Annotated in this window: 49 protein-coding genes and 1 pseudogene (1 of these 50 only partly in view); 24 read left to right on the top strand and 26 right to left on the bottom strand. The window is 73.7% G+C overall.

Annotated elements, in window-relative coordinates; all coding sequences use genetic code 11:
• From ACH4J0_RS32235 to mscL, 3 genes are all read right to left on the bottom strand, one after another.
• Positions 1 to 791 carry the 5' portion of an MOSC domain-containing protein gene (locus ACH4J0_RS32235; protein WP_396244425.1) on the bottom strand. It extends 85 nt beyond the left edge of the window, so 791 of the gene's 876 nt are visible here — the first part of the coding sequence; its start codon is at positions 789 to 791; its stop codon lies off the left edge, out of view.
• A gap of 249 nt (positions 792 to 1,040) precedes the next feature.
• Entirely contained in the window at positions 1,041 to 1,838 is a 798-nt protein-coding gene (locus ACH4J0_RS32230) for a DUF6643 family protein (RefSeq protein ID WP_396244423.1), read from the bottom strand.
• Positions 1,839 to 2,224: 386 nt separating this feature from the next.
• Positions 2,225 to 2,674: a large conductance mechanosensitive channel protein MscL gene (mscL, locus tag ACH4J0_RS32225; protein WP_396244421.1), complete on the bottom strand. Its 450-nt coding sequence runs from the start codon at positions 2,672 to 2,674 to the stop codon at positions 2,225 to 2,227.
• 445 nt (positions 2,675 to 3,119) lie between these two features.
• On the opposite strand from mscL, the gene ACH4J0_RS32220 reads away from it, so the two are divergent.
• The 3 genes from ACH4J0_RS32220 to ACH4J0_RS32210 all read left to right on the top strand — a co-directional run bounded on the left by ACH4J0_RS32220 (position 3,120) and on the right by ACH4J0_RS32210 (position 6,188).
• Positions 3,120 to 4,322 (top strand): glycosyltransferase family 4 protein, encoded by a 1,203-nt coding sequence (locus tag ACH4J0_RS32220; protein ID WP_396244420.1) that lies wholly within the window; start codon positions 3,120 to 3,122, stop codon positions 4,320 to 4,322.
• 236 nt (positions 4,323 to 4,558) lie between these two features.
• Positions 4,559 to 5,233 carry a thiol:disulfide interchange protein DsbA/DsbL gene (locus ACH4J0_RS32215; RefSeq protein WP_396244419.1) on the top strand — a complete coding sequence of 225 codons (675 nt, stop codon included), beginning with the start codon at positions 4,559 to 4,561 and terminating at the stop codon, positions 5,231 to 5,233.
• A gap of 79 nt (positions 5,234 to 5,312) precedes the next feature.
• The gene (locus ACH4J0_RS32210) at positions 5,313 to 6,188 is read left to right on the top strand and encodes an alpha/beta fold hydrolase (protein ID WP_396244418.1); all 876 of its coding nucleotides are present in this window, start codon (positions 5,313 to 5,315) and stop codon (positions 6,186 to 6,188) included.
• Between the two features lie 18 nt (positions 6,189 to 6,206).
• Here ACH4J0_RS32210 and ACH4J0_RS32205 read toward each other — a convergent pair whose 3' ends face one another.
• Positions 6,207 to 6,953, bottom strand: a complete 747-nt coding sequence (locus ACH4J0_RS32205; protein WP_396244417.1) for an SAM-dependent methyltransferase — start codon at positions 6,951 to 6,953, stop codon at positions 6,207 to 6,209.
• A 128-nt stretch (positions 6,954 to 7,081) separates the two neighbouring features.
• Positions 7,082 to 8,230 (bottom strand): glycosyltransferase, encoded by a 1,149-nt coding sequence (locus tag ACH4J0_RS32200; protein ID WP_396244416.1) that lies wholly within the window; start codon positions 8,228 to 8,230, stop codon positions 7,082 to 7,084.
• A 57-nt stretch (positions 8,231 to 8,287) separates the two neighbouring features.
• On the opposite strand from ACH4J0_RS32200, the gene ACH4J0_RS32195 reads away from it, so the two are divergent.
• Positions 8,288 to 9,058, top strand: a complete 771-nt coding sequence (locus tag ACH4J0_RS32195; RefSeq protein WP_396244415.1) for a glutamate racemase — start codon at positions 8,288 to 8,290, stop codon at positions 9,056 to 9,058.
• A 278-nt stretch (positions 9,059 to 9,336) separates the two neighbouring features.
• Here the strand turns inward: ACH4J0_RS32195 and ACH4J0_RS32190 are convergent, their stop codons facing one another.
• Positions 9,337 to 10,572, bottom strand: a complete 1,236-nt coding sequence (locus tag ACH4J0_RS32190) for a polysaccharide deacetylase family protein (protein ID WP_396244414.1) — start codon at positions 10,570 to 10,572, stop codon at positions 9,337 to 9,339.
• 340 nt (positions 10,573 to 10,912) lie between these two features.
• Here ACH4J0_RS32190 and ACH4J0_RS32185 point away from each other — a divergent pair, with 340 nt between their 5' ends.
• Both ACH4J0_RS32185 and ACH4J0_RS32180 read left to right on the top strand, forming a co-directional pair.
• Entirely contained in the window at positions 10,913 to 11,182 is a 270-nt protein-coding gene (locus tag ACH4J0_RS32185) for a hypothetical protein (RefSeq protein ID WP_396244413.1), read from the top strand.
• Positions 11,183 to 11,394: 212 nt separating this feature from the next.
• Positions 11,395 to 11,883, top strand: a complete 489-nt coding sequence (locus ACH4J0_RS32180; protein ID WP_396244412.1) for an NUDIX hydrolase — start codon at positions 11,395 to 11,397, stop codon at positions 11,881 to 11,883.
• 12 nt (positions 11,884 to 11,895) lie between these two features.
• Here the strand turns inward: ACH4J0_RS32180 and ACH4J0_RS32175 are convergent, their stop codons facing one another.
• Entirely contained in the window at positions 11,896 to 12,441 is a 546-nt protein-coding gene (locus ACH4J0_RS32175; RefSeq protein ID WP_396244410.1) for a PTS-dependent dihydroxyacetone kinase phosphotransferase subunit DhaM, read from the bottom strand.
• Positions 12,442 to 12,813: 372 nt separating this feature from the next.
• Here ACH4J0_RS32175 and ACH4J0_RS32170 point away from each other — a divergent pair, with 372 nt between their 5' ends.
• From ACH4J0_RS32170 to ACH4J0_RS32155, 4 genes are all read left to right on the top strand, one after another.
• Positions 12,814 to 13,050 (top strand): DUF397 domain-containing protein, encoded by a 237-nt coding sequence (locus tag ACH4J0_RS32170; protein ID WP_396244462.1) that lies wholly within the window; start codon positions 12,814 to 12,816, stop codon positions 13,048 to 13,050.
• Positions 13,051 to 13,867: 817 nt separating this feature from the next.
• Complete coding sequence (locus ACH4J0_RS32165; protein ID WP_396244409.1) at positions 13,868 to 14,362, top strand: hypothetical protein; 495 nt, start codon at positions 13,868 to 13,870, stop codon at positions 14,360 to 14,362.
• Positions 14,363 to 14,427: 65 nt separating this feature from the next.
• A complete protein-coding gene (locus ACH4J0_RS32160) occupies positions 14,428 to 14,511 on the top strand; it encodes a putative leader peptide (RefSeq protein WP_355211871.1) in 84 nt (27 codons plus the stop codon).
• 170 nt (positions 14,512 to 14,681) lie between these two features.
• Positions 14,682 to 16,004, top strand: coding sequence for an acyl-CoA dehydrogenase family protein (locus ACH4J0_RS32155; protein ID WP_396244408.1), 1,323 nt, complete (start codon positions 14,682 to 14,684; stop codon positions 16,002 to 16,004).
• A 120-nt stretch (positions 16,005 to 16,124) separates the two neighbouring features.
• On the opposite strand, the gene ACH4J0_RS32150 is transcribed toward ACH4J0_RS32155, so the two are convergent.
• On the bottom strand, positions 16,125 to 17,336 hold the full coding sequence (locus ACH4J0_RS32150) for a phosphotransferase (RefSeq protein ID WP_396244406.1): 1,212 nt from the start codon (positions 17,334 to 17,336) through the stop codon (positions 16,125 to 16,127).
• Positions 17,337 to 17,808: 472 nt separating this feature from the next.
• On the opposite strand from ACH4J0_RS32150, the gene ACH4J0_RS32145 reads away from it, so the two are divergent.
• On the top strand, positions 17,809 to 19,290 hold the full coding sequence (locus ACH4J0_RS32145; RefSeq protein ID WP_396244404.1) for a hypothetical protein: 1,482 nt from the start codon (positions 17,809 to 17,811) through the stop codon (positions 19,288 to 19,290).
• Positions 19,291 to 19,360: 70 nt separating this feature from the next.
• Here the strand turns inward: ACH4J0_RS32145 and ACH4J0_RS32140 are convergent, their stop codons facing one another.
• Positions 19,361 to 19,885 carry a hypothetical protein gene (locus ACH4J0_RS32140; protein WP_396244403.1) on the bottom strand — a complete coding sequence of 175 codons (525 nt, stop codon included), beginning with the start codon at positions 19,883 to 19,885 and terminating at the stop codon, positions 19,361 to 19,363.
• A 285-nt stretch (positions 19,886 to 20,170) separates the two neighbouring features.
• Between ACH4J0_RS32140 and ACH4J0_RS32135 the strand changes: the two genes are divergently transcribed.
• Positions 20,171 to 21,670 (top strand): HEAT repeat domain-containing protein, encoded by a 1,500-nt coding sequence (locus ACH4J0_RS32135; protein ID WP_396244401.1) that lies wholly within the window; start codon positions 20,171 to 20,173, stop codon positions 21,668 to 21,670.
• A gap of 114 nt (positions 21,671 to 21,784) precedes the next feature.
• Here the strand turns inward: ACH4J0_RS32135 and ACH4J0_RS32130 are convergent, their stop codons facing one another.
• The 3 genes from ACH4J0_RS32130 to ACH4J0_RS32120 form a co-directional block, all read right to left on the bottom strand.
• Positions 21,785 to 22,627 carry an undecaprenyl-diphosphate phosphatase gene (locus tag ACH4J0_RS32130; protein ID WP_396244461.1) on the bottom strand — a complete coding sequence of 281 codons (843 nt, stop codon included), beginning with the start codon at positions 22,625 to 22,627 and terminating at the stop codon, positions 21,785 to 21,787.
• A 209-nt stretch (positions 22,628 to 22,836) separates the two neighbouring features.
• Positions 22,837 to 23,553, bottom strand: coding sequence for a class I SAM-dependent methyltransferase (locus ACH4J0_RS32125; RefSeq protein WP_396244400.1), 717 nt, complete (start codon positions 23,551 to 23,553; stop codon positions 22,837 to 22,839).
• Positions 23,554 to 23,711: 158 nt separating this feature from the next.
• Positions 23,712 to 24,236: a PadR family transcriptional regulator gene (locus tag ACH4J0_RS32120; protein ID WP_396244398.1), complete on the bottom strand. Its 525-nt coding sequence runs from the start codon at positions 24,234 to 24,236 to the stop codon at positions 23,712 to 23,714.
• A gap of 122 nt (positions 24,237 to 24,358) precedes the next feature.
• On the opposite strand from ACH4J0_RS32120, the gene ACH4J0_RS32115 reads away from it, so the two are divergent.
• Together ACH4J0_RS32115 and ACH4J0_RS32110 are read left to right on the top strand one after the other, a co-directional pair.
• Positions 24,359 to 25,126 carry an alpha/beta fold hydrolase gene (locus ACH4J0_RS32115; RefSeq protein ID WP_396244397.1) on the top strand — a complete coding sequence of 256 codons (768 nt, stop codon included), beginning with the start codon at positions 24,359 to 24,361 and terminating at the stop codon, positions 25,124 to 25,126.
• A 44-nt stretch (positions 25,127 to 25,170) separates the two neighbouring features.
• A pseudogene (locus ACH4J0_RS32110) lies at positions 25,171 to 25,795 on the top strand (aminoglycoside phosphotransferase family protein); the annotation flags it as partial.
• A gap of 62 nt (positions 25,796 to 25,857) precedes the next feature.
• Here the strand turns inward: ACH4J0_RS32110 and ACH4J0_RS32105 are convergent.
• The 3 genes from ACH4J0_RS32105 to ACH4J0_RS32095 all read right to left on the bottom strand — a co-directional run bounded on the left by ACH4J0_RS32105 (position 25,858) and on the right by ACH4J0_RS32095 (position 28,555).
• Entirely contained in the window at positions 25,858 to 26,634 is a 777-nt protein-coding gene (locus ACH4J0_RS32105) for a LamB/YcsF family protein (RefSeq protein WP_396244396.1), read from the bottom strand.
• Between the two features lie 142 nt (positions 26,635 to 26,776).
• A complete protein-coding gene (locus ACH4J0_RS32100; protein ID WP_396244394.1) occupies positions 26,777 to 27,301 on the bottom strand; it encodes a hypothetical protein in 525 nt (174 codons plus the stop codon).
• Positions 27,302 to 27,520: 219 nt separating this feature from the next.
• A complete protein-coding gene (locus ACH4J0_RS32095; RefSeq protein WP_396244393.1) occupies positions 27,521 to 28,555 on the bottom strand; it encodes an IPT/TIG domain-containing protein in 1,035 nt (344 codons plus the stop codon).
• A gap of 203 nt (positions 28,556 to 28,758) precedes the next feature.
• Here ACH4J0_RS32095 and ACH4J0_RS32090 point away from each other — a divergent pair, with 203 nt between their 5' ends.
• The 4 genes from ACH4J0_RS32090 (at position 28,759) to ACH4J0_RS32075 (ending at position 36,664) form a co-directional block, all read left to right on the top strand.
• Positions 28,759 to 30,285, top strand: a complete 1,527-nt coding sequence (locus ACH4J0_RS32090) for a hypothetical protein (RefSeq protein WP_396244460.1) — start codon at positions 28,759 to 28,761, stop codon at positions 30,283 to 30,285.
• Positions 30,286 to 30,361: 76 nt separating this feature from the next.
• Positions 30,362 to 31,237 (top strand): hypothetical protein, encoded by an 876-nt coding sequence (locus ACH4J0_RS32085; RefSeq protein ID WP_396244392.1) that lies wholly within the window; start codon positions 30,362 to 30,364, stop codon positions 31,235 to 31,237.
• Between the two features lie 42 nt (positions 31,238 to 31,279).
• Positions 31,280 to 35,845 (top strand): hypothetical protein, encoded by a 4,566-nt coding sequence (locus ACH4J0_RS32080; RefSeq protein WP_396244390.1) that lies wholly within the window; start codon positions 31,280 to 31,282, stop codon positions 35,843 to 35,845.
• Positions 35,846 to 35,908: 63 nt separating this feature from the next.
• On the top strand, positions 35,909 to 36,664 hold the full coding sequence (locus tag ACH4J0_RS32075) for a metallophosphoesterase (RefSeq protein WP_396244389.1): 756 nt from the start codon (positions 35,909 to 35,911) through the stop codon (positions 36,662 to 36,664).
• Here the strand turns inward: ACH4J0_RS32075 and ACH4J0_RS32070 are convergent.
• The 3 genes from ACH4J0_RS32070 to ACH4J0_RS32060 form a co-directional block, all read right to left on the bottom strand.
• Complete coding sequence (locus ACH4J0_RS32070; RefSeq protein WP_396244388.1) at positions 36,661 to 37,575, bottom strand: hypothetical protein; 915 nt, start codon at positions 37,573 to 37,575, stop codon at positions 36,661 to 36,663. The genes ACH4J0_RS32075 and ACH4J0_RS32070 overlap by 4 nt on opposite strands.
• 71 nt (positions 37,576 to 37,646) lie before the next feature.
• Positions 37,647 to 38,096 carry a hypothetical protein gene (locus ACH4J0_RS32065; RefSeq protein ID WP_396244386.1) on the bottom strand — a complete coding sequence of 150 codons (450 nt, stop codon included), beginning with the start codon at positions 38,094 to 38,096 and terminating at the stop codon, positions 37,647 to 37,649.
• A gap of 160 nt (positions 38,097 to 38,256) precedes the next feature.
• A complete protein-coding gene (locus tag ACH4J0_RS32060; protein ID WP_396244384.1) occupies positions 38,257 to 38,952 on the bottom strand; it encodes a FadR/GntR family transcriptional regulator in 696 nt (231 codons plus the stop codon).
• A gap of 176 nt (positions 38,953 to 39,128) precedes the next feature.
• Between ACH4J0_RS32060 and ACH4J0_RS32055 the strand changes: the two genes are divergently transcribed.
• Positions 39,129 to 39,683, top strand: a complete 555-nt coding sequence (locus tag ACH4J0_RS32055; protein WP_396244383.1) for a gluconokinase — start codon at positions 39,129 to 39,131, stop codon at positions 39,681 to 39,683.
• A gap of 2 nt (positions 39,684 to 39,685) precedes the next feature.
• Complete coding sequence (locus ACH4J0_RS32050; protein ID WP_396244459.1) at positions 39,686 to 41,074, top strand: GntP family permease; 1,389 nt, start codon at positions 39,686 to 39,688, stop codon at positions 41,072 to 41,074.
• A 70-nt stretch (positions 41,075 to 41,144) separates the two neighbouring features.
• On the opposite strand, the gene ACH4J0_RS32045 is transcribed toward ACH4J0_RS32050, so the two are convergent.
• The gene (locus tag ACH4J0_RS32045; protein ID WP_396244381.1) at positions 41,145 to 41,768 is read right to left on the bottom strand and encodes a TetR/AcrR family transcriptional regulator; all 624 of its coding nucleotides are present in this window, start codon (positions 41,766 to 41,768) and stop codon (positions 41,145 to 41,147) included.
• Positions 41,769 to 41,921: 153 nt separating this feature from the next.
• Here ACH4J0_RS32045 and ACH4J0_RS32040 point away from each other — a divergent pair, with 153 nt between their 5' ends.
• A complete protein-coding gene (locus ACH4J0_RS32040) occupies positions 41,922 to 43,142 on the top strand; it encodes an amidohydrolase family protein (protein ID WP_396244379.1) in 1,221 nt (406 codons plus the stop codon).
• Between the two features lie 100 nt (positions 43,143 to 43,242).
• Here ACH4J0_RS32040 and ACH4J0_RS32035 read toward each other — a convergent pair whose 3' ends face one another.
• The 5 genes from ACH4J0_RS32035 to mmuM all read right to left on the bottom strand — a co-directional run bounded on the left by ACH4J0_RS32035 (position 43,243) and on the right by mmuM (position 49,601).
• Positions 43,243 to 44,838, bottom strand: a complete 1,596-nt coding sequence (locus tag ACH4J0_RS32035; RefSeq protein ID WP_396244378.1) for an FAD-dependent oxidoreductase — start codon at positions 44,836 to 44,838, stop codon at positions 43,243 to 43,245.
• 174 nt (positions 44,839 to 45,012) lie between these two features.
• Positions 45,013 to 46,533, bottom strand: coding sequence for a glycerol kinase GlpK (gene glpK, locus ACH4J0_RS32030; RefSeq protein ID WP_396244377.1), 1,521 nt, complete (start codon positions 46,531 to 46,533; stop codon positions 45,013 to 45,015).
• Positions 46,534 to 46,659: 126 nt separating this feature from the next.
• Positions 46,660 to 47,379, bottom strand: coding sequence for an MIP/aquaporin family protein (locus ACH4J0_RS32025; RefSeq protein WP_396244375.1), 720 nt, complete (start codon positions 47,377 to 47,379; stop codon positions 46,660 to 46,662).
• A 345-nt stretch (positions 47,380 to 47,724) separates the two neighbouring features.
• The gene (locus tag ACH4J0_RS32020) at positions 47,725 to 48,489 is read right to left on the bottom strand and encodes an IclR family transcriptional regulator (protein WP_396244374.1); all 765 of its coding nucleotides are present in this window, start codon (positions 48,487 to 48,489) and stop codon (positions 47,725 to 47,727) included.
• Positions 48,490 to 48,656: 167 nt separating this feature from the next.
• Entirely contained in the window at positions 48,657 to 49,601 is a 945-nt protein-coding gene (mmuM, locus tag ACH4J0_RS32015; RefSeq protein ID WP_396244372.1) for a homocysteine S-methyltransferase, read from the bottom strand.
• Between the two features lie 158 nt (positions 49,602 to 49,759).
• Between mmuM and ACH4J0_RS32010 the strand changes: the two genes are divergently transcribed.
• The 3 genes from ACH4J0_RS32010 to ACH4J0_RS32000 are packed head-to-tail and all read left to right on the top strand — an operon-like array spanning position 49,760 to position 53,438.
• Positions 49,760 to 50,719: an NUDIX hydrolase gene (locus ACH4J0_RS32010; RefSeq protein ID WP_396244371.1), complete on the top strand. Its 960-nt coding sequence runs from the start codon at positions 49,760 to 49,762 to the stop codon at positions 50,717 to 50,719.
• 22 nt (positions 50,720 to 50,741) lie between these two features.
• Positions 50,742 to 51,290, top strand: coding sequence for an NUDIX domain-containing protein (locus ACH4J0_RS32005; protein ID WP_396244370.1), 549 nt, complete (start codon positions 50,742 to 50,744; stop codon positions 51,288 to 51,290).
• Between the two features lie 45 nt (positions 51,291 to 51,335).
• Positions 51,336 to 53,438 carry an acetoacetate--CoA ligase gene (locus tag ACH4J0_RS32000; protein WP_396244369.1) on the top strand — a complete coding sequence of 701 codons (2,103 nt, stop codon included), beginning with the start codon at positions 51,336 to 51,338 and terminating at the stop codon, positions 53,436 to 53,438.
• A gap of 77 nt (positions 53,439 to 53,515) precedes the next feature.
• On the opposite strand, the gene ptsP is transcribed toward ACH4J0_RS32000, so the two are convergent.
• Positions 53,516 to 55,186: a phosphoenolpyruvate--protein phosphotransferase gene (gene ptsP, locus ACH4J0_RS31995; protein ID WP_396244368.1), complete on the bottom strand. Its 1,671-nt coding sequence runs from the start codon at positions 55,184 to 55,186 to the stop codon at positions 53,516 to 53,518.
• Between the two features lie 102 nt (positions 55,187 to 55,288).
• Entirely contained in the window at positions 55,289 to 55,738 is a 450-nt protein-coding gene (locus ACH4J0_RS31990; protein WP_396244367.1) for a PTS glucose transporter subunit IIA, read from the bottom strand.
• Positions 55,739 to 56,280 lie beyond the last annotated feature (542 nt).

The following is a 56,280-nucleotide window of genomic DNA, read 5'->3' as shown; positions in this document are numbered from 1 at the left end:
TCGACGCCGGCCGGCCGCTCGGGGATCAGGTTCTGCCCGAACGCGGCCCTGCGCATCAGCTTGTGGTGCCGGGCCAGGGTGCGCAGCGGCTCGGGGCCGCGCCGCTCGCCGCTCTCCTGGTCGGTGGTGGTGACCACGCAGCGGCCGCAGGGCTTGACCACCTTGAAGGTGAGCGCGCCGATCCGGATCCGGCGCCAGCCGTCCTCGGCCCAGGGCTCGGAGCCGCCGACCACCACGTTGGGGCGGAAGCGCTCCATCGGAAGGATCTCGTGGCCGTCCGGGTGCTCGGCGGCGATCAGCTCGTTGAGCCGGTCCAGCGAGGCGGTGGTGGTGAGCAGCAGCGGGAAGCCGTCGGCCATCGAGACGGTGTCACCGGGCCCGCCGTACTCGGGGTCGACGGGCCGGGCGCGCGGGTCGTCCAGGTGCACCAGGCGGTAGTCGCCGAGGTGTTCGGCGATCCACGCGTGCGCCTCCTTGGCAGCCTCGACGGCGCGGAAGCGGGTGCCCCAGACCTCGACCTCGGCGACCGGGTCGCCGGTGGTGACGGCGGGGGCGGCGACCTCGATCCGGGAGCCGTCGGGGGCGGTCAGCGCGAGCGCACCGTCGGACAGCGGGCGGACCCGGATCTGCCCGAGGGCGGCGTTCTCCCGCTGGCTGACGAAGCGTCCGGTGGGGTCGGCGAGCATCCAGCGGCGGTCTCCGGCCAGACCCCAGGGGTGGACCACGGCGGTGTCGGGACTCAGGCGGTACATCGACTTGACGGGGTAGACGTGGAGTCCGGTGAGGTGCATTCCCCCATCCTGCCAGCAGCGATGCGGCCGGACGCACGGCCCCCGGCGGCGCTGCGAGCACCGTGGGCCCGCGTGCGCTCCAGGCATCGGGGGCCGGTACGCGCACGGACCGCCCGGTACGCCGTGGGGGGCGTTCCGGGCGGTCCGTGGATGACCCGTTTCTCCGTTCGCCCGGCGTTCAGGGGTCGCCGGGTGGTGCTCAGGTGGTGCGGGTGCGGGCCGGTGGGGTCGGCCCCTCGGTGGCAGTGCTCAGTAGCCCTGGCCCTGCGGCTGGTAGCCGCCCTGCTGGAATCCGCCGGGCTCGGCGTACTGGCCGGGGCGCTGCGGCTGCACCGGGCGGGCCGGCGCGACCGGCGCCATGGCCGGGCGCAGCTGGGCGCCGCCGAAGCCCTGGTCGCCGCCCTGGCCCTGGAAGCCGGGGCCGGCCGGGTTGGGACCGCCGAAGGACTGCTGGCCGCCGAAGCTCTGCGGACCGCCCTGCGGGAGGCCGCCGGGCTGGCCCTGGCCGAAAGCGGCCGGTCCGCCGGTCGGCTGCGCGCCGAAGGCCTGCTGGCCGCCCTGGCCGATGAAGGTGTTCTGGCCGCCGAAGCTCTGCCCGCCGGTCGGCTGGTAGCCGCCGCTGGCGGTCTGGGCGAAGGTCGGGGCGGCGGGCTGCGGCCGCTGGTACGGCTGGGGGGCGCCGTAACCGGGGGCGGGCGGCTGCGGGGCGGAGGCGTACGCCGGCGCGGACTGCGCGGGGATGTACGCCGTGGCCGGGCCGGTGGAGGGGCCGCTGCTCGGGCCGGGGCCCAGGGCGAGGCGGGCGGGCGGCAGCGCGGGGAGGTTGCTGCCGGCGCTCTCGTACCCGTTGCCGTACCGGTTCTCGTAGGACTGGCCGAGGCCGGATCCGTAACCGGAGGACAGTGCCGGCGGCAGGGCGGCCGGCACGTTGATGGGTGCGATCTGGGGGACACCGCGCTCAGCCACGAGGCTGTCGTAGATCGGCGTGCCGGAGGAGAAGGACGGAGAGGGGTAGCCGACTCCGTCGTAGGAGCGGGGCGAGGTCATGGGGCATACGGTAAGCCCACAATGCGCCTGCTGAGGAGAGCGGGAGGGGGAGCAGTTCGAGTGTTTACACAGTCTTCGCTCGCACAAAGGTTTCGAAAGTAGGAAGAACGGACATACCGGCGCTCAGTTCCGGACAACCCTGGCACCCCGTCAGTGATCGAACAGCAGCCGGACGCAGTGGCCGGGAAACCTTGGTGTGACCGGCCGGGGGACGGCAGGGGCCCATGGAGAAACTTTTGCGGACGGGGCGTGCGCCCGGCGCATTCGAGCCCCCTTCGATGGTGCGGCGGGGGCTCGTGAATGTTTCGGGAATAAAGTTCCCGTCAGTGCCCAGAGCGGGTGATCCGGACGTGCCACCAGAGTAGTCCGGAGGCGCCGTCGGGGTGTCAGTGCGCCTGCAACGCCTGGGACTGTGCGGGCAGGCCGGGCCGGGCGGCGACCTGGGTGGTGCAGAACGAGCAGCGGGTCGCGGCGGCCGGGATCGCGCTCAGGCACTCCGGGCAGTCCACCTTGGCGGCCGGCGCGGGCTTGGACTTCTCGAACCGGTCCTGCAGCTTGCCGACCGGAACCACCACGGCGAAGTAGATGACCGCGCTGACCAGCACGAACCCGATCGCGGCGTTGACGAAGAGGCCGTACGGGAACTTGGTGCCGCCCACCTCGAAGGTCTTCTGGGTGAAGTCGCCGACGGCGCCGGTGGCGACCCCGACCAGCGGGGTGAGGAAGGCGCTGACGAACCCGGTGACGACGGCGGTGAAGGCGGCGCCGATCACGATGCCGACCGCGAGGTCCACCACGTTTCCGCGCAGCAGGAAGCTGCGGAATCCCTTGAACACCGGGTGACTCCAAATCCGAGCGGGGGAGGGGGAGATGGGGCGGCGTGAGGGGCGCCCCGGCCCGACATCCTGCCGAGCGGCCGGGGCCGAGGTCCAACCAGCGTTCACCCGAACCGCGTAACCGCGCGGCGGTACGGGCCGGGCCCGCCCGAGCTCGTACCCGACGCTGCCCGGGCGGCGCCCGGGCCCTCCGCGTACCGGCTCATCGGCGTAGCGCGGCTCGTACCCCACCCGATGGTGTGAGCCGGTCCTTGACGCGGCGTACGAGGGAGCGGAGGGCGGCACCGCGGAGCGGCGCGGGGCGAAACAGGGCGCACGGCGGTCGCAACCGGCGCACGACGGCGGGTCTTCAGCGCATACCGGGTGTACGGGTGCGGGCGCGCGGGCCACCGCCAGGTTGCGCGAAGGGGCTGTACCGGGCGGAGCGCTGTGCCAAGGTCGGTCCATGCCCGACCATACGGTGGCCGATTCGGCCGCGACCCGCCCGCGTGTCCTGCACCTGATCAGCGACGAGCGCCGGGGCGGCGCCCAGAACTTCGCCCGTGACCTCCACCGGGAACTGCGCCGCCGGGGCCAGGCCTCCGCGCTGTGCGCCCTCGCCCCGCACCCGGCCGTGCCGGCCGCGCGGCCGGCCCGGCCGGGTGCGGGGGTGTGCACCGCGGGGACGGCCGTTCCGGGGACCTGCGGCGAGGGGTGTCCCGACACCGCCCGGCTGCGTGCCGCCGCCGTCCTCGGCCCCGGCCGCCTGCGCCCCAGCACCCTGTGGGCGCTGCGCTGCGCCGCCCGCGCCGCCGACGTCGTGCTCGCCCACGGCTCCGACACCCTGGCCGCCTGCGCCCTCGCCCTGGCCGGCACCCGCACCCCCTTCGTCTACGTCTCCGTCGGCCACCCCCGCTACTGGACCGCCACCAGGCTGCGCAGACTGCGTGGCAGCGCCCTGATGCACCGCGCCGGCGCCGTCACCACGCTCACCGACGAGGCGCGCGAGGTGCTGGAGGAGCAGTTCGGGCTGCCCGAGGGCAAGGTCCGGGTGATCCCCAACTCCCGTGCGGCCGAGAGCTATCCGCCCGCCGACGGCCGGGCCGACCGACGCGCCGCCCGGCACGCCCTGGGCCTGCCCGCGGACGTCCTGCTGGTCGCCTGGATCGGCGCGATATCCCCCGAGAAGCGGCTCGACCTCGCCCTCGACGTGCTCGACCGGCTGCCCGACGTCCGGATGGCCGTCGCCGGGGACGGGCCGCTGCTGGAGGCGCTGGCCCGCCACCCGGCCGCCGCCCGCGCCCACTTCCTCGGACCGCTGCCCGACCCGGCGCCGCTCTACCGGGCCGCGGACGCGCTGCTGCTCACCAGCGACAGCGAGGGCGTGCCCGGCGCGCTGATCGAAGCGGCCCTGGCCGGGGTGCCGGCCGTGGCCACCGACGTGGGCTGGGTGCGCGAGGTGGTCCGGGACGGCGCCACCGGAGCACTGGTCGCCCCGGGCGACCCGCTCGCGCTGGCCGAGGCACTGGCCAAGGTGCTGGCCTGCAACCGCGCGGGCCTCGGCGCGGCCGCCCGGGCGCACGCGCTGGAGCACTTCGAGCTGGGCGCGGTGGTGGACGACTGGCAGCGGCTGGTCGCCGAGGTGTGGACGGCCGACCCAGCGCACTGACGGGCGCTGGCCCGCGCGCCAAAGGGCGCCGACCCGCGTACCCCGCGTACCCGCGCACGCCGACCCGCGCACGCTGACGGGCGACGCCGACCCGCGTGCGCCGAGGGCGTGCGCCGCCGCGCGCACACCGACGGCCGTCTCCGATGCGGGCCCAGCTACGCCCGTCCGGGTGAAACAGGGCCCGCCGGCCCCCGCCGACTCGTCGGTAACCCACCGTCGCCAGCAGACTGCCCGGTGTGAAATCGAAGTCGCTGCTGCGGTACACCATCCTGCTCGCCGTCGCCGCCGGGATCGCCGCATCCCCCGTCCAGGTCGGTGCGGTGACCCATCAACCCCCCTCCGAGGGGACCCAGTTCGTGAGGCTCGACCAGCCGCAGCCGGTGCGTGAGAATGCCCGCACCGAGGCGGTCGAGTTCTTCTGGTACGACTGCGGCCACTCCCAGGCGCTGGAGCAGCCGCTGGAGGCGTGGGCCGAGAAGCACCGCGCGGACGTCGCGCTGCGCCGGGTGCCGGCGATCTGGCAGGGCAGTCCGGACGAGGGCGTGCAGCGGGCCCATGCGCGCCTGTACTTCACGCTTGAGCGCCTGGGTCTGGTCGAGCAGTTGCAGACCAGCGCCTTCCGCTCGATCCACACCGACCACGTCGACCTCACCACCGAGGCCACCGCCACCGACTGGGCGGTGCGCCACGGCGTCGACCCCCTGCGCTTCGGTGCCACCTATCGATCCGCCGAGGTCGGGCGGTCGATGGACGACGCGGCCGCCCAGTTCGTCCGCTACGGCATCAAGGAGCTGCCGACGGTGGTCGTCCAGGGCGAGTACCGCACCTCGCCGACCAAGGCCGGCGGCGTCGAGGAGATGCCCGAGGTGCTGGACTACCTGGTGCAGCGGGAGCAGCTCCAGAAGGGCTGACCCACCGCAGGGGAGTGACGGTCGATCAGCTCGCTCAACAGCACTTGCCTAACCATTCAGATGCTGTTTAATGGTTAGCATGAGCGAGCTGACGATCCCGCACGTCCACCACCGCCATGTCGACCTCGACGGCCTGCGCGTCTTCTACCGCGAAACCGGCCCGGCCGATTCCCCCGTCCTGTTGCTGCTGCACGGCTTCCCCTCCGCCTCGCACCAGTACGCCCGGCTGCTCGACGCGCTCGGCACCCGCTACCGCCTGATAGCCCCCGACTACCCCGGCTTCGGCAACAGCGACAGCCCCGCGCCCGATGCCTTCCCGTACCGCTTCGACACCCTCACCGACGTGATCGAGCGCTTCTGCCTCGCCCTCGGCCTGGACCGATTCGCGCTGTACGTCTTCGACTTCGGCGCACCCGTCGGCCTCCGCCTGGCCACCCGCCGACCGGAGTGGATCACCGGCCTGGTGGTCCAGAACGGCAACGCCTACGAGGAGGGACTCTCCGATCAGGCACGGGAGTTCATCTCCCACCGGCGCGGGGTCCCCGGTGCCGAGGAGGTCGCCCGGTCGATCCTCACCCTGGACGTCACCCGCAGCCAGTACGAGGGCGGCGCCGGCGACCCGAGCCTGGTCGCCCCCGACGGCTGGACCCTCGACCAGCACTTCCTCGACCTCCCCGGCCGCAAGGACATCCAGGTCGAACTGGCCCTCGACTACTTCTCCAACGTCGACCTCTACCCGGACTGGCAGGACTGGTTGCGTGCCGACCAGCCGCCCACACTGGTGGTCTGGGGCCGGAACGACCCGTTCTTCACCGAGGCCGGAGCCCGCGCCTACCTGCGGGACCTGCCCGGCGCCGAACTCCACGTCTTCGACACCGGGCACTTCGCGCTGGAGGAGAAGCTGCCCGAGATCGCTCCGCTGATCGACGACTTCCTCGCGCGGACGCAGAAGTAGCGGCGGGCAGAGGGTGGTTCAGTCGCGGCGCAGCAGGTAGGTGACGAAGCCGAGCGTCCCCCGGTAGCCGTGCAGCCAGTCGGTTCGGTGGCGGTCCGCGGCCTGCCGGGCGGCCGCCGCACCAGGGTGGTCCGGGTGGTCCAGCGCCCACCCGGCCAGCGAACCCGTCCAGGAGAACTCGTAGTCGTCCCACTCCCGCGCGGTGCTGACGTGCCCGTACACCGGCGTCCAGCCGTCCGCGAGCACCCGGTCGGTGGTGGTCGCCAGGTCCGCGAAGTCCTCCGGGACGGCGCCCAGCCCGTCCAGTGCGGCCCGGGACGGCTCGCGCTCCCAGAACCCCTCGCCGACCAGCAACCGCCCGCCCGGCGCGAGGAGTTCACGCGCCGCCGCGAGCGTGGGCAGCAGCCCGTCGAAGGCATGGGTGGCGCCCACGCACAGCACCAGGTCGAAGGGTTCCCGGTCGGTGAACTCCCGGGCGTCCCGGTGGTGCAGGCCGATCCGGCGCTCCACGCCCAGCGCGGTCGCCGCCTCCCGGGCCAGGGTCAGCGCCGCCGCGTCCACGTCCACCCCGACCGCCCGCCAGTCGGGCCGCGCGGCCAGCGCCCTCAGCAGCCAGGCACCCTCGCCGCAACCGAGGTCCAGCGCCCGGCCGGCCTCCTGCCCGGCCAGCGCGCGGTCCAGCAGACGGGCCACAGACCCGTCCGACAACGGCGCCGCGATCGGGTGGTGGGCATGGGCGAGCCGGGAGATCCGCTGACGGTCCATCCGAGCAGTATGGACCCGACCGGCCCGGCGCGCCCGCGGTTTTCCGGCGCCTGCCCGTGCCCGTCCGTGGCCGTCCGTTCCCGTCTGCGTTCGCCCGTGTCCGCCCGCTCAAGCCCGCTCAAGCCCGCTCAAGCCCCGGAATACGTCCGGCCCTTCCAGGCCGAGCCCCGGCCGCGCCAGTGCTGGACCGCCGAGTCCACCGTCATCAGCAGGTACAGCGAAGCAGTGAACGGCAGCAGCAGCGCGGCCGCGGTCGGCTGCCCGTGGTACCGGACCATCGGCAGGTAGGTGCCCGCCATCAGCGCCCAGGCCGCCCCACCCGCCCCCGCCACCGGCGGCGCCCCCGCCACCAGACCGGCCACCGTCGCCACCGGCGGCACCAGGTACACCAGCGCCAGCCCCAGCACCGTCCCGAGCAGCAGCAGCGGCGAGTGCCGCAACTGGGCGTACGCGCTGCGCGACACCATCCGCCACAACTGCTCCAGCCGCGGGTACGGGCGGACGCTGTCCACCTCCCCGGCCAGCCCCAGCCAGGTGCGCCCGCCCGAGGACTTCACCGCCCGGGCCAGCGACACGTCGTCGATCACCGCCCCACGGATCGCCGCCACCCCGCCCGCACGTTCCAGCGCCTCCCGCCGCACCAGCGAGCAGCCGCCCGCCGCGGCCGCCGTCCGGGAGCCGGGGCGGTTGCTCCGGCGGAACGGGTACAGCTGGGCGAAGAAGTACACGAACGCCGGAACGATCAGCCGCTCCCAACCGGTCTCCACCCGCAGCCGGGCCATCTGCGACACCAGGTCCAGCCCGTTGCCCTCGGCGGCGGCGACCAGCTCGGCCAGTGAATCCGGTCCGTGCGCGATGTCCGCGTCCGTCAGCAGTAGGTACTCGGGGTCCGGACCGGCCAGCTCGACCCCGTGCCGCAGCGCCCACAGTTTGCCGGTCCAGCCCGGCGGCAGCGGGGGAGGGGCGGTGACGGTCAGCTCCAGCCCGTCCATCGCCCGCAGCTCCGCGGCCAGCGCCCCGGTGCCGTCCGAACTGTGGTCGTCCACCAGGATCACCCGCGCCCGCCCCGGGTACTTCTGCGCCAGCAGCGACGGCAGGCTCACCGGCAGCACCGCCGCCTCGTCCCGGGCCGGCACCACGATCACCGCCTCCGGCCACCGCGCCGGTGGACGACGAGGCGGTAGCCGGACGTCGGTGCGCCAGAACAGACCGTGGCAGCACGCCAGCCAGAGCCAGACCAGCAGGGAGAAGGCGGCGATCCACAGCAGGACGGTCACCCCGGCAGTCTGCCGCAGAACCGGCCGGGACGGGTGGATCGACTAAAGTCTTGCCTCGTGAAGATCGCACTGATGGATTCCGGAATCGGCCTGCTGGCCGCCGCCGACGCCCTTCGGAAGCTGCGCCCGGACGTCGATCTGGTGCTCTCCTCCAACCCGGCATCGATGCCGTGGGGGCCGCGCACACCCGAAGAGGTCACCGAACTGGCCCTCGGCTGCTGCCGGGCCGCGGCCGCCCTCGAACCCGACGCCCTGGTGATCGCCTGCAACACGGCCTCGGTCCACGCGCTCGCCACCCTGCGAGCCGAACTCGAACCCGGCCTGCCCGTCATCGGCACCGTCCCGGCGATCAAGCCGGCCGCCGCACTCGGCGGCCGGGTCGCCATCTGGGCCACCCCGGCCACCACCGGCAGCGACTACCAGCGCGGGCTGATCCGCGACTTCGGCGGCACCGCCGACGTCACCGAGGTCGCCTGCCCCGGCCTGGCGGACGCCGTCGAACACGGCGACGACGACGCCATCACCGCCGCCATCGCCGACGCCGCCGCCCGCACCCCGCACGGCACCGACGTGATCGTCCTCGGCTGCACCCACTACGAACTCGTCGCCGACCGCATCCGCACCGCCGTCGCCCCCACCGCTTCCCCGGCCCTCACCCTCCTCGGTTCCGCCGAAGCCGTCGCCGCCCAGGCCCTCCGCCGCGTCGCCGACCCCACCCGCACCGGCGCCGGCACCCTCACCGTCCTCCACGCAGGCCTGCCTGCCGTCCTCCCCGCCACCGCCACCCTCTACCCCCAGGGCCTCACCCTCGCCCCCGTCACCGCCTGATCCACCCGGCGGAGCGCCTCCGGTCCGGAAGCCGCCCGGGTCGACTTCCCGCGCAGTGCGGGCGACACCTGAACCACACAGGGCTCGGGTGATCTGGAGAACCCGAAGCGAGAGGTCGGCCGAGCCGACTCCTCGCGCGCGAGGTGGCCGGATCGCGCGCCGGGGTGATGCCCTTCGGGCACGCCGCATGCCTGCACGGCAGCGCGCCCCTGCGGCGGAATTGGCCTGAACGAGACGGCGCTGTGTGGGGGACCCCCACACAGCGCCGTCGGCCGTCGTCAGGCGACCGCTTGGCGGCGCCAGCGGCGGTAGGCGGGTTCGAGGCCGGAGAGGATGGTGTCGAAGCGGCGGGTGCTGGTGGTGGAGTCGACCTGAAGGCGGCTGATCTGGAGGGGGTGGGTGGGGAGTCGGGGGCCGAGGCGGTGGTCGGAGAGGAAGCCGAGACGGTAGCCGAGTTCCTGCAGAACGGTTTCGGCACGGGGGTCGTGGCCGCCATCGGGGTAGGCGAAGGCGATCGGGGGTTCGCCGAGCCAGTGGGTGAGGGCTTCGTGGGCGCCGGTGATCTCGGTGCGGACGGTGGCGTCGTCGCAGCGGCCGAGGCACGGGTGCCCCTGGGTGTGGTTGCCGATGGCGACGCCGCCGTCCCGCAGGGCGAGCAGGTCGGCGGGGGTGAGCTGTTCCTGGCGGGGCGGCCGGCGGTCGGCGCTGACCCGGAGTTCGTGCAGGCTCCGGCGCCGGTCCGGGTCGGGCATGGCCTTGAGCCGGGGGAGCAGCTGGGAGGGGTGGCCGCAGTCGAGTGAGCGGGCGCGGCCGCCGTGGCGGGCGAGGAAGTCGGCCTCGTGCCACCAGAAGGGGCGTTCGGTGCCGATGAGTTCGGAGATGACGAACGCGGTCGCGGGGATGCCGCGCGCGTCGAGGGCGGGCAGGGCGTGGGTGAGGACGCTCCGGTCGGCGTCGTCGAAGGTGACCAGGACGCTGCGCGGCGGCAGCGGCCGCCGCTCGGTGACGGCCTGGAGGACGGCTTCCAGCGAGACCGGCGTGGCGAGTCGCTGCAGCCGGTCGAGCTGGGCGCCGAAGGAGCGGTGGTCGGTGACGCCGTGGTAGGCGAGGACGGCGAGTCGCTGGGCGGCCCGGGCCCGGAACAGTGGTTGCACGGGGGCGAACCGCAGCCATTCGCCCCGTGCGTCCTGGTGTTCCGTCCCGGTCTGCTTCGCGTCGGCGTTCCCCGGGCCGATGCGACTCGTATCGGGGTGCCTCGTATCGGGGTGCCCCGCGTCGAGGAGCGTCGCATCGAGACGCTTGGTGTCGAGGCGCGTGGCATCGAGACGCTTGGTGTCGAGGCGCTTGACATCGAGGTGGGTGGTCTCGAAGCGCCTCGCCTCGACGGTCGGTCGGGGTCGGCCGGCGCCGTGGTGGTCGGACGCGCAGCCGGTGGATGACGGCAGCGCCCGCACGCCGGGTACGGGCCTGGCGCGGGCCGTGGAGGTCGATGGGGTGGATTGGGTCTGCGGCAACGGTTCCCCCTTGGTCGCCGAGCGGCGTGGCGGTACCGCCGGAGGACGGAGCCCGGCCTCCGACTCCAGGGCGCGGCGGCTCCGCTCCCTGGGTATTCCGGTTCCCGGTGGGGGGTTCTCACCCGTCCCGTGAACGGCTCCTGGATCACTCGATGCCATTGAGACCGCTGCACCCGACGGATGGTTGTACCGGGGGGACGAGGATTTTTCGTGGACTGATTGTGGAGCACGCACACGCTTGAACGGGCTCGGATCACCCCGGTCGGGCGGTCGCACTGGGTGCGCCGGCACTCACTCCGCGCGGGCTGCCCGTCGGGCCCGCCCGGGGTACCTTGGGCTCATGGCAGATGCGGACCGTGATCCCTTCCCCCGGCGCGGTGCGACCCGCTGGCGCCGCGCGTGCAGCGGTGGAGCCCTGGTCACCCACCGGATTCCGCTGGCCGTGGCGGGTGTGGCCTGCCTCGTGCTGGGCATCGTCGTGGCCGTGGCCGTTCCGGACAGTGACGGTCCGGCCTGGGCGATGGCCGTGGCCGGGTGCCTGGCGACGGGGGTGCTGCTGCTCGGCCGGATCGTCTTCGGGGTACTCCGTCGGCGGGGCGCCACTCTTTGACGATGTTCCGCCAAATTCGCCGGTCACTCCACCGGTCGTCCCGGTGCGATTGATCAACAGATCGAGCGAAATTGGTCAGAACGACCGAATTTCATCTCATCCGACAATCCCGCACTTCCTTCTTTCACCATTTCCGGACAACGGCTTCATCCCCCTCTCCGGTGAATGGGTTCCCCAGGGGAGCGGTCGGCCGGCTCGATAGGCTGCACCGCATGGCCATACCCCCCTTCCTCCTCGAACTCCGCTCCCTCGTGGGCACCCGCCCGCTCTGGTTGAGCGCCGTCGCCGCCGTCGTGGTGGACGACCGGGAGCGGGTGCTGCTCGCCCGCCGGGCCGACGACGGGCGGTGGTCCTCGGTCGGCGGCATCCTCGATCCCGGCGAGCAGCCGGCCGACGGAGTGGTGCGCGAGTGCCTGGAGGAGACCGGTGTGGTGGTCGTGCCCGAGCTGCTCGCCTCGGCCACCGTCACCCGGCCGGTCAACTACCCGAACGGCGACGTGACGCAGTACCTGGTGCTGACCTTCCGCTGTCGGGCGGTCGGCGGCGAGGCCCGGGTGAACGACGACGAGTCGCTGGAGGTGGGCTGGTTCGCACTGGACGAGCTGCCGCCGATGCTCGACTTCGAGCACGAGCGGCTGCGCCACGCGCTGGAGTGCAGCGGCCCGGCGGTCTTCACCTGGGACGGCCGGGAGCACCCGTAGCGTCCACCGGTTTCAGCCCTTCTGCTGCCGGTAGGCCTCCTCCGCCGCGTCCAGCACGGCGGCCAGGTCCCCGCCCGCCGTGGCGGTCGCCGTGGCGGCCACCGCGCCCTCCACGAACGGCGCGTTCGCGAAGCGGACCGGGAACGGCAGGCCGTGCTCGTCGGCGTCGGACAGCAGGGCCCGCACGGTGGTGACCGCGCTGCCGAGGTCGGCGAGCACCACCACGCCGTGGCCCTGGTCGACCCGCCGGGTGGCGGCGGCCACCAGCACCGCGCTGATGCCCGGCCCGTCGGCCGGGTCGCCCCCCGTCGCGGCGACCGGCGCGGGGGAGTCGGATCCGGTCAGGGTGAGCGCCAGGGAGCGGACGGCGGTGGCCAGTTCCCGGCTGTGCGAGACCAGGACGATCCCGACCCGGCCGTGCACGGCGGTCCGGGCCGGGGTGGGGCGGGGCAGCGGGGTGGACGAGGGCGGGGTGCGGGGCGCCGGCGGGTGGGCCGAGGGGGCGTCGGAGATGGGGATGACGTCGGCGCGGGTGCGGGTGCCGTCCCGGCGGCTCATCGGCTGCCTCCCTAGGGCGGGGTCGTGGGCGGGTCGTGGGCGGGTCAGGAACGGGTCGGGGGCGGACCGTCGGCGTACGGGGACGGTCCGGGCGGCGCGGCGACGGCTCGGGAGCAGTGCGGCACGGCCGACCGACCCCTGCCCGGTGGGCGGGCCGGTACGCGTCCTGGCAGCACTCTGGCAGCTGCCCGGGGCCCCGCCGGTCGGGACACGCCCCACCGCGCCCCGACCGCTTCTCCACCGGCCCTCCTCCCGGCGGGGCGAAGTCCTCGTCAACCCGCTGACCGGGGCCGGGGAGGTGGTTAGGCTGATCGTGGAACGCCGTCGGGAGGAGATCGGTCAGTGGCAGTGAACAGCGGTACGGACACCGGCGTGGACGCCGGTGCGGAGCCGGAGCTCGCACCGAACGGGAAGCCGAAGGTGGATTTCACCGGGGCCGAGTGGCTGTGCAGCAGCCAGGGCGTCGGGGACGTCCAGATCGCGTTCGTGGACGGCTACATCGGGATGCGGGACGGCCGGCAGGAGGACGGGCCGGTCCTGGTCTTCACCCCGGCCGAGTGGCGGGCCTTCGTGCTCGGGGCCCGCGACGGCGAGTTCGACCTCACCTGAGTCCGACCCCACCTGAGCCGCCGGCGCCGTACGGGCGCACCCGCGGAGCGGCCCGGACGCTGCAGGAAGCACGTGCGGCGCCCGGGCCGCTCCGCGGGCGGTACCGGACGGTTCCCGGGGCGGACTCGAACGCTGGTTCCGGTACCGAACATCACAACTGATGATCTATTGAGCGTGCCCCGTCAGAATTTCTGTTGACTGTTAGACAAACGCAGCTCAGAGTATGAGCACAGGCAGACGCCGTGCCCACCGCCCCCACGCGGCCAGACACGGCGCCTGCTGTGCGGCCCGGCAGCACTTGCCAGGCCATCCTCCCAGTCATCCCCTGCGCACCGGGGTGCGTCGGCCGGTCCCGGCCCACGAGGGGCCGGCAGTCGCCGGGAGGCTGGCGCCGAAGCCGAGAGCGACTCGGACCACGGCACCTTTTGCTCGGGACCCGCACGCCCCCACGCGGCGGCGTCCCGAGCAGATCCACGGGAGCGACGGGCCGGGGCCCCGCGGATCTGGCTCTTGTTTGTTGCACGGAACTGCAGTGGAACTGTTGGCTTGTGTGTTCGTGCTGTGTGTGATGACGAAGCTGGGTGCTCGGCAGTTCGGCACGACGAGTGCACAGTGAGGGAAACGCGTGTAGGGCCGCGTTGCGACATGCCGTCCCCCCGGAGGGTGAAACCCAGAACGGCTGTCGTGCTGAACCGAACGTAGCCCGGACGGTTGCTCAGAGTCAACATTGGTCTCTGAGCGTCGACCTCCCGCCCGTCCCCCGTCGGTGTCCCACCCGCCTCGCGAGTGCAGTGTGCCGGACACGTACGATGTTCCCATGTCTTTTCTCCGCCGTCGCTCCGGACAGCCCGCCGGCCCGGACTTCGACGTGCTCGCGATGGACCCGGGTGACTGGCCCGGCGACTTCGGTGCGGCCATGATGACCGGCCCGGACGGCTCCTGCCAGGGCATTTTCCTGCGCTACGACCTGTTCGGCGGCAGAGGTCCGGCGATGTTCATCGGCAACCTCCCCGAGGGCTCGCCCGCCCGGGAGACCGGCGACGAGGTGCCCTTCGAGGTGCGGCAGCTGCTCGCGGCGCTGGAGGACGACGAGCCGGTCGAGTTCGTCTCGGCCGAGGACTTCCCGGTCATGCTCGGGGACGACCTGTTGATCGTGAAGAAGGTCAAGGTCAGCGAGGAGCGCGTGTTCTGCGCCCAGTTCGGCCGCAGCGACGGCGTGCTGGTCACCATCGCGTCCTGGGACCGACCGATTTCGGACGACCTGTATCAGCTGCTGAAGCCGCTTCCGGCCGACATGTTCCAGCAGGGCTGACCGGGCCCGCCCGGGGCTCGGACGCTGCTTGACGGTATCGATCACCGGTTCGTACAGTCGCGGACATGCCGTGCCGTCTCCCGCTGTTGACCCGCCGCAGGCATCTGGACCTGCGCCGGACCGCCAGCGCGGTCTGTCCGGGCCGCTGAGGGGGGATTTCGCCCCCGTGGCGGCAGGCGGCCGACCGGACCGGGTCGGCGCCGACATCCCGGGGGCGGGTCGTGTGTCGGCCTCCGGGGCCGCCTGCCGGTTCCGCGCGCCCGTACGGCGTGCCGCCCGCACCCGCTGAGCCACGCTGCCGCCCGGAGGCACCAGTCCCGTGACGACCATCGCCGCCAACGATCGTTCACCGAGCGATCGTCCCCGAACCGAATCGTCGGATTCCGGCCACTCCGCGCCGCCCCCGCTGTCCGTACCGCCCGCGCGACCCTCGACCCCCGCCAGGCCCACCGCACCCACCAGACCCGCGACCGGCGCGTCCGCGCCCGACCGCTCCGCCGTCGAGGCCGCCCTGGCCGGCCTGCCGCGGGTGGTCGACCTGCTCGCCGCCCGCGCCGAGGAGCACGACCGCGACGCCACCTTCCCGTACCAGGGCATCGAGGCCGTCCACGAGGCCGGTCTGCTCACCCTCACCGTCTCCCCGCGGTACGGCGGACCGGGCGGAACGCTCGCCGACACCGTCCGGGTGCTGACCCAACTCGGCCGCGGGGACGCCTCGGTGGCCGTGGTCACCGCCTTCACCCTGCTCCAGCACGCCGAGCAGGCCCGCCGCTCGGGCTGGCCGACGGCCGGCTACCGGCGGCTGCTCACGGAGTCCCGCCGCGGGCCCGCGCTGGTCACCACGCTCCGGGCGGAGCCCGGCGGCCGACCGGACGCCCTGCCCGGGACGGTGGCCCGCCGGGACGGCGACGGCGGCTGGCTGCTGACCGGCCGGAAGACGTACTGCACCGGCGCCGAGGCGCTGGCCTGGATGGCCGTCACCGCGCGGACCGACGAACCCGAGCCCAGGGTCGGGACGTTCCTGGTCCGCGGCGAGAGCGAGGGCCTGGAGATCGACCCGACCTGGGACCAGCTCGGCCTGCGGGCCAGCGCCAGCCACGACGTCGTGCTCGACGGGGTGCGGGTTCCGGCCGAACTCGCGCTCGGCCTGCGCGCGCCCGGCCGGGAGGACGGAGCGGGGACCGAACTCGCCCGCGCCTGGCAGGACCTGGCCCTCGCCGCGGTGGCGATCGGGGTCGCCAGGGCCGCCGAGGCCTGGCTGGTCCGCTTCCTGAACCAGCGCACTCCGGCCAACCTGACCGAACCGCTCGGCACCCTGCCGCGCTACCGCTGTGCCCTCGGCGAGATCGAGGCCCAGCTGATCGGCGCCGAGGAACTGGTCCACGGCCTGGCACCCGGGGTGGACCGGGGCGAGCCGGACGCCGTGGCCCGGACCGGCCCCGCCCAGCTGCTGGCCACCCGGGCCGCCACCGCGGCCGTCCAACAGGCCGTCGCGCTCACCGGCAACCCGGGGTTGAGCCGGCGTCACCCGCTGGAGCGCTACCTGCGGGACGTGCTCAGCAGCCGGGTGCACCTGGCCGCCGAGGAGGCCGTCCTGGACGCCGCCGGCCGGGCCGCCCTGGAGCGCGACGCCCGGCCGTAGCGGTTCTATGGTTCGACGGTCCTTCAACCGCCCCCGTGGACCCGGTGGTTCAACGGGACCAGGCGGCCCCCGTGGGCCAGGCGGCTCAGTGGGCCCCGCCGGCTGAGCGGGGCCCGGTGTTCAGCGGGTGCCGACCGCGGCCCGGACCGCGCGGCGGGCCAGCGCGGCGTCGTCGTAGAGCCGGCGGATCATGATCCGCTGCTCCTCTCCGGCGCCCGGCACGTCGTACAGCCGGATCTCCCGCATCAGCACCAGCACCAGGTTCACCAGGAAGGCGTCCCGCGCCATCGTGCCGCCGCTCTGGGCGAGTTGGCTGATCTGGCGGCGGGCCGCGGTGTCGCCGGAGAGCACGCTCCACAGTACCGCCAGGTCGTAGCCCGGCAGGTACCAGCCAGCCTGCTCCCAGTCGACCAGCACGGGACCGGACGGCGCCAGCAGCATGTTGCTGAGCAGGGCGTCGCCGTGGCACAGCTGCAGCGGGGTGTGGCCCAGCCCGTGCAGCAGGCCGCGCAGGTCACCGGCGTCCCGGTCGGTGAGCTGGCCCACCGAGTGGTAGCGGGAGATCTCCCACTGGTAGTCCAGGCGCGGCTGGAAGACGTCGCTCGGCGGCCGCCAGAGGTTCAGCGTCCGCACGGCGCCGAGCAGCGCCCGCACCTCGCCCGGGGTGGGCGCGTTGACCGGGTGGCGTTCCCGGGCGGCCGGCCGCCCGGGAACGCGCTCCACGACGAGCACGCACCGGTCGTGGTCGGCCGCGACCAGCCGGGGCAGCCGCACCGGCGGGCGGTGCCGGACGAACGCCCGGTAGACCGCGACCTCGTGGTGGAAGTCGGCCACCAGCTGTTCGAAGTACTCACTCCGCACCGCCTGCGGCGCCAGGCACTTGGCGACCACCGGAGCCCGCCCGATGGTGCCCGCCACCAGGATGTGGCGGCTGCCCTCGCGCAGGACCTGGCGCGGGGTGAACGCGGGACATATCCGCGCGACGCTGCCCAGCGCGGCCCGCACCGCCGGGGTCTGCAGCGCCGACGGATCGATCCGCTCCGGGACGAGCGGCTGGCCGGGCCGCCGGGCCCGCAGCACCTGGCCGTCGGCCTGACGGGCGAGCGGGAGGCGGTGGCCGACCGGCGGGGCGGCCTCGGGGGCGCGTAGCCCCAGCGCCGTACGGCCGGCTGGGACCCGGGCATCCGTGGACCGGCCCTCGGTGCCGCGCGGCGCCACCGGACGGCTCGCCGGGGGCACCTGCCTGGGCCCGGGACGGCCCGCGGCTGCGGTGGGGGGGCGCAGCGCGGTGCGGGTCGCGGTCGGCGTGGGGGTCGTCGCTGAGGAGTACATGGGCTGGGGGTGGTCCCTTCCGGTCCGTCGGCGGGTGCGCCCCGCGGGGCGGGGAGGGCCGCCGCCGGGTGCTTCCTGGCACGACGGCGGCCCTGCTTCGGTCGGTGGGTGGAGCGCGGGCGCCGGGCACGGACGCGGGGTCAGGAACCCCTGTTCGGCAGTGCTCCGGCCGTCCGCACCCTGGGGAATGCGGTCGGCCGGACTGCCGTGGCCGTGCCCGGCGCCCCCGCGCCACCCGGCCGCGCCACCCCCTCGGGTGAGGACCGGGAGCGCCCCGTGCCACGGTCGGGGGACAGCCCCGGCCCTGGTGGGACGCCGCCCGACCCGAGGGGCGAGGTGGCGCACTCCTACAACACACCCGTCGGGCACTGGCTTAGTAGTCTGGCGGGCCCTGGCGAACGGTGGCGAATGCTCGCCTGGCACTTGCCGGAGCCTCTAGCCTCGGAAGTGCCGAGGAACCTGGGGGCTTCATTTGAGCAGGGAACCCAACACCCGACTCGCCGATCTGTTCGTTCTGACCGGATGGTCCAAGGGCGAGTTGGCGCGGCTGGTCAACCGTCGGGGTGCCGCGCTGGGGCAGCAGCAGCTGTCCACCGACACGTCGAGGGTACGGCGGTGGATCGAGCAGGGGGAGATCCCGCGCGATCCGGTGCCGAGGGTGCTGGCAGCCGTGTTCACGGAGCGGCTCGGCCGTGTCGTCACCACTGAGGACCTCGGTCTGGAACGACACCGGCCCACCAGGTCCGGAGCGGAGTCCTCCGCAGCAGTGCCGTGGTCGCCGGATCGAACAGCCGCGGTCCTCACCGAGTTCACGGGAATGGACCTCATGCTGAACCGACGTGGATTGGTGGGCGCCGGAGCCGCGCTCACGACCGGGGCGGTCATCGCCGACTCGCTGAAGGGCTGGCTGGGTGGGGACGCGGTCGCGTACGCGGCCTCCGTGCCCGGGCCCCGCCAGGTGGTCACCGGGGGCGGCGGGCGCCCGGTGGTGGACGTGTACGACGCGGGCCCGGTCGGGCTCGACGAGGTGGAGTCGCTGGAGCGTTCGGTGCAGGTGTTCCGGGCCTGGGACGCGGCCCGCGGCGGCGGGCTCCAGCGCAAGGCGGTGGTCGGTCAACTCAACGAGGTGGGAGGGCTGTTGACCCACCGCCACGCGCCTGCGGTGGAGCAGCGGTTGTGGCTGGTCGCGGCCAACCTGGCGGTACTGGCCGGCTGGATGTCGCACGACGTGGGCCTGGAGCCGACCGCCCAGCGGTACTTCATGATCGCGGCCGAGGCGGCCAAGGAGGCCGGCGACCGGCCGCGGGCCGGCGAGGCGATCTCCCGGGCCGCCCGGCAGATGGTGCACCTGGGCCGGGCCGACGACGCGATCGAGCTGATGTCGGCGGCCAAGGCCGGCGGCGGTCTGCTGCTGCCCAGAACCCGTGCGATGTTCAACACCGTCGAGGCCTGGGCGCACGCCTCGATCGGGCACTCCCAGGACACCTACCGGCTGCTCGGTGAGGCCGAGGACCTGTTCACCGAGGAGTCGCCGGAGCCGGCGCCGTCCTGGATGCAGGTCTTCGACGAGGCCGAACTGCGCGGCATGCAGGGGCTGGTGCTGCGCACCCTGGCCGAGCACGATCCGGCGGCGGCCCCCCGGGCCCGGCGGCAGGCGGAGCGGGTGATCACCCTGCGGGAGGGCACCGGTCAGCTGCGCTCGGCGCTGTTCGACCGGATCACCCTGGCCTCGGTGCACTGGATCACCGGGGAGCCGGACGCGGCGGCGTTCCAGGCCAAGATGGTGATGAACCTGATCGGCCAGAACTCCTCGCACCGGACCTGGGACCGGCTGCGCGAGATGTACCGGCTCACCGCGCGGTACCGGGGGCTGCCGGTGGTGGACGAGCTGCGGTCGGAGCTCGGCCGGGAGCTGCGGGCGGCGGACGCCAAGAACCGGCCGCGGCCGTCGTGAGACGGGCGGCCGGCGGGGCCGGTTCGGGGAGGCGCTGAGGTCCCGGCCGGGGTGCGGCCGGGGTGCGGGCTCAGGCCGGCGGGGCCGGTCGGAGCAGCATGCGCAGCGCGGTGACGGTGCCGTCCGCGCCGAGCACGGGTTCGCCCGCGCACTCGACATCGTCGTGCCGTCCGCCGGGGCGGCGGATCCGCAGCGTGCCCGCGGCCGGACGGCCGTGCACCAGGGCGTCGGTCATCATCCGGCGCAGCAGCGGCCGGTCCGCCTCGGGGAGGCGGTCGGGCAGCCGGTCGAGGCTGAGCGGGCCGTGGCCCGGGTCGCAGCCGAGGAGGAGGTAGGTCTCCGCGTTCCAGCGGACGCCGTCGGTCAGCAGGTCCCACTCGGCCGAGCCGATGATCGGCTTGCCGTTGCAGTCGCGGCGGCCGGGACGGCCGCCGCTGTCGAGGGAGGGACCGGACGGCCCCTGCGCCGTGCCGTCCACTGCGCCCTCCGTTCCGCGGTCGGAGCCGTCGTCGGCGCTGCCCTCGGCGTCGCCCGCCGGGGAGCCGTCCACCGTGGCGGTGTCCGGCTGGCGGGCGGCGCCTAAGGGCATGTTCATGACGGGTCCATCGCTCGGTGTGGCCCCCGTTGCCGGTCGTCGGGGCGGTGAGACGACTGTCGCACAGCGTCCGCGCCGATGTGGGCGATTTGGACAGAACGCAGACAAAATTCCCCTGGCATATGCCACTGTGGCAGCAGCCCTCGTCGCCCTGTGTGCGGAAGGGGGTCCGAGGCGGTAACCTTCGGTGATTCCGGCGCCCGGGCGCCCACCGCAGTACCGACCAGAGACCCCGGCGACGGAAATCCCGTTGCCACTACGACCGCCGCAACGGATGCTGACCTCATGTTCGAGCCAGTGATAGCACCCAGTGCCAGCCTCCTCGGCCTCCTGCAGCGAGGCCGCGGTGACGGGCAGCTCCACGCGCTGGCCGCCGACCGTGCCGAGGCCATCGCCGCGCTGGAGGAGTGCGTCACCAGGGATCCGCGGGCCGACTGGCAGGTCGAGAGCCGCTCCCTCTACTACGCCCGCCTCTACATGGAGCTGGAGGCCTCCCTCGACGGCATCGAGGACCACCTCCACTCCGCCGAGGACCTCGTCAACGACGACGAGAGCCGCACCGGCCTCGCCCTCTCCGTCCTGGGCCACCTCGCCGCGTACGGCCGGCGCGACGCGCTGCTGATGCTGCGCGAGTACGCCGCCACCGGCGCCAACTGGGCCTGGGCCCTGGACGAGCTCGCCCTGCGCGACGACGACCGGGGCCTGCTGCTGCTCGGCACCGCCGTGCTGGACCGCTTCGCTCCGGGCCCCGAGGGCGACGCCGAGCTGCGCGAGTTCATCCGCAACGCCTACGAGCCCAGGCCCTGGCGGCTCTGGGCCGCCTACCACCCGAGAGTGGCCGCGGCCAGCGAGCAGTCACCCTTCGACCTCTGGCAGCGCCAGCTCAACCGCAGCGGCGTCACCCCGGGCTGGTCCACCGCCGACGTGCTGGCCTGGGCCGACCAGGGGCAGCTGGGTGACCTCGGCGCCGGCGCCTTCCTGGGCCGCCCCGAGCCGGTGCGCATCGACGAGGACCCGTCCGGCCCCGACGCCGTGGACCGCCGCGCCGCCGCGGCCGCCCGCTGTCTGACCGCGGTCGTCCGGCCCGAGGACCGTCCGGTCCTGCTGGAGGCCGCGCGCGGCGGCCTGCCCGGCGCCCGGCGGGCCGCCCTGCGCTACCTGGTCGACCAGCGCGATCCGGCCGCCCTCGAACTGATCGAGTCCGCCGCAGCTGACGTGGACGACCGGAACGTCCGGGCAGCGCTGGAGCTGTTCGGCCGGATGCGCGGTCCCGAGGTGCTGGCCCAGGCCCGCCGCTGGGCCGACCCGGCCAGCGGGGGAGCCGACAGCGCGCTCGGCGAGACGGCCGTCCGGCTGCTCGCCGACGCCGGGGAACCGGTCGACGCGCCGCTGGTGGTCGCCGGACTGCGCCGCTGGGTCTCCGTGCGCGGGGTCAGCGGTACCGGCCTGGGATCGCTGGTCGACGGTGCGGGGCGGCTGGCCGCCGCCGACGCCGTCCCGGTCCTGCGCCACATCTACGGGGAGGCCGCCTCCTCCGAACTGCGCGGTCGCGCCGCCCGGGCGCTCGCCGTGACCGATGTGCACTTCCCCGAGGGGCCCGCCGTCGAGTGCCTCTGGGACTGCGAGGAGTCCACGCGCGAGCTCGCCGCGCGCCACGTCGCCACCACGGGCGACGCGCGTGTGCTGGAGCGGCTGCGAAGGCTCGCCGCCGACCCGGCCGAGGAGGCCGAGGTCCATGCCGCCGTGCGCGGCCGATTGACCGCCGCCCGGGAGTTCGGGCGTTAGGTCCCCCCAAACATCCGGTGGGCCGGGACACCACGAGGGTGTCCCGGCCCACTGCTCTTCGGGGGCCGCCGGTGGAACGCGGTTCTACGGGGTTCCCGTTGGTTCTCCTTGGTTCTACTTGATCGAACCCGCGTCCGGGGTCAGCACGCCGCTCGCCACCAGGCCGATGATCAGAACGCCGAGCAGGACCCGGTACACCACGAACGGCAGGAAGCTGTTGTGCGAGACGTACCGGAGGAACCAGGCGATCGCCGCGTAGCCGACGGCGAAGGCGATCAGGGTGGCCAGGATCGTCGGCCCCCAGGCCGGGGCCGGGCCCTCGCCGATCTTGAACAGCTCCAGCGTCCCCGAGGCGAGCACCGCGGGGATCGCGAGCAGGAAGGAGTACCGGGCCGCCGCCTCCCGGCTGTAGCCGAGCAGCAGGCCCGCGCTGATCGTGCCGCCGGAGCGGGAGACGCCCGGGATCAACGCCAGCGCCTGGGCGAACCCGTAGGCGGCCGCGTGCGGCAGGGTCAGGTCGGTGATCGGACGGGCGTGGCGGACGGCGCGGGTGCGGTCGGCGAGGGCCAGGACCAGGCCGAAGACGATCAGCGTGGTGCCGATGATCCGCAGGTCGCGCAGATGGGTCTCGATGGTGTCCTGGAACAGCTTGCCGAGGATGCCGATCGGCAGGGTGCCGATGATCACGAACCAGCCCATCCGGGCGTCCGGAGCGGAGCGCAGTGCCGGACGGAACAGCGACAGCACCCAGGTGCGGACGATCGAGGCGATGTCCCGGCGGAAGTAGATCAGCACCGCGGCCTCGGTGCCGAGCTGGGTGACGGCGGTGAAGGCCGCACCCGGGTCGTCCCAGCCCAACAGGGCGGAGAAGACCCGCAGATGGGCACTGGAGGAGATGGGCAGGAACTCGGTGAGGCCCTGGAGCAGGCCGAGTACGGCCCCGTGGAACCAGTCGATCACCGGACACCCGCCAGGGGTATCGGGCGGGTGGGGTGCTGGTGCGGCATGGCGGGTCCTCGCGGGTCGGGGCAGGCGTGCGGACGACCGCGACCCGCGCGGCCCCGGGCCGCGCACGGGCCCGGCGCGCGGCCGATGGTACGGGGTGAAAGTAACAGTTCTTTGTTCACCCTTTAATCGCGCTTTGCGCACCGGGCCCCAGGCCGGGACTAGTTGACGGGGCGGGCCCGGACCCAGGTGCGATCCTCCGTCAGGTACGTCTCGACCCGCAGGCCGGCGTCGGCCAGGGCCTGCTCGAAGGCCTCCGTGCTGAGCGGGCGGGACAGGAAGGTCTGGGTCCAGGTGCCGTCCGGGAACACGTACTCCGCGTGCACGGAGTTCACCCCGGAACCGACCGGTGTCGCGGAGAGGATCCGGGCCACCCCGTCCGTTCCGGCGATCCGGCTCTCCCGCGGCACGTCCCGGTGCCAGTCCTCGCCCTCGCGCTGCACCAGCACGCAGCCGTCCGCGGCGACGTGACGGCGGCAGGTCTCCAAGAGGCCCTGGCGGACGGCCGGATCGCCGGCGTGCACCAGGAACGAGGCCAGCATGACGACGTCGAAGCGCTCGCCGAGGTCCAGCCGCTCGATCGGGCTGCGCACCGTGCGGACGCCCGCGCGCACCCGGGCCAGCATCTCGGCGGACTCGTCCACGGCCGTGACGGCGAAGCCGCGTTCGACCAGCGGGTGGGTCATCCGGCCGACGCCGCAGCCCAGTTCGAGGATCCGGGCGCCGGGTGGCACCGCGGCCTCGATCACGTCCGGGGCGTCCCCCACCGGGAGGCGGGTCCACACCTCGACCGCGCAGCCGTCGGGGGTGATCGCGCCGGCGCCCGTGCCGTCGTAGCCCTCGCGCCGCTCGTTGCTCATGTGCGTGTCGTTGCCCATGGGGCCATCGGAACACGGGCGGGGAGGGGAGGGAAGGGGGTTCGGCGCCTTTCGGTCAGGTCAGCCGGTTCGCCTCGCTAGTCCATCAGTCCATCGGTCCATCGGTCCATCAGGCCGTCGGGCCGTCATTTCGTCAGGCCGTCAGGCCCGTCAGTTCGTCAGTCCGTGAGTTCGCCCAGAGTCGCACGCAGCCAGGAGAGTTCGGCCTCGGTCGTGGCGCGGGCGGTCAGCAGCAGGCCGCGCCGGAACGGGTCGGCGAACTCCTCGGCGGCGCGCGGGCGTTCGCCCTCGTAGAAGAAGCTGGCCGGCTCGGAGAGGAAGGCGATCCGGCGGCGCAGCACGGCGGCCTGGGTGGCGGGGTCGTCGAGGTGGCGCAGGAAGGAGACCAGGGCGGTCCAGCGGTTCCCGTCGCTGATGTCGAGCGGCTCGGGCTCGCGCAGCCGGTCGAGCAGGGCGGTGCGGCCGGCCTCGGTCAGGTGCAGGGTGTGGCGGGGTGCGGCGGCGCTACCGGGCTCGGTCTCGCGGACCAGCAGGCCGTCGGCCTCCAGGCGCTTGATCGCGGGGTAGAGCGAGCCGTCGCTGATCGGACGGACGTGGCCGGTGAGCGCCGCGAGGTGGCGGCGCAGCTCGTAGCCGTGCAGCGGCCGGTCGTAGAGGAATCCGAGGATCGCGAGCTTCAGCATGGGGCCACTCTCTCAGATCCTGTGTCTCGGAGTATGGGTATATCGTTGTATATCGTTTCCATGATACCTCGACTTCGAGGTATGGTCTCGGCAGTTCCCGACCGACACAGGAGTGTGCGTACGTGCGCGAAGCCCCCGTCACCCCGAACGGCGACCTGATCCGCTGGGTCGAGCTGCCCGGCGCGGAGCCCGCCCGGCTCTACCTGCACGGGCTCGGCGCCAGCTCGCCCGTCTACTTCGCGGCCGCCGCCGCCCACCCGCTGCTCACCGGGCGCCGCTCGCTGCTGCTCGACCTGCTCGGCTTCGGGATCAGCGACCGGCCCGCCGACTTCGCCTACACCCTGGAGGCACACGCCGACGCGGTCGCGGCGGCAATCACGGCCGCCGGGCTGGACCGGGTGGAGGTGGTCGGCCACAGCATGGGCGGCGCGATCGCGATCGTACTGGCGCACCGGCACCCCGGACTGGTCTCGCGACTGCTCCTGGTCGACGCCAACCTGGATCCGATCGCGCCCGGACGCGGCCGGGCGGGCAGCAGCGGGATCGCGAGCTACGCCGAGGCGGAGTTCCTGGCCGGTGGACGGGAGGAAGTCGCCGAGCGGGTCGGCCCGTTCTGGTGGTCCACCATGCGGCTGGCCGGGCCCGAGGGCCTCTACCGCAGCGCCGCGCACCTCGCCCGGGGGAGCGAGCCGACCATGCGTGAGCTGCTGCTCGGACTCGACCTCCCGCGCACCTTCCTCCACCCGGAGGCGGAGGAGCCGGTGGGCGCCGGTGGGATGCGGGCAGCGGGGGTACGGGTGGTGGAGGTGCCGGACTGCGGCCACAACATCATGCTCGACAACCCGGACGGCTTCGCGGCGGCGGCCGCACAGGCACTGGGCGTGGGCTGAACCCGAACCGGGCCGCACCGAACCGTCACGGAGGAGCCCGCACGATGCCCATCCTCGTCCCGCCTGCCCTGGCCGAGTCGTCGGCCGAGCCCCTCGGCGTGGAAAGAAGCGCCTGGGCGGCCCGACACCCCGCCCCGGCAGACGAGTTGCTCGAACGCTGGGAGCTACGCCCGGACGGTCGGGCGGCGCACGGCGTGGTCGAGCTGGTGCTGCCCGTCCGACGCGCCGGCGGCAGGCCGGCGGCGCTCAAGCTCCAGCCGGTGGGCGAGGAAACGGCGGGCGAACCGGTCACCCCGCGCGCCTCCTGGCGGTCCGCACCGGGCCGGGCGACCGGCTGCTGCACCGGGACCTGCACTACGGCAACGTCCTCGCACCACTTCCGGGCAGCGACCGGTCGTCCTGGCTGGCCATCGACCCGAAGCCGCTCGCCGGGCACCCCGGCTTCGAGCTGCTGCCCGCGCTGCGCGGCCGCCGGGCGGACCTGGCGGCCACCGGGGACCTCGCCCGGGGCGTTGCGATGGCGCTTCGGCCCACTGGTCGAGGTGCTGGAGCCGGACCGTGAGGGCGGCGGCCTGGACGCTCGCCCGGGTGCTGCAGAACACGGTCCGGGCCGTGGAGAAGGGGGAGGGCGCGTTCGATCCCGCCCAACCGTTCGTCGCGGAACTGCTGTCGGCAGGATCTGAGCGCTTCCATCCCGCGTCCGAGCGTCGACACCACCGTCCCGCCCACGGTCAGCTGAAGGCTTCGACCCGGACCCCGGCCGAGGCGAGGGCGCCGCGGATCCGCCAGGCGAGCTGGGCGGCGCCAGGGGTGTCGCCGTGGACGCACAGCGAGCGGGCCTCGACGGCGATGCGGTCGCCGCCGACGGCCTCCACCGTGCCGTCCCGGGCGATGCCGACGGCGCGGGTGATCACCGATTCGGGGTCGTGCACCACGGCGTCGGGTTCGCGGCGCGGGACGAGGGTGCCGGCCCAGGTGTACGCGCGGTCGGCGAAGGCCTCGGTGACGACCGGCAGCCCGACCCCCTCGGCGACCGAGAGCAGCCGGGAGCCGGGCAGGCCCAGGACGGGCAGCGGCCCGTCGCAGACGGCTCCGGCGCGGAGCACTCCGGCCACCACGGCCTCGGCCTGTTCGGGGTCGGCGACCACCCGGTTGTAGAGGGCGCCGTGCGGTTTGACGTAGGAGACCCGGGATCCGGCGGCGCGGGCGAAGACCTGGAGCGCGCCGATCTGGTAGGCGATCTCGTCGGCGAGTTCCTCCGGGGGGACGTCCATCGCGCGGCGGCCGAAGCCGGCCAGGTCGCGGTAGGAGACCTGGGCGCCGATCCGGACGCCGCGCTCGGAGGCGAGCGCGCAGACCCGGCGCATCGTCGACGGGTCCCCGGCGTGGTAGCCGCAGGCGACGTTGGCGCTGGTCACGACGGACAGCAGCGCCTCGTCGTCGGTCAGGCTCCAGCGCCCGAACCCCTCACCGAGGTCCGCATTGAGATCGATCACCGCATCGGCCACGCCCGTCCGCCTCCCAGCAGCTGTTGAGCCAGATGGTAGGGCCTGGCGGTGAAGCCCGGTGACCGTGACCCGGACCGCCCGGAGGGCCTCCGGCGCGCGGCCTTCGTGTACACGCCCCGGGGCGGCGCCGAGGGCTGTCGACTCAGTGTGCGGCCAGGTGTTGACGGAAGGAACGTTCCAGCGGACGCAGCGCCCGCAGCACGATCAGCAGCGGGATGACGCCGAAGACGCCGAACGACATGTCGATGAATCGCCAGGCCAGCGGGATTCCCCGCAGCGGTCCGCAGATCAGTGCCAGCGGGATCACCGCGCCGCAGGCGAGCGCCGCCCAGCGGATCACCCAGATGTTGCGGACCGGGTCCTTGAGCGGCCCCCAGAAGGCGGCGCCGATCACCAGGTGGGCGAAGGCCAGCCAGTCGGTGCCGTACGCCAGGAACGGATAGCGGTCGTTGGTCTCGGCGACGCCGGTGTGCACCCGTTCGAGCCAGGCGAGCGCGGCCGGGAGGCGGTCGGTCAGAGGAGCCGCCGGGCCGGAGGCGAAGTCGACCAGCCAGCGGGTCTCGGTCTCCAGCGGGAAGGCGGTCAGGCCGCTCAGCACCAGACAGACCAGGAAGAGCCCGAGCCACCGCCGGACCCGCCGCAGGATGACCGCACGGTCGTCGTCCATCTCGCACACCTCCATGTCGGGCGTCCCCCTGCCGGGCACGCCGAGGAGCAGGGCGGAGCCTCCTCCGACCTGCGCGGAACCGACTCTAGACCGCTCTTTTGAACGTGTTCAACACAGCCCCGGGATTGCCCGGACGCTCCCATGCCCCGGACGCGCCGATGTCGGGACGCGCCGATGCCCGGGCGCCCGACGGGCGCCCGGGCATCGGCGGCGCAGGCGCTACGCGGTGTAGGTGTAGGTCGCCGGCGCGCTGGTGCCGCCCGCCGTGGTGACCGTGACGTCCACCGGCCCCGGCGCGGTACCCGCCGGAGCGGTGGCCGAGCAGAAGGACGGCCCGCAGGAGACGTGCGCGGCCGGCACCCCGCCGAAGGCGATCGAGCCGTACGTCAGGTTGGTGCCCTGGACGTACACCTGGTTCCCGCCGGCCACCGGCCCGCTGCTGGCGGTCAGGTTGCTCACCACCGGCGCGGGCGGCGCAGGCGGCGCGGCGCCGGTGTAGTCGAAGGTGGCCGGGGCGGCGGCCGTGCCGCCCGGGGTCACCACGCTGACGGGGGCGCTGCCCGAGCCGCCCGGCGTGGTCACCGTGCAGGTGGTGTCGGTGCAGGTGCCCGCTGCCGGGACGCCGCCGACCAGCACCATGCCGTTGGCGAGGTTGCTGCCGCTGACGGTCACCGGGGTGCCGCCCGCGCCCGGGCCGGTGGTGGCGTCGAGGCCGGTGACGGCGGGGGCGGCCTGGACGGTCGCCGGCAGGTAGCTGCCGCTGCCGAGGTCGTAGCGGGAGACGTGCCCGGTCGGGTCGGTGTCGTTCGGGTTGGCGGCCGTCACCGTGATCACGCCGGCGATCGGCACCCCGGAGGTGGTGTGGAGGTTGAGCTTCATGAACTCGCTCTTGCCGACCACCCGGGTGCCGGTGAGCACGGCCTCCAGGTGGCGGCCGTCGGGCGAGAGGGTCTCGGTGAAGGTGTAGTCGTACGGCGTGGAGTAGAACATGGCGCCGTCCGTGGTGACGCCGGGCGGCAGGTCGACGGTGAAGTGCGTCGGGCCGGTGAGGTCCGAAGTGCCGGAGGAGACCCAGCTCGCCGCCATGCTGCCGGAGCGGAAGAAGCCGCCGGGGTAGTTCCCGGACTGCGACACGGTCACGTGCTGGGCGGAGGTCGACGGCGTGTCGGCCGGGGCGGCCACGGCGGCGCCGGTGGTGAGGACGGTCACGGACAGGGCGGCGCCGAGGCCCGCTTTGGCCAGTCGGGTGATCATGCGTCGATCATCACCGAACCACCCCGCGGCCCTCACGGTTTTGTCGAATGCCGGTTCGGAAATGGCGCGATCCCGTCGAAAACGCGTTCTGGATCCACCCCCCTCGGGTCACCCGGCCAGCCGTCCGGCCCGCCCGCAAGGTCCGTTTCGGTCGATGTCGGTGCGAACCTCTAATCTTGTCCACCGTGACCGCCATCGCTGACCTGCCCACCGAGCCCGGCCTCCGGCCGGCCGCCGGCGCCACCGTGCCCGCACCGCGGCCCGCGCCCGGCCCCGCCGCCGACGAGGGACTGGCCCGCCGGCTCAAGGCGCTGGCCTGCACCGCCCCGCTGCACGACCTGGACAACCGCAAGGTCAACCTGGCCGGCGAGTACGGCGGCTACGCGATGGCCGAGGTCGGCCTCGCCGCGATCGACCTGGTCACCCTGAACATGGACTTCGACACCGGGGCCGACCGCGACACGGTGCTCGCCCGGATGCTGCCCCGGGTCGCAGCCCAGGCCCCGCACCGGCACGCCCCCGAGCACGAGCGGGTCGCCCGCTGGGTGCTGGAGTCGCTGATCAACGTCGGCAGCGTGGACCGCGGCTTCCGCGCCGTCTACGGCACCTTCGGCGCGGACGGCGAGTACGTCCGCCGCGACTACGACTTCAAGCTGATCGAGGAGGTCCCCGGCCCCGACGGCGGCGTCTACCTGCGCACCACGGACGAGGCGGTCAACGTCCTGGTCGGCGCGCTCGACACCGACGTCACCTCGGCCCAGATCGCCGCCGAGGTCAAGCTGGAGGTGCTGATCCGCCGCGGCCGCCTGGCCGACGCCCAGCTGGCCGCCGAACAGGCCCGGTACCGCACCGTCCAGTACGCCGAGACGCTGCGCCGCGCCCTCGACGCCACCCGTCGCAACGTCCGCGCGGTCGACTGGATGAAGGCCGTCCCGGACCTCATCGACGAGGCCCTGGACCACATCGCCGACCGTTACCGGCACGAGAACGCGATTCTCACCAACATCCGCAAGGCCCGTGACGAGGCCGAGGACCCGGAGCACAAGCGCCGCGCCGCCGAGCTGGTCGACATCGTCAAGGACTGCATCCGCCGACACACCCAGCTGCAGACCCGCCTGCTGGAGGCCGGCCCGCTGTTCCGCGCCGAGCAGGACCGGCAGGCCTTCGCCACCCCCGGCGCCCGCAGCGGCATCGACCTGTACGGGCAGCTGCTCGCCCCCGTGCTGCGGCTGCCGATAGAGCAGGCCGTCCGCCCCACCGGCGCCTTCTTCGCCCGCGGTGCCGGCCTGCGCACGCCCGTCTCCGTCCGCGTCGCCGACCTGGTCGACCTGCTGCTCACCCCGCCGGTCGAGCGCGAGCACCTCGGCGCCGAACTGCCCGACCCGGACCTGGTCGCCACCCCGGACGACAGCCGCTTCTCCGAGGCCCAGCTGGAATCCGCCCTGGAGCTGCTCGACCTGCCCCCGGACGCCCCCCGCAGGCTCTCCGGCCTGCTCGCCGACGCCCGCAAGCGGGACCCGGAACTCCCGTACCTGGTCGCCCTGCTGGCCGTGCACGCGGCCAGCCCGCCGGTCGGCACCGCCTACCGCCAGGGCGAGGAGCGGCTGTTGTTCGCCGTGGACGACGGCACCCCGCTGCGCGACCTGGAGTTCGGCGGCGCCGACCTGATCGTCGGCAGCGCCCTGCTCGACGCCGTCGGCATGGCCGCCGACCGCAAGGACGCCGGCTGAGCCGCCGGACAGTGACTTCGCAAGCACCCCCGTTGACGAACCGTAACCACCGCACCACCCCCGAGGAGCACCGCCCGTGACGACCCACCACGACACGTCCTGGGCGGCCGAGACCGAACCCGCGGCACCCGCGCCGATCACCCCGGCCGACGTCGCCGACGCCGCCCGGCTGGTCTCCTTCGGCCTCCAGGCCAAGCTGCTCCCCGCCCGCGACGCCGAGTACGCCGAACTCGTCCGCCGTCACCGCGAGGACCCGCCGTTCGCCCGCCTCGCGGACGCCATCGCCACCGGCATGGGCCTGGTCGTCCTAGAGGTCTCGCCGCGGGCCGGCATGGCCGTCGCCGCCGCCGAGGACTCGCTGTTCGCCGTCCGGATGGGCGACTACTCGCGCCGCGCCGCCTCCGAGTCCACCGACCGCTTCCTGCACGGCCTGGCCCACCTCGCCGTCGCCGCGATGGCCTTCCCCCGCCCCGAGGACCTCGCCGACGACGGCTACCTCGGCCGGATCACCGTCAACGGCGTCGACTCCTTCGTCCGCCAGGCCTGCCGCCGCCTCGAGGAGCAGGCCGACGCCGACGGCGCCAACACCGACCCGGCCTCCGACGCCCCCGGCCTGGAGGCCGCCTGGAGGGTCTGGGCCCGGCGCACCGCCACCGGCGCCACCAAGGACGCCCGCCGGCTGTCCGGCTCCACCATCGGCATCGTCGCCAAGGCCGTCGCGTTCCTGGTCGACTCCGGTTTCCTGCAGAAGGTCTCCGACGACTCCGGCGGCACCTACCGCACCACCGCCCGCTACCAGCTCCAGGTCCGCGACCTGGCCGGCAGCGCCGCGATGGCCGAACTGCTCGACCTCGGCATCGTCCCGGTCTCCGACGGCACCGCCAGCCTGCTGCCGCCGGACACCGGCGACGAGCTGGTCGCCGACGCCGGCCTGCCGTTCCACTCGCTCTGATCGCTCTGACAACCCCATAAGACGCACGGAGAACCGCCGCACATGTACGAGCTCAACCGGGTCCGCCTCTACTCGATCGGACCGGCCGGCGCCCGCTACGCCGACACGGTGCTCGACCTGCGCGGCGTCGGCGAGCCCGTCGCCGACCCGGCCCCGCAGCAGATCGGCCTGTTCGGCGAGGACACCGACGGCCCGGTCCGCCGCCCCGCCCCGGCCGGCGTGCTCTTCCTGGAGAACGGCGGCGGCAAGTCCGTCCTGCTCAAGCTGATCTTCTCGGTGATGCTCCCCGGCCACCGCAACACCCTCGGCGGCGCCAGCTCCGGCGTACTGCGCAAGTTCCTGCTCGCCGACGACTGCGGCCACGTCGCCCTGGAGTGGCAGCACACCGTCACCGGCGAGCTGATCGTGGTCGGCAAGGTCAGCGAGTGGCGCGGCCGCCAGGTCTCCTCCGACCCGCGCAAGTTCGCCGAGACCTGGTACTCCTTCCGACCCGGCCCCGGCCTCACCCTCGACTCGCTGCCGGTCGCCGAACGGGTCAGCCTGGCCGGCGACCAGAAGGCCCGCGGCCGTCGCCGCACCATGAAGGGCTTCCGCGACGCCCTCACCGAGGCCGGCAAGGCCCACCCCCACCTCGACCTGGTCTTCGAGGACGGCCACGACCGCTGGACCGAACACCTCGGCGAACTCGGCCTCGACCCCGAACTCTTCCGCTACCAGCGCGAGATGAACGCCGACGAGGGCGAGGCGGCCGGCCTCTTCGCGGTCAAGCAGGACAAGGACTTCACCGACCTGCTGCTGCGCGCCGTCACCGACACCCGGGACACCGACGGCCTGGCCGACCTCGTGCACGGCTTCGCCGCCAAGCTCGGCCTGCGCGCCGAACTCACCGCCGAACGCGACTTCACCGCCGGCTCGCTCGACCTGCTGGAACGCATCGTCGAGGCCACCACCGCCCGCGAGACGGTCCGCGAGGCCCACCGCACCGCCGAGCGCCGCGCCCGCCGCCTCGCCCACGCCCTCGCCTCCCGCGCCGCCGCCGAACGCGACCGCGCCCAGGACCTCGCCATCGAGGTCGCCGCCGCCGCGAGCGCCGTCACCGCCGCCGAGTCCGACCGCACCCGGCACAGCCTGATCGCCGACGAACTCACCCACCGGCACGCCACCCTGAGCCTCGCCGCGGCCACCGCCGAGGCCGCCGCGCTGCGCCGTGAGCTCATCGACGCCCGCACCCTGCACTCCGCCTGGCAGGCCGCCGAGGCCGTGCTGCGCCAGCGCGCCGCCGCCGACCGGGTCGCCCGGGTCGCCGCCGCCATCCGCGAGGCCGAGCTGGACGCCGCCCCCGCGCTCGCCGCCCGCGCCCGCGCCGCCACCGCGCTCGCCCGCGCCCTGGAAGCCGCCGCCGGGGCCGCCGAAACCCGCGCCGACACCGAGGAACAGCGCGCCGGCGAGCTCCAGGAGGACGGCGCCAAGGCCCAGTCCGACGCCACCGAGGCCGCCACCGCCGCGCAGAAGGCCCGCAGTGAGGCCGAGCACCTGCGCCAGCGCCTCGCCGAGGTCGAGCAGGAGACCGAGGCCGCCGTCGAGGCCGGGTTCATCGACGCCGACGGCGACGTGGACCCGGCCCGGGCCGCGCTGCATGCCGCCGACGTCGAGAAGGCCGCCGCCGCGGCCCTCGCCCAGGCCCGTACCGCCGCCGAGGCCTGCGCCACCCGGCTGCGCGAGGCCGCCGCCGCCACCTCCCGCGCCGAACTCGCCGCCGAACGGGCCGGCGACGCCCGCAAGGCCGCCGCCCAGGCGCTCGCCGCCGAGCAGCGCACCGCCGCCCTGCTCGCCACCGAGCAGCGCCTCGCCGACCTGCTCTCCCTGACGCCCTACCAGGAGGACGCCGAGGAGGACGCCGGCTTCCTCACCCCCGCCCTGCTCGACCGCAACGCCGAGTACCTGCGCGAACTCCTCGACGAGGCCATCGCCACCGCCGAACGCACCCTGTTCGACCTTCGGACGGCCGCCGCCGACGACTCCCGCATCCTTGCCGCGCTCGGCGACGGCGGCCTGCTGCCGCCCGGCCCCGACGTGCTGGCCACCGTCGAGTACCTCGCCGAGCACGGCATCCCCGCCCTGCCCGGCTGGCGCTACCTCGCCCAGTCCGTCGACCCGACCGACCATGAGGCGATCCTCGCCGCCCGTCCCGAACTGGTCGACGGCGTGGTCGTCACCGACCCGTCCTCGCTGGAGCGCGCCCGCGAGGTCCTCCAGGCCGCCGCCCTGCTGCCGCGCTCCACCGTGGCCGTCGGCGCCGCCGCCTCGCTGATCGCTCCGATCACCGACGAGCCCGCCTTCTTCCTGGTGCCGCCGAACCCGGCCATGCACGACGAGTCCGCCGCCGACGGCGAGCGCCGCGAACTGCGCGCCCGCGCCGCCGCCCGCGAGGAGCACATCCGCGAACTCGCCGGCCGCCTCGGCGCCGACCGCGCCCTCGCCGCCCGCCTCGCCTCCTGGCACGCCAGCTGCCCGCCCGGCACCCTCGCCGAACTCGCCGCCGCCGCCGCGGCCGCCCGCGAGCACGCCGAGCAAGCCGCCGCCGCCCTGGCCACCCTGCGCGCCGACCACGACGAGGCCGAGACCGACCACGCGGCCGCCGCCTCCGCCCACGAGGAGCACCGCGAGGCCGCCCAGCGCGCCCGCCGCCGCGCCGACGCACTCTCCGGCCTCGCCTTCCGGCTGCGCGAGCGCGCCAACTGGGCCCGCCGCCAGCGCGAACTCGCCGAGGACGCCGCCGAGTGCGAGCGCCGACAGGCCCTCTGCGCCGAACGCGCCCGCACCTGCGACGAGGACCGTCGCGCCGCCCAGCGCGCCGCCGACGACGCCCGCCGCACGGTGCGCGCCCTGCGCGCCGAACGCGCCGAGATCCCCGCCGCCGAACAGGCCGACGAGCCCGTCGAGCAGACCGCTCCCGCCGCGCTGCCCGCGCTGCGCGAGGCGTACCGAGCCGCCTCCCAGCTCTACGAGAAGGTCGGCGTCGGCGCCGACCTGCGCGCCGAACAGGCCCGCGCCGAGGGCGACGAGGCCGCCGCCGCGGCCGAACTCGACCGCCTCACCAACAAGGTCCGCACTCGCGCCGAAGAGCTCCTCGGCAGCCCCGACGGCGCCGACGGCCCGGCCCGCCAGGCCGCCGCCGCCCGCGCCGAGGAACTGGTCGCCACCATCGAGGCCCGCTCCGCCGCGGCCAGCGAGCAGCTCGGCCGCCTGCGCGGCGAGGCCGAGCGCTCCGCCCCTGCCGACGGCGAGGCGCACACCGAGCTGCCCGAGGAGCTCGTCCCCACCGATCCGGAGCACGCCCAGGCCCTGCTGCGCACCGCCACCAGCCGGCTCGCCGAGTGCCGGGAGGCCGTGGACGCCGCCCGCACCACGCACGCCGACCTCCAGCGCACCTTCGACACCACCCAGTCCGCCGCCGCCGACTTCGACGAACTGGCCGGCCAGCTGCGCGACGGCCTGCGCGAGCAGCAGGAGGACGACGGTCAGCCGGTCGAGCCCTACCTCGGCTCGCTGCCCGAGGCCCGCAACGCCTCCACCGACGCCCGCCGCGCCCTGCGGACGGCCGCCGGCGAGCTGTCCTCGGCCGAACTCGCCGTCCGCGACGCCTCGGACGCGCTGGTCCGGCACGCCAACGCCGCCCGCTACGAGGCCGTCCGCACGCCCGCCCGCCAGCAGATCCGCGAACTGCCCGCCTCCTCGCTGCCCGAGCACGCCGCCGCCTGGGCCGCCGCCTTCGCGCCCCGGCTGCGGGTGCTCACCGACGAAATCGCCCAGCTGGAACGGAACCGCGGCTCGATCGTCGACCGGCTGCGCGGCCTGGTCGAGTCCTCGCTCGCCACCCTGCGCGCCGCCCAGCGGCTGTCCCGGCTGCCCGAGGGCCTGGGGGAGTGGTCCGGCCAGGAGTTCCTGCGGATCCGCTTCGAGGACCCGGACCACGCCACCCTGGTCGAGCGCCTCGGTGAGGTCATCGACGAGGCCACCCGCGCCGCCGTCAGGAAGAACAGCGACCTGCGCCGCGACGGCATGTCCCTGTTGCTGCGCGGCGTCGCCGCCGCGATCGGCCCCAAGGGCGTCAGCGTCGAGATCCTCAAGCCGGACGCGGTGCTGCGCGCCGAGCGGGTCGGCGTCGGCCAGATGTCCGACGTCTTCTCCGGCGGCCAGCTGCTCACCGCGGCCATCGCGCTCTACTGCACGATGGCCGCGCTGCGCGCCAACGACCGCGGCCAGTCCCAGCTGCGGCACGCGGGAACGCTGTTCCTGGACAACCCGATCGGCCGCGCCAACGCCACCTACCTGCTGGAACTCCAGCGCGCCGTGGCGGACGCCCTCGGCGTCCAGCTCATCTACACCACCGGCCTGTTCGACACCACCGCGCTCGCCGAGTTCCCGCTGGTGATCCGGCTGCGCAACGACGCCGACCTGCGGGCCGGCCTCAAGTACATCTCGGTGGAGGAGCACCTGCGCCCCGGCCTGCCCGCCCCGCAGGACCCGGACGGCCCGACCATCCACGGCGAGATCACCGCCACCCGGATGTTCAAGCGCCCCGCGGAGGTTCCCGCGCAGCCGTGAACCGGCCCGGGGCCTGCCCCAACTCCCTTCTGCGGGGCGGCGGCAGACCCTATCGTGATCATCATGCTGACGATCGCGCACCTCAGTGACATCCACCTCGGTCAGGTCCACCGCCGGGACGCGGGCGAGCGGGCCCGGCGGCGGGCCGAGCAGGTGATGGCGTACCTCGACGCACTTCCCGGGCCGCTCGACGCGGTGCTGGTCACCGGCGACCTCGCCGACCACGGCCTGCCGGAGGAGTACCGGCAGGTCGCCGAGGTGCTGGCCTCGCGGCACCCGGTGCTCATCTGCCCCGGCAACCACGACAGCCGGGCGCCGTACCGGCAGGTGCTGCTCGGGCAGGAGCCCACGACGGACCCGGTCAACCGGCTGCACCGGCTTGCCGGGGCCGACGTGCTGATGCTCGACTCCTCGATACCCGAGCAGCACGACGGCCTGCTGGACGACGCCACCCTGGACTGGCTGGACACCCGACTGGCCTCCGGCCGCCAGGAGTTGCCCGCCCTGGTCGCCTTCCACCACCCGCCGGTGGAACTGCACGTCCCGTTCGTCGACGGGATCCGCCAGTTCGGCGAGGAACGGCTGGCACAGGTGCTGCGCCGCCACCCCCGGGTGGCCGCGCTGCTCTGCGGCCACTCCCACACCTCCGCCGCGACCACCTTCGCGGGCCTGCCGGTACTGGTGGCGCCCGGGGTGGTCTCGACCATCACGCTGCCCTGCGAGGGCGGCAAGGGCATCGCCTTCGACCACCCGCCGATGCTCGCCTTCCACGTCCTGGACGGCGGCCGGCTGACCACCCACTACCGGGTGGTCGTCTAGCGACCGGCCAGCCGCCGCATGACGGCCATCAGTTCCTCGGGCGGCACGATGGAGAAGGAGCGCTCGTCGTCGTCGATCCGGGTCAGGTCGGTCACCTCGCCCTTGTGCCACCAGTAGAGCCGCGGCGACAGCGGCCCCGGGTTCTCCTGGTGGATGCGCAGGCCCATCGCCGCCAGGTCGTTGACGGCACCCGCGACCTGCGGCTCGGCCAGCGGGTGGAAGAGCAGGTAGCCCCGGCTGGGCACGGCGAACAGGGCGCCGCCCTCGGGGAGTTCGCGCCCGGTCACCGCGCGGGCGACCTCGTCCAGCACCAGGGCCTTGCTGGCGACGAACATCGAGTCGCCGTGCACGGCGTACAGGGTCGAGCCCTCGGTGGGGCCCCGGAGGACGTCGTACTCGACCGGGTCGGCGATCAGGTTCGCCCGCCCGGCGGCCCGCAGTCGTTCCAGCCCGATCCGGGCGACGAACCCGTCGTCCAGGGTCCGGACGGTCTCCGGCAGGTCCAGCGAGAGCGCCTCCGTCAGGCCGGTGGCGACCGGCCGGACGTAGCCGAACCCGTGCATCATCCCGGCCGGGATCGCGTCGTCGGCGATCAGCCGGAGGTAGGCGCAGCGCAGGACGTCGTCGGCGTCGTCCGGGGTCGTCCCGGTGGCGCCGTCGAGGGAGCGGAAGTGCCGCTCGACGAGCCCTGGCCACTCGCTCTGGTCGGCGCGGCGGCAGAACTCGGCGAGGTTGTACAGGTTGCTGGTGCCCTCGGCCCGCCGGAGGGTCTGCCCGGACACGGTCACCTGCACGCCGCGGTCGGCGTGGTGGCGGCGCACCAGCTCGCGCAGGTAATCGGCCTGGTCGACCGTCAGGGCGGTGAGATCGGGGTCGTACGGAGACTGTCCCTTGGAACGGAAGAACTTCATGCGCCCGACTGTAGGGGCCCGCACCGACGTTCGAACGGCCGCCCGGGAGTGGCCGCGGCGGAGCCGTGCGGCTAGCGCGTCGGCACCCCACGCCGGGGCTGCCGGGGCTGGTGCGACGGGTGCTGCTGGTATGGCTGGCTCTGCTGGTACGGCTGGCCCTGCTGGAGGAACCGGCCCTGTCGGTACTGCTGTTGTGGTGCGCCACCGGGCCGGGGGAGCGGTCGGGCGGCCAGCGGCTCGGGGGCGGCCCGGCTGCCGGCCATCGGGTACGCGGAGTCGGGCCCGCGCATCCGCTGGGCGGCGACCTGGCGGGAGATCAGGATCTCCAGCAGGCACCACATCGTGCCGAACACCCCGAGCCCCATCGTCATCAGGGCGGGTGTCATCAGCCAACTGCCCGCGTACGAGGCCAGGGTGGCGACCACCACGCCCACCAGTGTGAAGGCCAGGCAGAGCACCGCCCGGACCGCGGCTGAGCGCACCTCGTCGGGCAGGCGGCGACGGCGGCGTGGCAGGGACATCGGGCGACCCCCAGGCGCGAATCCGGTGGCGAACACGGAACGGGCGCACGCGAAACGCGCCCCCTTGCCTCACTCTGCCCAGCCGAACCCGGCCCATGCGTCCGAATCCACCGAACTGCCGCCAAACCGCGCCATCCGGGCGGGCGGAGGCCGGTGTAGCTCAGCCCAACTGGAGGTTGAGCTCCTCCAGGGCGCCCGTGACGATCGTCCGCATCGCCTGTTCCGCGTGGACGGCGTCGCCCCCGCAGATCGCGTCGGCGACCTCCCGGTGCAGCCTGATCGCGTAGGGCTCCGGCTGATGCGGCATCAGATGGTACTCGGTCCGGCCGGTCAGGACCGCCCCCACGGTGTCCCCGAGGTGGGCGAACATCTCGTTCCCGGAGGCGCGCAGCACCAGGGCGTGGAAGGCGATGTCGTGCCGGAGGAAGGCGGTGAGGTCGGCCTCCCGTGCGGTGACCGTCAACTCCACTGCCAGCGAGCTGAGTTCGCGCCGGTCGTCGTCGCTGGCATGGGTGGCGGCGAGCGCGGCGGCAGCCGGTTCGACGGCCACTCGCAGCGAGCCGAGCGAGCGCAGCTGGGCGGGCCGGTCCGCGCCGGCCAGGCGCCAGCGGATCACCATCGGGTCGAAGACGTCCCACAGCGACTTCGGCTGGACGGTGATCCCGACCCGCCGCCGGGACGCCACCAGGCGCATCCCCTCCAGGACGCGCACCGCCTCCCGGACGACCGTCCGGGACACCCCGAACCGCTGCTCCAGCTCCTCCCCGCGCAGCACCGCGCCCTCGGGGATCTCCCCGGACGCGATCGCCGGCCCGAGCTCGTCAAGCACCCGACCGGGCAGCCCCTGGATCTCCATCCGCCCAGCGTAGACGCCACCCGTCCGAACCCCCACGTCACCCTCCGCCCCGCCTCACCCCGCCGCCCCGCACGTCCCGGCGGGGAAGGTAAAAGTATGACGATTTGGTTTCCGCCACTTGAATACGTCATATCTTTGAAGCGATAGTGGCGGCCTGCAACGAAGGAGCACCACCCATGGCTCTCAACGTCGAGAACCGCGCCCTCCCCGACGCCCCCCGCACCGTCGTGGTGATGGGCGTTTCCGGCGTGGGCAAGACCACGCTGGCCCGCCTCCTGGCCGACCGCCTCGATCTCCCCTTCGCCGAGGCGGACGAGTTCCACCCGCCGGCCAACATCGCCAAGATGTCCGCCGGCATCCCGCTGGACGACCAGGACCGGGAGCCCTGGCTGCGCGCCATCGGCGCCTGGCTCAAGGCGCACACCGAGGCCGGCACCGGCGGCGTGGTCACCTGCTCGGCGCTGAAGCACGGCTACCGCGACATCCTGCGCGCGGACGCCCCGGACGCCTTCTTCCTGCACCTCAGCGGTGGCCACGAGCTGGTCGGGGACCGGCTCGCCCACCGTACCGGCCACTTCATGCCGACGTCGCTGCTCGACTCCCAGTACGCCACCTTGGAGCCCCTGGGTGCGGACGAGAACGGCGCCGTGCTGGACGTGGGCCCCTCCCCCGAAGAACTCGTCGAGATGGCCGTGGCGCTGCTGCGGCCCGTCAATGGAGACCTCGCGTGAGCATTGCCCCCACCCTCCTGGCGGCCGCCCCACCGGCCCTGCCGCACACCGGCAGCAACACCCAGCTGCTGATCGCGGTGCTGCTCAGCATCGGTGCGATCATCCTGCTGATCACCCGGCTGAAGCTGCACCCGTTCCTCGCCCTCACGCTCGGGTCCGGACTGCTGGCCGTCGTCGCGGGTGCCCCCTTCGACAGGCTGCTGAACAGCTTCTCCACGGGCTTCGGCGCCACCGTGGCCAGCGTCGGTCTGCTGATCGGCCTGGGCGCGATGCTCGGCAAGCTGCTCGCCGACTCCGGCGGCGCCAACATCATCGCGGACACCGTGCTGGCCCGGACCGGCAGGAAGGCGCTGCCCTGGGCGATGGCGCTGATCGCCGCCCTGCTCGGCCTGCCGCTGTTCTTCGAGGTCGGCGTCGTCCTGCTGATCCCGATCGTGCTGCTGGTCGCCCGGCGCGGCAACGTGCCGCTGATGCGGGTCGGCATCCCGGCCCTGGCCGGCCTGTCGGTGCTGCACGGACTGATCCCCCCGCACCCGGGCCCGCTGGTCGCGATCGACGCGCTGAAGGCCGACCTCGGCGTCACCCTGGCGCTCGGCCTGCTGGTCGCCGTCCCGACCCTGGTCATCGCCGGTCCACTGTTCTCCCGGGTGGCCGAGCGCTGGGTGGGCCCGCTGGAGATCCCGACCGCCGTCACCCCCGAGGAGACGGTCGAGCGCGAGCACACCCCGTCCTTCGGCGCGGTGCTGGCGACCATCCTGCTGCCGGTCGTGCTGATGCTCGGCAAGGCCCTGGCGGACGTCGTGGTCGACGACCCCAAGGCGATGGTCCAGCGGGTGCTCGACTTCGTCGGCTCCCCGCTGATCGCCCTGCTCGCCGCGACCCTGCTCGGCATGCTGACCCTGGGCAAGGCGGCCGGCTTCGACAAGGCGCGGATCTCCGACACCGTCGGCAAGGCGCTCGGCCCGATCGCGGGCATCGTGTTCATCGTCGGCGCGGGCGGCGGCTTCAAGCAGACCCTGATCGACGTGGGCGTGGGTGACATGGTCAGCCACTGGGCCGGCCAGTGGCACATCTCGGCGCTGCTGCTGGGCTGGCTGATCGCGGTGCTGATCCGCCTGGCCACCGGCTCGGCGACGGTCGCCACCATCACCGCGGCCGGCATCGTCTCCCCGCTCGCGGCGAACATGTCCTCGACCCACTCGGCCCTGCTGGTGCTCGCGGTCGGCGCCGGTTCGCTGTTCCTCTCGCACGTCAACGACGCGGGCTTCTGGCTGGTGAAGGAGTACTTCGGGATGAGCATCGGGCAGACGCTGAAGTCCTGGTCGGTGATGGAGACGATCATCTCGGTCGTCGCCATAGCCCTGATCCTGCCGCTGAGCTCGCTCATCTAGCGCGTCCCGCGCGCACCACCGCCGAGGGGCGGCACCCGTACGGTACGGGTGCCGCCCCTCGGCGTTCGCGTCAGTGCCCCAACAGGCCCGAAAGCACCGCCGCCGTCGCCGCCATCAGTTCCTCGGCCACCGCGCCGCCCGCCGCCGTACGGGCCAGCAGTCCCTCGCGCGCCGCAAGGATCACTGCCGCCGCCTGACGGGCGTCCGCCCCCGCGGGCACCAGCTCGGGCAGGGCCCGTTCCAGGACGTCCGCCGCCGCCCGCGCCAGGGTCCGGTCGTGCGCGGCGACCTGCTCGGCCAGTGCCGCCGACCGGGCCGCGACCAGCCGGAACTCCAGGAACAGCAGGATCCACCCGGTCTCCGCGGGCTCGACCCGTAGCAGCGCCTCGACCAGCAGCCGGGCCCGCTCCTGCGGCGCCAGCCCCTCGCAGGCGGCGGCGAGCCGCTCCAGCTCGGCCATCCGCTCGGCGGCCCGGTCGTCGAAGAGCGCCAGCAGCAGGTCCTCCTTGCTGCCGAAGTTCGAGTAGAAGGCCCCGCGGGTGTACCCGGCGGCGGCGCAGACGTCCTCGATGCTCGTCCGCGCGAAGCCGACGGTGAGGAACAACTCGCTCGCCGAGGCGAGCAGCCGGGCTCGGGTGTGGACCCGACGGCGGGGCGGGCGGGGAGCGGCGGGATCGGTGGGGGATGGGTTCACGAGAATACGATACATGGTGTATTAAGTACTGGGCGTATTCAATACGGCCCGTACTGAACCGGAGGGGAACCACGGCATGAACGAGCGAAGCGAGCGAGTCATCAAGAGGCGCGCACGGGTGAACGCCACCGTCGAGCGCAGCGAGGTGGGCGCATGAGCCGACTGCTGATCACCAACGCCCACCTGCTCCAACCCGAGGACGGCACCCGCACCGACCCCGGCTGGCTGGAGGCCGCCGACGGCCGCATCACCGCCACCGGCACCGGCCGCCCGCCGGCCGTCACCGACGGGGTCCGCGTCGTCGACGCGCAGGGCGGCACCGTCCTGCCCGGACTGATCGATGCGCACGTCCACCTGCTGGTCACCTCGCTCGACCTGCACGACTTCGCGAACTGGACCCCGGGCTACGCCACCGTCCGGGCCCTCGCCGAGGCCGAGCGCATGCTGCGCCGCGGCTTCACCACCGTCCGCGACGTCGGCGGCGCCGACCACGGCATGGCCCGCGCCCTGGCCGAGGGCCTGGTGCCCGGCCCCCGGTTGCTGCACGGCGGAAAGGCGCTGTCCCAGACCGGCGGGCACGGGGACCTGCGCCCGCTCGGCGACGACGCGCTGCCCTGCTGCCAGGCCCGCCCGAACTTCGGCCGGATCGCCGACGGCGTGGACGCGGTGCGGGCAGCCGCCCGGGACGAGTTCCGCAAGGGGGCCCGGCACCTCAAGGTGCTCCTCTCCGGCGGCGTCGCCTCCCCGCACGACGAGATCGCCGCCGTCCAGTACAGCGAGGAGGAGATCCGGGCGGCCGTCGAGGAGGCGGAGAACCACAACCGCTACGTCACCGTGCACGCCTACCACCCGCGGGCGATCGACCGCGCCCTGCGGGCCGGGGTGCGCTGCGTCGAGCACGGCAACCTGCTGGACGACACCACGGTCGCGTTGCTGCTGGAGAAGGACGCCTTCCTGGTCCCCACCCTGGTCGCCTACGAGCAGACCGCCCGGCTCGGTGCCGCCTCCGGCCTGCCGCCGGCCTCGGTCGGCAAGCTCGCCGAGGTGCGGGACCGGGGCCTGGAGGCGCTGGAGCGGGCCCACCGCGCGGGCGTCAACCTGGTCTACGGCAGCGACCTGCTCGGCCCGCTGCACCCGGCCCAGTTGGAGGAGTTCACCCTGCGCGCCCAGGTCCAGCCGGCCGCCGACGTGCTCCGCTCGGCGACCACCACGGCGGCCCGCCTGCTCGGTCTGGAGGGGGAGGTCGGCACCCTGGCCCCGGGCGCGCACGCCGACCTGCTGGTCGTGGACGGCGACCCGCTGGCCGACCTCACCGTGCTGACCCGTCCGGAGAAGCACCTCAGGCACGTGGTCAAGGCCGGTACGCCGATCTGACGGAAACGGCGGGCGGGCGCCCGGGGGAGATCCCCGGACACCCGCCCGCCGTAGGGCAGTCACCCGCGTTTACTTGTTCCCGCGCTTCGCGAGGCTGTGCTTACTTGCTCCCGCGCTTCGCGAGGAAGGCCTCGACCTCGCCCCGGATCTCCGGGGTGTCCAGCCCGCGCACCGTCATGGTGGTGCGGCGCCGCAGCACGTCGTCCGCGGTGTACGCCCACTCGTTGTCGGCCGCGTAAGCGACCTGCGCCCAGACGTCCGGACCGTCCTCGTGGATCGGCCGGCCGAGCTCCGGGTTCTCGTCGATCATGCGGGCGATCTCGAAGGAGAGGGTGCCGTAGTGGCTGGCCAGGTGCTTGGCCACCAGCGGCTCCATCCGCGAGCCCGGCTCGCGGTCGATCAGCAGGCGGTGCGCCACCGCGTTCGGCGCGCCGACGCCCGGCAGCGGGACGGTCGGGGCGATCGGGGACATGTCCTCGCCGAGGCTGGTGCCGCGCACGTGGGCCAGCTTCTCCAGCACGGTGCGGCCGATGTGCCGGTAGGTGGTCCACTTGCCGCCGGAGACCGACAGCATGCCGCCGCGGCCCTCGGTGACGACGGTCTCGCGCTTGGCGGCGGCGGTGTCGCCGGGGCCGCCGGGCAGCACGCGCAGACCGGCGAAGGAGTAGGTGATCAGGTCGCGGTCGAGGTGCTCGTCGCGGATCGCGTGCGCGGCCTCGCCCATGATCTGGTCGATGTCGGCGTCGGTGGCCCGGACGTCCTTCGGGTCGCCGGTGTACTCCTCGTCGGTGGTGCCGAGCAGGACGTGGTCCTCCCACGGGATGGCGAAGGAGACGCGGTACTTGTCGATCGGGATGGTCAGCGCGGCGCGCCACGGCGAGCGGCGCTTGACGACCACGTGGGCGCCCTTGGAGAGGCGGATCGACGGCGCGGCGCCGGCGTCCTCCATCTTGCGCAGGTGGTCCACCCACGGGCCGGTGGCGTTGAGAACCAGACGGGCGTTGACGCCGAACTCGCTGCCGTCCAGGCGGTCGCGCAGCTCGGCGCCGGTGACCCGGCCGCCGGTGAAGCGCAGGCCGGTGACCTCGGCGTGGTTGAGCACCACGGCGCCGGCGTCGACGGCGGCGCGCACGGTCATCACCGCGACGCGCGAGTCGTTCATCTGGTGGTCGCCGTAGACGGCGACCGAGCGCAGGCCCTCGGTGCGCAGCGCGGGCACCTGCTGGGCGGCGTGGGCGGCGGTGGAGACCCGGCCCATGCCGTCGCGGAAGGCGGACAGCGCCGAGTACAGGAACACGCCGGCGCCGAGCTTGGCCGCGCCGTGCGGGCCGCCCTTGTAGACCGGGACGAAGAAGGTCAGCGGGTTGACCAGGTGCGGGGCCACGTCGGTGGAGAGCGCGCGGCGCTCCTTGTGGTTCTCCGCGACCAGCTTGACCGCGCCCGTCTGCAGGTAACGCAGACCGCCGTGGACGAGCTTGGACGAGGCGCTGGAGGTGGCACCGGCGAAGTCGCCGGCGTCGACCATGGCGACCTTCAGGCCGGCCTGGGACGCGGTCCAGGCGACGGCCGTGCCGAGGATGCCGCCCCCGATCACCAGCAGGTCGTAGGTGGCCTTGCCGAGCAGCTCACGGGTCTCGGCGCGGGAGGCGGTGCGGCCGGCGGTGCGCTCGGCGCCCAGGGTCGGGATGGTTGCCATGGTGGTTGTGTACGGCGCGCTGGTCGGGCGGCGCCGTTACTCCTCTCGTGTGCGGTGCGGCCCCTGCGGGAGGGGCCGGTCGGCCCGGGGCGGCGGGCCGGTGTAACTCAGTGACACCCGTTGCCGGAACAGCGGGCAGCCGGTCGGGGCACGGGGCCCCCCCCGGCGGGTCGGTCAGTTGTTCTCTTCTTCCTCCACCCAGCCCATGGTGCGCTCCACGGCCTTGAGCCACTTCTTGTACTCACGCTCCCGGGTGGCCTCGTCCATGCGCGGGGTCCACTCGGCGGCGCGGTGCCAGTTGGCCCGCAGGGTGTCGAGGTCGTTCCAGAAGCCGACGGCGAGTCCGGCCGCGTAGGCGGCGCCGAGGGCGGTGGTCTCGGCCACGTAGGGGCGCTCGACCGGGGCGTCCAGGACGTCGGCGATGTTCTGCATGAGCAGGTTGTTGCTGGTCATGCCGCCGTCGACCTTGAGGGCGGTGAGCTCGACCCCGGAGTCCTTCTGCATGGCGTCGACGACCTCGCGGGTCTGCCAGGCGGTGGCCTCCAGGACGGCCCGGGCCAGGTGGCCCTTGGTGACGTACCGGGTCAGACCGGCGATCACTCCGCGGGCGTCGGAGCGCCAGTACGGGGCGAACAGGCCGGAGAAGGCCGGGACGAAGTAGGCGCCGCCGTTGTCCTCGACCGTGTTGGCGAGGGTCTCGATCTCGGCGGCGGTGGAGATGATGCCGAGCTGGTCACGCAGCCACTGGACGAGCGAGCCGGTGACGGCGATCGAGCCTTCCAGTGCGTACACCGGGGCCTGGTCACCGATCCGGTAGCCGACCGTGGTCAGCAGGCCGTGGTACGAGTTGACGATCTTCTCGCCGGTGTTCAGCAGCAGGAAGGTGCCGGTGCCGTAGGTGGACTTGGCCTCGCCCTCGTCGAAGCAGGTCTGGCCGAACAGTGCGGCCTGCTGGTCGCCGAGCGCGGAGGCGACCGGGACGCCCGCCAGGTCGCCGACGGCCTCGCCGTAGACCTCGGCGGAGGAGCGGATCTCCGGGAGGACGGCCATCGGCACGCCCATCGACTCGGCGATGCTCTCGTCCCAGGCCAGCGTCTTCAGGTTCATCAGCATGGTGCGGCTGGCGTTGGTCACGTCGGTGACGTGCTTGCCGCCGTCGACACCACCGGTGAGGTTCCAGATCACCCAGGTGTCCATGGTGCCGAACAGGATGTCGCCGGCCTCGGCGCGCTCGCGCAGGCCCTCGACGTTGTCCAGCAGCCAGCGGATCTTCGGGCCGGCGAAGTAGCTGGCCAGCGGCAGGCCGGTCTCGCGGCGGAAGCGGTCCTGGCCGACGTTGCGGCCCAGCTCGCGGCAGAGCGCCTCGGTGCGGGTGTCCTGCCACACCAGCGCGTTGTGCACCGGCTCACCGGTGTTCTTGTCCCACAGGACGGTGGTCTCGCGCTGGTTGGTGATGCCGATCGCGCGGATGTCGTCCCTGGTCAGGCCGGCCTTCTCCAGCGCGCCGCGGACGACCGACTGCACCCGGGTCCAGATCTCGGCGGCGTCGTGCTCGACGTAGCCGGGCTGGGGGAAGATCTGCCGGTGCTCCTGCTGGTCGACGGCGACGATCCGGCCGTCGGCGCCGAAGATGATGCAGCGGCTGGAGGTGGTGCCCTGGTCGATCGCGGCGATGTAGTTGCCAGTGGAGGTCATGTGGAGGGTCCTCGGCTCAAGTTCGTGGGTTACGGGGTGGGTGGGCCTGACACGGACGTTCGGTGGACGCCCGTCCGGTCAGTCCCCGTGCTCGGCGGGTTCGACTGTGCCCTTGGCGGGGGGCCTTTAGAAGAGGGCGTTGTACACGCCGCCGGCCGCCAGGCCGCCCAGGATCGGGCCGACGACCGGGATCCAGGCGTAGGACCAGTCGGAGCTGCCCTTGTTCGGGATCGGCAGCAGCGCGTGCACGATGCGCGGGCCGAGGTCACGGGCCGGGTTGATGGCGTAGCCGGTCGGGCCACCGAGCGAGAGGCCGATGCCGACGACGGTGAGGGCGACGATCAGGGTGCCCATGCCGCTGGTGTCCAGGCCCTTGGTGGTGCCGAGGGTGAGGATCGCCATGCAGAGCACGAAGGTGCCGATGACCTCGGTGATCACGTTCTGGATCGGGTTCCGGATCTCGGGCCCGGTCGAGAAGATGCCGAGGGTGGGCTCCTCGTTGGCCTGGAACTGGCCGAGGTAGGTGAGCCAGACCAGCAGGGCGCCGATGATGGCGCCGAGCATCTGGGAGCCGATGTAGAGCGGTACCTGGCTCCAGTCGCCGCTCTTGACCGCGAGCGCGATGGTGACGGCCGGGTTCAGGTGGGCACCGGACTTGGCGCCGGTCATGTAGGCGGCGACCAGGACCGCGAAGCCCCAGCCGAAGGTGATCGCCAGCCAACCGGCGTTCAGGGCCTTCGACTTCTTGAGGGTCACGGCGGCGCAGACGCCACCGCCGAGGAGTATCAGGGCGGCGGTGCCGAGGGTTTCGCCGACGAAGACGTCGCCGTTGGAGAACGCGGACACAAAGACTCCCTTGTCAATGCCCGGAGGTGCGGGTGGGGGCAGGTGGCCGGAGGATCCCTGTGCGGGTGAGCGCGCTGTGGGGGTGATCTTCCCGGCCATCGTTCGACAATGTCGACCGTCATGCGGAAGCTTCCTCCCCAGGTCGGCCCCACGTCAAGGCAGGGTTACGCAGCTGTGACCCTTCCCTCGGCAGGTCCCCCGAAGTTACCCAGTGGAGTGCCCCGAACCGGGACAAAACGCCAAGGCGCGGACAGGCTCACCGCCCGTCCGCGCCTCAGCGTGACGATTCGACCGCTGTGTTCGGAGCCGCTGTGTCGAGAGTCGCCGTGTTCGGAGCCGCCGCGCTCAGAACCGCCCCGCGCCCAGGTCGCGGGAGATCGCGCGCGCCGCGCTGCGTACCGAGGCCACCAGTGAGGGCTTCACGAAGCCGTCCTCGCAGACCCGTTCCACCGGCCCGTTGATGCACACCGCGCCCACCGGATTGCGCCGCCGGTCCTGGATCAGCGCGGCGATCGAGGCCACGCCCTCCCAGGTCTCCTCGACCGAGTCCGCCCAGCCGCGCTCCCGGATCAGCGCGCACTCGGCGTCCAGATCGGCCGCCTCGGTCAACGTCCGCAGGGTGTACGACTCGTACGGGCCGTCGCCCAACTCCCCGCGCGCGACCGGGTCGTAGGCCACCAGCACCTTGCCGATCGCGGTGCTGTGCAGCGGCTGCATCGAACCGACCTCCAGCACCTGCCGGGTGTCGTCGGGCCGGAAGACGTGGTGCACGATCAGTACGCCCTGCTGGTGCAGCACCCCCAGGTAGACGGTCTCGCCGGCCGCCCGGGCCAGGTCGTCCGCCCAGACCAGCGCCCGCGCCCGCAGCTCGTGCACGTCCAGGTAGCTCTGTCCGAGCCGCAGCAGCTCGGCGCCCAGCTGGTACTTGCCGCTCTCCGGGTCCTGTTCGACGAACCCCTCCTGCTGCAGCGTGCGCAGGATGCCGTGCGCGGTGCCCTTGGCCAGGTCCAGAGCGGTCGCCACCTCGGACAGGCCCAGGCGGCGCTCACCGCCGGCCAGCAGGCGCATGATCGCGGCGGCCCGGGAGAGCGACTGGATCGGGCCGGGCATGGGGTACCTCCGCGCTGACAGGCGGTCGACATTGTCGACCGCAGTGGTGACGGGACGAGTCTGCCAGGCCGTCGTCCGTCCGTGCACCTTCCCCCTCGGTAACCCGGGCTCGGCCGGGTGTTAACCTTCCGCGCCCCTCGGCCGGAGCCGGCCCGCGCCCGCCCCCGCTACCCGTCCACGCCGCTGAGGACCCCGCGCCGCACGGCCACCTCCGCCGCCAGCGCGGCGATCCCGTCCGTGCCGACCCGGCAGCAGCCGCCGACCAGCCGGGCGCCGTCCGCGAGCCAGCCGCCCACCCGGGCCGAGCGGAAGGTCGGCTCCCCGCGCCAGCCCCGGCGGTCCGGGTCCCACCGCTCCCCGCTGTTCGGGTAGACCACCACCGGCTTCCCGGTCACCTCGGCGGCCACCGCCACCGCCAGGTCCGCGTCCTCGGGCGTGCAGCAGTTGACGCCCACCGCCAGCACCTCGTCCACCTCCGCGGCCAGCGCGAACGCCTCGTCCAGCGGCTGCCCGGCCCTGGTCCGGCCGCCCGTCACGCTGTACGACAGCCAGGCAGGCACCCCCAGTCCGCGCACCAGCTCCAGCAGTGCCCGCGCCTCGTCCGCGTCCGGGATTGTCTCCAGCGCCAGCACGTCCGGCCGGGCCGCCGCCAGCACCTCCAGCCGCGGCCGGTGGAAGGCCACCAGCTCCGCGTGGCTCAGCCCGTACCGGCCGCGGTACTCCGAACCGTCCGCCAGCACCGCGCCGTACGGGCCCACCGAGGCCGCCACCCAGCGCCGCCGACCGCCCGGTTCGGCCCGCACCGCCTCCCGGGCCAGCTCCACGCTGCTCGCCAGCAGCCGCGCGGCAGCCGCGTGCCCGACCCCGCGCCGGGCGAAGCCCTCGAAGCTCGCCTGGTAGCTGGCCGTGATCGCGACCTCGGCGCCGGCGGCGAAGTACGCCCGGTGTGCCGCGACCACCGCTTCCGGGTCGTCCGCGAGCAGCCGCGCCGACCACAGCGCGTCCGCCAGGTCGTGCCCGGCCGCCGCCAACTGGTTGGACATCCCGCCGTCCAGGACGAGGGGACCGGCCGCCAGCGCCGAGGCGAAGTCCGGAGGGGGAGCAGTGGGCATGGCGGCCTCCTCGGCGCGGTCGTTCCTGGTCACAGCCTAGAAGCCGGAGGCCCCCGCGGACCCGGAAAACCGTTTGCCGCCGGGGAACGAACTCGTTACGTTGTGCTCATCCCGAGAACGACAGCGCCAGGTGCCCAGCGGGCGGAGAGGAGCCGGCGATGGCAGCGGACGAAGCGTCCCCCCAGCCCGCCGCCGGGCCCACGGACGAGCAGGAATGGCTCGCCGCGTACGACCCGCGCGCCTACGCCCCGATCGCCGTCACCGTCGACGTCGTCGCGCTGACGCTGCGGCACGGCCGCCTGCACGTTCTGCTGGTCGAACGCGGCGCCCCGCCCCAGCAGGGCTGCTGGGCGCTGCCCGGCGGCTTCCTGCGGGCGGGGGAGGAGGGCCTGGACGAGGCCGCCGCCCGTGAACTCGCCGAGGAGACGGGTCTCCAGGGCGCCTCCGAGACCGAGGCCGCACTCTGCCGGCTGCACCTCGAACAGCTCGGCACCTACGGCGCCCCCGAGCGGGACCCACGGATGCACGTCGTCTCCGTCGCCTATCTCGCCTTCGCCCCGGACCTGCCCGACCCGCAGGCCGGGACGGACGCCGCGGCCGCCGCCTGGCACCCGGTCGCCGACCTCGACCTGGCCCCGCGGCCCGCCGGCCGCACCCGAGCCACCGGTGTGCCCGTCGACACCCACGGGGGTGGCGTCGACGGGCACACCGGTCCCCGCCCGAGCGCACCGCAGCCGATCCCGCTGGCCTTCGACCACGCCCTGATCGTCGCCGACGGCCTCGACCGGGTGCGCGCCAAGCTGGAGTACAGCCCGCTCGCCACCGCCTTCCTGCCCCACGACTTCACCATCCCCGACCTGCGCGCCGTCTACGAGGCCGTCTGGGACGAGAAGCTCCACCCCGGCAACTTCCACCGCAAGGTGCTCTCCGTCCCCGGTTTCGTCGAGAGCACCGGCTCCACCACCGAGCGCGGCGGCGCCCGCGGCGGCCCCCGCGCCCGCACCTACCACGCCGGCGACGCCCGCCTCCTCCACCCCGCCCTCCTCCGCCCCGCCCGCGAGGAGCCCGCGGGGACCGAGTCCGCCGAGTCCGCCCCCGCCGCAGACCGAGCCCACTGAACGAGAGGGCTACCATCCGGCCATGACCACCGACGAAGCGACGCGAACCACCCATCGGCCGTTCTCCCACTGCCACTTCTGCGGCACCCCGTACCCGCCCGGCACCGACGCCTGGCCGCGCACCTGTCCCGGCTGCGCCGAGATCAGCTACCGCAACCCGCTGCCCGTCGCGGTCACCGTCCTCCCCGTCTCCCGGCCCGACGCCGACCCGGCCCTGGTCGTCATCCGCCGTACCATCGAGCCCGGCTACGGCCGACTCGCCTTTCCCGGCGGCTACATGGACTACGGCGAGAGCTGGCAGCAAGCCTGCGTGCGCGAACTCGGCGAGGAGACCGGCATCCTGGCCGACGCCGCCGACATCCGCCTGATCCACACGGCCTCCGACCCCAACGGCCGCTTCGTCATGCTCTGCGGACTCCTCCCGGCCCGCCCGCTCGCCGAACTCCCGCCCTCGCGCCCCACCGACGAGACCGAGGGCTGGCTCCTCGCCACCGCCGACACCCCCCTCCTCTGGGACTTCCACAACGGCATCCTGCGCCGCTGGTTCGACGGCGAGTTCACCCCCCGCTGACCAGCGCTACCCACACCGGCCGACCCTGGCGCAGCGGGCGCTCACATGGCATGGTCTGCACCGACAGCCCAACCGGACGGGTTGGCCACGAGCTCACCCGTCCCCACCAACGGCCGGGAGACCACCACCGTGAGCACCCCATCCCAGGACCAGCCGCTCTGGCGCCCCAACCCCGCTCGCGCCGCCGCCACCAGCCTGGTGGCCTTCCAGGCCTGGGCCGCCGAACACCACGGCGCCCCGGCTGCCCCGCTGGCCCCGGCCGCCGACGACCAGCAGGCCGCCCAGCGCTACGCGGACCTGCACGCCTGGTCCACCGCCGACCTCGACCGGTTCTGGACGGCGGTCACCCAGTGGTTCGACGTCCGCTTCACCGACGCCCCCGAGGCCGTCCTCGCCGACCCGGCCATGCCCGGCGCCCGCTGGTTCCCCGGCGCCCGCCTCAACTACGCCGAGCACGCCCTGCGCGCCGCCGAGGACCCTTCGAACGCCGACCGCCCGGCGGTCCTCCACCTCGACGAGACCACCGAGCAGCCGGCCGCCCTCACCTGGTCCGAGCTCCGTCGCCAGGTCGGCTCGCTGGCCGCCGCCCTGCGCGCCCGCGGCATCGGCCCCGGCGACCGGGTCAGCGCCTACCTGCCCAACGTCCCGCAGGCCGCCGTCGCCCTCCTCGCGACCGCCGCCGTCGGCGCCGTCTGGACCAGCTGCGCCCCCGACTTCGGCGCCCGCAGCGTCCTCGACCGCCTCCAGCAGATCGAACCCGCCGTCCTGTTCGCCGTCGACGGCTACCACTACGGCGGCAAGGACCACGACCGCACCGAGGTCGTCGCCGAGCTGCGCCGCGAACTCCCCAGCCTGCACACCGTCGTGCACGTCCCGCTGCTGGGCGCCCCCGCCCCCGAGGGCGCCCTCCAGTGGGACGACCTCGTCGCCGACGACGTGGAACCGGTCTTCGAGCCCGTCCCCTTCGACCACCCGCTCTGGGTCCTCTACTCCTCCGGCACCACCGGCCTGCCCAAGGCCATCGTGCAGAGCCAGGGCGGCATCCTGCTCGAACACCTCAAGCAGGCCGGCCTCCACCTCGACCTCGGCCCCCAGGACCGCTTCCTCTGGTACACCTCCACCGGCTGGATGATGTGGAACTTCCTGTTGGCCGGCCTCCTCGTCGGGGCCACGATCGTCACCTACGACGGCAGTCCCGGCCACCCGGACACCGGCGCCCTGTGGTCGGTCGCCGCCCGCACCGGCGCCACCGTCCTCGGCACCTCCGCCGCCTACGTCATCGCCAGCCGCAAGGCCGAGCTGCACCCCGGCCGCGAGCTCGACCTCTCCGCCGTCCGGTGCATCGGCACCACCGGCTCCCCGCTCCCGCCCGACGGCTTCCGCTGGATCTACGACGAGGTCAAGCAGGACGTCTGGCTCGCCTCGGTCAGCGGCGGCACCGACGTCTGCTCCTGCTTCGTCGGCGGCGTCCCCACCCTGCCGGTGCACCTCGGCGAGATCCAGGCCCCCTGTCTCGGCGCCGCCGTCGAGTCCTGGGACGTCCAGGGCCACCCGCACACCGACACCGTCGGCGAACTCGTCGTCACCAAGCCCATCCCGTCCATGCCCACCGGCTTCTGGAACGACCCCCAGGGCACCCGGTACCACGACAGCTACTTCGACACCTACCCCGGCATCTGGCGCCACGGCGACTGGATCACCGTCACCTCCCGCGGCACCGTCGTCATCCACGGCCGCTCCGACTCCACCCTCAACCGCCAGGGCGTCCGGATGGGCTCCTCGGACATCTACGAGGTGGTCGAGCGGCTCCCCGAGATCGCCGAATCCCTGGTCATCGGCCTGGAGGAGCCCGACGGCGGCTACTGGATGCCGCTGTTCGTCGTCCTCGCCCCCGGCGCCGAACTCGACCAGGACGTCATCGGCCGCATCCGCACCTCGCTGCGCACCGAACTCTCCCCGCGCCACGTCCCCGACGAGGTGATCGCCGTCCGCGGCCTGCCGCACACCCTCACCGGCAAGCGCATCGAGGTCCCGGTCAAGCGCATCCTCTCCGGCATCCCGCTGGAGCAGGCCGTCAACCCCGGCTCCGTCGACAACCTCGACCACCTGCGCTTCTTCGAGCAGCTGCGGGTCGACCGCCAGGCCTGACCGGCCCCGCCGAGCAACGCCGAAGGGGCGCCCCCCATCGCACTGGTGGGGGCGCCCCTTCCGCTCCTCGCTATGCCCTACTCGCCGGAGAGCACCTGCTGCGCCGCGGCGCGCGCCTCCTCGGCACTGTCGGCGGCCCGGGCCGCCTCGGCCGCCCGGCGGCACTGCGCCAGGGTGTACTTGGCCAGCATGCTCCGCACGTACGGGATCGAGGCCGAGCCCATGGAGAGGCTGGTGACGCCCAGACCGGTCAGCACCACGGCCAGCAGCGGGTCCGAGGCCGCCTCACCGCACACGCCGCAGCTCTTGCCGGCCGCCTGCGCCGCCTCGGCGGCCGAGGCGATCAGGTCCAGCAGCGCCGGCTGCCACGGGTCCTGCAGCCGGGCCAGCGCACCGACCTGGCGGTCGGCTGCGAAGGTGTACTGCGCCAGGTCGTTGGTCCCCAGCGACAGGAACTCGACCTCCTGGAGGATCGCCCGGGCCCGCAGCGCGGCCGACGGAATCTCCACCATGGCGCCGAACTTGGCCTCCAGCCCGTACTTGCGGCACGCGGCCGCGAAGTCCCCGGCGTCCTTGCGGTCGGCCACCATCGGGGCCATCACCTCGAGGTGCACCGGCAGGCCGGCGGCGGCCTTCGCCAGCGCCTGCAGCTGGGTGCGCAGCACCTCCGGGTGCTCCAGCAGGGTGCGCAGACCTCGCACGCCCAGCGCCGGGTTCGGCTCCTCGGCCGGGGTCAGGAAGTCCAGCGGCTTGTCCGCGCCCGCGTCCAGCACCCGGACCACGACCCGGCCCTCCGGGAAGGCCTCCAGCACCTTGCGGTACGCCTCGATCTGCTTCTCCTCGCTGGGAGCCTGCGCCGAGTCGTCCAGGAACAGGAACTCGGTACGGAACAGGCCGACGCCCTCCGCACCGTTCTCCAGCGCGGCCGGCACGTCAGCCGGGCCGCCGACGTTGGCCAGCAGCGGCACCCGGTGCCCGTCCGAGGTCTGCCCCGGACCGGAGGAGGCGGCCAGCGCGGCCTTGCGCTCGGCGGCGATCGCCCGCAGCTCCTCCTGCTTCTCCGGGGACGGGTCGAGCAGGACATCGCCCGAGCTGCCGTCCACGGCGACGACGGTGCCCTCGGCGACATCCGTCGCCCCCGGGAGCGCGACCACGGCCGGCACGCCCAGCGCCCGCGCCAGGATGGCGCTGTGGCTGGTCGGCCCGCCCTCCTCGGTCACGAAGCCGAGCACCAGCGTCGGGTCCAGCAGCGCGGTGTCGGCCGGCGCGAGGTCCCGCGCGAAAAGGACGTACGGCTCGTCGCTGTCCGGCACACCCGGCATCGGCACGCCCAGCAGCCGGGCCACGATGCGGTTGCGCACGTCGTCCAGGTCGGCGACCCGCCCGGCCAGGTACTCCCCGGCGGAGGCCAGCAGCGCACGGTAGGCGGCGAGGGCGTCGTACACACCGCGCTCGGCACTGCTGCCGACGGCGATCCGGCGGGACACGTCGGCCATCAGCTCCGGGTCCTGCGCCATCAGCGCCTGTGCCTCGAGCACCGCCTGTGCCTCGCCGCCAGCCAGGTTGCCGCGCGCGATCAGGTCCGCGGCGACGGCCTCGACGGCTGCCTCGGCGCGCGCCTGCTCACGCGGGGCGTCCTCGGTCGGGATCTGGGTGGTCGGGGGCTCCAGGACCGCCGTGCCCATGTGTCGCACCTGGCCGATCGCGACCCCGTGGCTGACACCCACGCCGCGCAGTGTCTTCTCCATTACCTGTATCTCCGCTGAGAGGAGCGGCCCCGCCGGGAACCGCTCAGTGCCGGGTCGCCCCGTCAACTCCTGCGGGGCGGGTGTGTGTCGGTGGGTGGGAGGTCAGCTCCAGCTGAACAGCTTGTCGCCCGCCTGGACGTCGCCGCCCTCGCGGACGTCGATCAGCGAGTCAGGAGCGGCCTCCAGCGCCACGATCGGCGAGACCGGCGACTTGCCCGCGGCCTCGACGGCGGCCGGGTCCCACCGGATCACGGCCTGACCGCGGGTCACCGTGTCGCCCTTGCTGACGAGCAGCTCGAAGCCCTCGCCGTTCAGCTGCACAGTGTCGATCCCCAGGTGCGTCAGCACACCGTGCCCGTCGGCGTCCACCACGACGAAGGCGTGGGGGTGCATGGAGACCACGACGCCGTCCACCGGAGCGACCGCCTCGGTGGGCTCGCGAACCGGGTCGATCGCGGTGCCCGGGCCGACCATCGCGCCAGAGAACACCGGGTCCGGCACGCCGGCGAGTCCGACGACCTGGCCGGTCAGCGGCGACGTCACAGTGGTCATGGTTGTGCCTCCCAAGTGCGCAATACAGCCAGCGGCCGCAAGGTGCGGCACACGATCAACTGAAGCCTAAATCATGTCAACTTCGGACATCTGTCGACATTCTCGGGCGAAGACCCCAGCCCCCGCCCGCCTGCCGACCGGCGCGACATCGCCTCGCGACTGGTCTAGTCCTCTCAGTCGATGCGCCGCACTCTACAGGCATCTTGGCGAATCAGGACCCTTGCTGTATATGCTCGCGAGAGCAACAAATCATGCCGCCGCTCGGGTGACCTGGCGCGCGCCCCGATTCGCACTCCGACGGCCGAACCGCTATGGTGGGTCGAGTCGCCGCGAGTCGGCGGTTAACACCAGATTTCGGATGTAGAAAGCCCCGGTAAACGGAGCGGAAAACATCTGGTAAACTGGGAACACGAAAGAACGAAGCGCCCGGAGGGCCCGCTGGAAGGTGGTCCGAAGGAAGCGTCCGTTCCTTGAGAACTCAACAGCGTGCCAAAAGTCAACGCCAGATATGTTGACATCCCCGGCCTCGATCGTCTGATCGG

Origin of the sequence: Kitasatospora sp. NPDC017646 (assembly GCF_044329365.1) — a bacterium.
Classification (GTDB): Bacteria; Actinomycetota; Actinomycetes; order Streptomycetales; family Streptomycetaceae; genus Kitasatospora.
This window is presented reverse-complemented; position numbering and strand designations above follow the sequence as displayed.

Bases quoted from the DNA above. Each gene is read 5' to 3' on its own strand.
- ACH4J0_RS32230 (WP_396244423.1), bottom strand. From the start codon at position 1,838: ATGACCTCGCCCCGCTCCTACGACGGAGTCGGCTACCCCTCTCCGTCC.
- ACH4J0_RS32220 (WP_396244420.1), top strand. From the start codon at position 3,120: ATGCCCGACCATACGGTGGCCGATTCGGCCGCGACCCGCCCGCGTGTC.
- ACH4J0_RS32210 (WP_396244418.1), top strand. From the start codon at position 5,313: ATGAGCGAGCTGACGATCCCGCACGTCCACCACCGCCATGTCGACCTC.
- ACH4J0_RS32205 (WP_396244417.1), bottom strand. From the start codon at position 6,953: ATGGACCGTCAGCGGATCTCCCGGCTCGCCCATGCCCACCACCCGATC.
- ACH4J0_RS32185 (WP_396244413.1), top strand. From the start codon at position 10,913: ATGGCAGATGCGGACCGTGATCCCTTCCCCCGGCGCGGTGCGACCCGC.
- ACH4J0_RS32180 (WP_396244412.1), top strand. From the start codon at position 11,395: ATGGCCATACCCCCCTTCCTCCTCGAACTCCGCTCCCTCGTGGGCACC.
- ACH4J0_RS32175 (WP_396244410.1), bottom strand. From the start codon at position 12,441: ATGAGCCGCCGGGACGGCACCCGCACCCGCGCCGACGTCATCCCCATC.
- ACH4J0_RS32165 (WP_396244409.1), top strand. From the start codon at position 13,868: ATGTCTTTTCTCCGCCGTCGCTCCGGACAGCCCGCCGGCCCGGACTTC.
- ACH4J0_RS32160 (WP_355211871.1), top strand. From the start codon at position 14,428: ATGCCGTGCCGTCTCCCGCTGTTGACCCGCCGCAGGCATCTGGACCTG.
- ACH4J0_RS32150 (WP_396244406.1), bottom strand. From the start codon at position 17,336: ATGTACTCCTCAGCGACGACCCCCACGCCGACCGCGACCCGCACCGCG.
- ACH4J0_RS32140 (WP_396244403.1), bottom strand. From the start codon at position 19,885: ATGAACATGCCCTTAGGCGCCGCCCGCCAGCCGGACACCGCCACGGTG.
- ACH4J0_RS32135 (WP_396244401.1), top strand. From the start codon at position 20,171: ATGTTCGAGCCAGTGATAGCACCCAGTGCCAGCCTCCTCGGCCTCCTG.
- ACH4J0_RS32125 (WP_396244400.1), bottom strand. From the start codon at position 23,553: ATGGGCAACGACACGCACATGAGCAACGAGCGGCGCGAGGGCTACGAC.
- ACH4J0_RS32120 (WP_396244398.1), bottom strand. From the start codon at position 24,236: ATGCTGAAGCTCGCGATCCTCGGATTCCTCTACGACCGGCCGCTGCAC.
- ACH4J0_RS32100 (WP_396244394.1), bottom strand. From the start codon at position 27,301: ATGGACGACGACCGTGCGGTCATCCTGCGGCGGGTCCGGCGGTGGCTC.
- ACH4J0_RS32095 (WP_396244393.1), bottom strand. From the start codon at position 28,555: ATGATCACCCGACTGGCCAAAGCGGGCCTCGGCGCCGCCCTGTCCGTG.
- ACH4J0_RS32080 (WP_396244390.1), top strand. From the start codon at position 31,280: ATGTACGAGCTCAACCGGGTCCGCCTCTACTCGATCGGACCGGCCGGC.
- ACH4J0_RS32075 (WP_396244389.1), top strand. From the start codon at position 35,909: ATGCTGACGATCGCGCACCTCAGTGACATCCACCTCGGTCAGGTCCAC.
- ACH4J0_RS32070 (WP_396244388.1), bottom strand. From the start codon at position 37,575: ATGAAGTTCTTCCGTTCCAAGGGACAGTCTCCGTACGACCCCGATCTC.
- ACH4J0_RS32065 (WP_396244386.1), bottom strand. From the start codon at position 38,096: ATGTCCCTGCCACGCCGCCGTCGCCGCCTGCCCGACGAGGTGCGCTCA.
- ACH4J0_RS32060 (WP_396244384.1), bottom strand. From the start codon at position 38,952: ATGGAGATCCAGGGGCTGCCCGGTCGGGTGCTTGACGAGCTCGGGCCG.
- ACH4J0_RS32055 (WP_396244383.1), top strand. From the start codon at position 39,129: ATGGCTCTCAACGTCGAGAACCGCGCCCTCCCCGACGCCCCCCGCACC.
- ACH4J0_RS32040 (WP_396244379.1), top strand. From the start codon at position 41,922: ATGAGCCGACTGCTGATCACCAACGCCCACCTGCTCCAACCCGAGGAC.
- ACH4J0_RS32035 (WP_396244378.1), bottom strand. From the start codon at position 44,838: ATGGCAACCATCCCGACCCTGGGCGCCGAGCGCACCGCCGGCCGCACC.
- glpK (WP_396244377.1), bottom strand. From the start codon at position 46,533: ATGACCTCCACTGGCAACTACATCGCCGCGATCGACCAGGGCACCACC.
- ACH4J0_RS32020 (WP_396244374.1), bottom strand. From the start codon at position 48,489: ATGCCCGGCCCGATCCAGTCGCTCTCCCGGGCCGCCGCGATCATGCGC.
- mmuM (WP_396244372.1), bottom strand. From the start codon at position 49,601: ATGCCCACTGCTCCCCCTCCGGACTTCGCCTCGGCGCTGGCGGCCGGT.
- ACH4J0_RS32010 (WP_396244371.1), top strand. From the start codon at position 49,760: ATGGCAGCGGACGAAGCGTCCCCCCAGCCCGCCGCCGGGCCCACGGAC.
- ACH4J0_RS32005 (WP_396244370.1), top strand. From the start codon at position 50,742: ATGACCACCGACGAAGCGACGCGAACCACCCATCGGCCGTTCTCCCAC.
- ACH4J0_RS32000 (WP_396244369.1), top strand. From the start codon at position 51,336: ATGGCATGGTCTGCACCGACAGCCCAACCGGACGGGTTGGCCACGAGC.
- ptsP (WP_396244368.1), bottom strand. From the start codon at position 55,186: ATGGAGAAGACACTGCGCGGCGTGGGTGTCAGCCACGGGGTCGCGATC.
- ACH4J0_RS31990 (WP_396244367.1), bottom strand. From the start codon at position 55,738: ATGACCACTGTGACGTCGCCGCTGACCGGCCAGGTCGTCGGACTCGCC.